Origin of the sequence: Streptomyces sp. NPDC093064 (genome assembly GCF_044754605.1) — a bacterium.
Lineage (GTDB): Bacteria > Actinomycetota > Actinomycetes > Streptomycetales > Streptomycetaceae > Streptomyces.
In genome coordinates, this window is record NZ_JBIVPK010000056.1 from 1 (window position 1) to 42,918 (window position 42,918).

The 42,918-nt window shown below is 68.7% G+C and carries 39 protein-coding genes and 12 pseudogenes; 34 read left to right on the top strand and 17 right to left on the bottom strand.

Annotation, left to right across the window (positions count from 1 at the left end; translation table 11 throughout):
* Positions 1-124: 124 nt before the first annotated feature.
* On the top strand, positions 125-1,579 hold the full coding sequence (ltrA, locus tag ACIQFZ_RS36865; RefSeq protein ID WP_402693272.1) for a group II intron reverse transcriptase/maturase: 1,455 nt from the start codon (positions 125-127) through the stop codon (positions 1,577-1,579).
* Positions 1,580-2,078: 499 nt separating this feature from the next.
* On the opposite strand, the gene ACIQFZ_RS36870 is transcribed toward ltrA, so the two are convergent.
* Both ACIQFZ_RS36870 and ACIQFZ_RS36875 read right to left on the bottom strand, forming a co-directional pair.
* Positions 2,079-2,864: a Ku protein gene (locus tag ACIQFZ_RS36870; protein ID WP_402693273.1), complete on the bottom strand. Its 786-nt coding sequence runs from the start codon at positions 2,862-2,864 to the stop codon at positions 2,079-2,081.
* 662 nt (positions 2,865-3,526) lie between these two features.
* Positions 3,527-3,940 carry a hypothetical protein gene (locus ACIQFZ_RS36875; RefSeq protein ID WP_402693274.1) on the bottom strand — a complete coding sequence of 138 codons (414 nt, stop codon included), beginning with the start codon at positions 3,938-3,940 and terminating at the stop codon, positions 3,527-3,529.
* Positions 3,941-4,259: 319 nt separating this feature from the next.
* On the opposite strand from ACIQFZ_RS36875, the gene ACIQFZ_RS36880 reads away from it, so the two are divergent.
* From ACIQFZ_RS36880 to ACIQFZ_RS36895, 4 genes are all read left to right on the top strand, one after another.
* Positions 4,260-4,682, top strand: coding sequence for a DUF6069 family protein (locus tag ACIQFZ_RS36880; protein ID WP_402693275.1), 423 nt, complete (start codon positions 4,260-4,262; stop codon positions 4,680-4,682).
* A 108-nt stretch (positions 4,683-4,790) separates the two neighbouring features.
* The gene (locus tag ACIQFZ_RS36885) at positions 4,791-5,453 is read left to right on the top strand and encodes an ArsR/SmtB family transcription factor (RefSeq protein WP_402693276.1); all 663 of its coding nucleotides are present in this window, start codon (positions 4,791-4,793) and stop codon (positions 5,451-5,453) included.
* On the top strand, positions 5,450-6,196 hold the full coding sequence (locus tag ACIQFZ_RS36890) for an SRPBCC domain-containing protein (protein ID WP_402693277.1): 747 nt from the start codon (positions 5,450-5,452) through the stop codon (positions 6,194-6,196). Before ACIQFZ_RS36885 ends, ACIQFZ_RS36890 begins: the two co-directional genes overlap by 4 nt.
* A gap of 184 nt (positions 6,197-6,380) precedes the next feature.
* On the top strand, positions 6,381-6,953 hold the full coding sequence (locus ACIQFZ_RS36895; protein ID WP_402693278.1) for a dihydrofolate reductase family protein: 573 nt from the start codon (positions 6,381-6,383) through the stop codon (positions 6,951-6,953).
* Positions 6,954-6,964: 11 nt separating this feature from the next.
* Here ACIQFZ_RS36895 and ACIQFZ_RS36900 read toward each other — a convergent pair whose 3' ends face one another.
* A complete protein-coding gene (locus tag ACIQFZ_RS36900; RefSeq protein ID WP_402693279.1) occupies positions 6,965-7,177 on the bottom strand; it encodes a hypothetical protein in 213 nt (70 codons plus the stop codon).
* 124 nt (positions 7,178-7,301) lie between these two features.
* Here ACIQFZ_RS36900 and ACIQFZ_RS36905 point away from each other — a divergent pair.
* A pseudogene (locus ACIQFZ_RS36905) lies at positions 7,302-8,068 on the top strand (IS6 family transposase).
* Between the two features lie 965 nt (positions 8,069-9,033).
* Here ACIQFZ_RS36905 and ACIQFZ_RS36910 read toward each other — a convergent pair.
* Positions 9,034-9,327, bottom strand: a complete 294-nt coding sequence (locus ACIQFZ_RS36910; RefSeq protein WP_402693280.1) for a transposase family protein — start codon at positions 9,325-9,327, stop codon at positions 9,034-9,036.
* 667 nt (positions 9,328-9,994) lie between these two features.
* Between ACIQFZ_RS36910 and ACIQFZ_RS36915 the strand changes: the two are divergent.
* The 8 genes and pseudogenes from ACIQFZ_RS36915 to ACIQFZ_RS36950 all read left to right on the top strand — a co-directional run.
* Positions 9,995-10,165, top strand: a pseudogene (locus ACIQFZ_RS36915) (transglycosylase SLT domain-containing protein); the annotation flags it as partial.
* A gap of 140 nt (positions 10,166-10,305) precedes the next feature.
* Positions 10,306-10,728 carry a hypothetical protein gene (locus tag ACIQFZ_RS36920; protein WP_402693281.1) on the top strand — a complete coding sequence of 141 codons (423 nt, stop codon included), beginning with the start codon at positions 10,306-10,308 and terminating at the stop codon, positions 10,726-10,728.
* Between the two features lie 67 nt (positions 10,729-10,795).
* Complete coding sequence (locus ACIQFZ_RS36925; RefSeq protein ID WP_402693282.1) at positions 10,796-11,542, top strand: ABC transporter ATP-binding protein; 747 nt, start codon at positions 10,796-10,798, stop codon at positions 11,540-11,542.
* Positions 11,539-12,789, top strand: coding sequence for a hypothetical protein (locus ACIQFZ_RS36930; RefSeq protein WP_402693283.1), 1,251 nt, complete (start codon positions 11,539-11,541; stop codon positions 12,787-12,789). Before ACIQFZ_RS36925 ends, ACIQFZ_RS36930 begins: the two co-directional genes overlap by 4 nt.
* Positions 12,790-12,806: 17 nt before the next feature.
* Positions 12,807-13,343 (top strand): hypothetical protein, encoded by a 537-nt coding sequence (locus ACIQFZ_RS36935; protein WP_402693284.1) that lies wholly within the window; start codon positions 12,807-12,809, stop codon positions 13,341-13,343.
* 359 nt (positions 13,344-13,702) lie between these two features.
* The gene (locus ACIQFZ_RS36940) at positions 13,703-14,044 is read left to right on the top strand and encodes a transposase (protein WP_402693285.1); all 342 of its coding nucleotides are present in this window, start codon (positions 13,703-13,705) and stop codon (positions 14,042-14,044) included.
* A gap of 115 nt (positions 14,045-14,159) precedes the next feature.
* Positions 14,160-14,600, top strand: a complete 441-nt coding sequence (locus tag ACIQFZ_RS36945) for a hypothetical protein (protein WP_402693286.1) — start codon at positions 14,160-14,162, stop codon at positions 14,598-14,600.
* 56 nt (positions 14,601-14,656) lie between these two features.
* Positions 14,657-14,890 (top strand): annotated as a pseudogene (locus ACIQFZ_RS36950) (replication initiator); the annotation flags it as partial.
* Positions 14,891-15,012: 122 nt separating this feature from the next.
* On the opposite strand, the gene ACIQFZ_RS36955 reads toward ACIQFZ_RS36950, so the two are convergent.
* Entirely contained in the window at positions 15,013-16,065 is a 1,053-nt protein-coding gene (locus ACIQFZ_RS36955) for a hypothetical protein (protein WP_402693287.1), read from the bottom strand.
* Positions 16,066-16,270: 205 nt separating this feature from the next.
* Between ACIQFZ_RS36955 and ACIQFZ_RS36960 the strand changes: the two genes are divergently transcribed.
* Complete coding sequence (locus ACIQFZ_RS36960; RefSeq protein ID WP_402693288.1) at positions 16,271-16,471, top strand: hypothetical protein; 201 nt, start codon at positions 16,271-16,273, stop codon at positions 16,469-16,471.
* Positions 16,472-16,832: 361 nt separating this feature from the next.
* The gene (locus tag ACIQFZ_RS36965; protein WP_402693289.1) at positions 16,833-17,447 is read left to right on the top strand and encodes a hypothetical protein; all 615 of its coding nucleotides are present in this window, start codon (positions 16,833-16,835) and stop codon (positions 17,445-17,447) included.
* A 163-nt stretch (positions 17,448-17,610) separates the two neighbouring features.
* Here the strand turns inward: ACIQFZ_RS36965 and ACIQFZ_RS36970 are convergent, their stop codons facing one another.
* A complete protein-coding gene (locus tag ACIQFZ_RS36970; RefSeq protein WP_402693290.1) occupies positions 17,611-17,955 on the bottom strand; it encodes a hypothetical protein in 345 nt (114 codons plus the stop codon).
* A 317-nt stretch (positions 17,956-18,272) separates the two neighbouring features.
* Between ACIQFZ_RS36970 and ACIQFZ_RS36975 the strand changes: the two are divergent.
* Positions 18,273-19,076: pseudogene (locus ACIQFZ_RS36975) on the top strand (transposase); the annotation flags it as partial.
* Positions 19,077-19,097: 21 nt separating this feature from the next.
* Here the strand turns inward: ACIQFZ_RS36975 and ACIQFZ_RS36980 are convergent.
* From ACIQFZ_RS36980 to ACIQFZ_RS36990, 3 genes and pseudogenes are all read right to left on the bottom strand, one after another.
* Positions 19,098-19,304 (bottom strand): annotated as a pseudogene (locus tag ACIQFZ_RS36980) (IS5/IS1182 family transposase); the annotation flags it as partial.
* A gap of 7 nt (positions 19,305-19,311) precedes the next feature.
* Positions 19,312-19,632 (bottom strand): annotated as a pseudogene (locus ACIQFZ_RS36985) (SDR family NAD(P)-dependent oxidoreductase); the annotation flags it as partial.
* A gap of 118 nt (positions 19,633-19,750) precedes the next feature.
* Positions 19,751-20,785: a hypothetical protein gene (locus tag ACIQFZ_RS36990; RefSeq protein WP_388733953.1), complete on the bottom strand. Its 1,035-nt coding sequence runs from the start codon at positions 20,783-20,785 to the stop codon at positions 19,751-19,753.
* Between the two features lie 82 nt (positions 20,786-20,867).
* On the opposite strand from ACIQFZ_RS36990, the gene ACIQFZ_RS36995 reads away from it, so the two are divergent.
* Positions 20,868-21,488 (top strand): TetR/AcrR family transcriptional regulator, encoded by a 621-nt coding sequence (locus ACIQFZ_RS36995; protein WP_402693291.1) that lies wholly within the window; start codon positions 20,868-20,870, stop codon positions 21,486-21,488.
* A 407-nt stretch (positions 21,489-21,895) separates the two neighbouring features.
* On the opposite strand, the pseudogene ACIQFZ_RS37000 reads toward ACIQFZ_RS36995, so the two are convergent.
* Positions 21,896-22,415 (bottom strand): annotated as a pseudogene (locus ACIQFZ_RS37000) (IS110 family transposase); the annotation flags it as partial.
* A gap of 705 nt (positions 22,416-23,120) precedes the next feature.
* Between ACIQFZ_RS37000 and ACIQFZ_RS37005 the strand changes: the two are divergent.
* The 7 genes and pseudogenes from ACIQFZ_RS37005 to ACIQFZ_RS37035 form a co-directional block, all read left to right on the top strand.
* Complete coding sequence (locus ACIQFZ_RS37005; protein WP_402693292.1) at positions 23,121-23,726, top strand: restriction endonuclease; 606 nt, start codon at positions 23,121-23,123, stop codon at positions 23,724-23,726.
* A gap of 213 nt (positions 23,727-23,939) precedes the next feature.
* Positions 23,940-24,149 (top strand): annotated as a pseudogene (locus ACIQFZ_RS37010) (GNAT family N-acetyltransferase); the annotation flags it as partial.
* Positions 24,150-24,245: 96 nt separating this feature from the next.
* Complete coding sequence (locus tag ACIQFZ_RS37015; RefSeq protein ID WP_402693293.1) at positions 24,246-24,731, top strand: DUF4158 domain-containing protein; 486 nt, start codon at positions 24,246-24,248, stop codon at positions 24,729-24,731.
* Positions 24,732-25,047: 316 nt separating this feature from the next.
* A pseudogene (locus ACIQFZ_RS37020) lies at positions 25,048-25,830 on the top strand (Tn3 family transposase); the annotation flags it as partial.
* Positions 25,831-26,042: 212 nt separating this feature from the next.
* The gene (locus tag ACIQFZ_RS37025; protein WP_402693294.1) at positions 26,043-26,405 is read left to right on the top strand and encodes a YciI family protein; all 363 of its coding nucleotides are present in this window, start codon (positions 26,043-26,045) and stop codon (positions 26,403-26,405) included.
* The gene (locus ACIQFZ_RS37030; RefSeq protein WP_402693295.1) at positions 26,402-27,664 is read left to right on the top strand and encodes an RNA polymerase sigma factor; all 1,263 of its coding nucleotides are present in this window, start codon (positions 26,402-26,404) and stop codon (positions 27,662-27,664) included. The genes ACIQFZ_RS37025 and ACIQFZ_RS37030 overlap by 4 nt, the downstream gene beginning before the upstream one ends.
* 222 nt (positions 27,665-27,886) lie before the next feature.
* Positions 27,887-28,267, top strand: a pseudogene (locus ACIQFZ_RS37035) (recombinase family protein); the annotation flags it as partial.
* 103 nt (positions 28,268-28,370) lie between these two features.
* Here the strand turns inward: ACIQFZ_RS37035 and ACIQFZ_RS37040 are convergent.
* Positions 28,371-29,184 (bottom strand): annotated as a pseudogene (locus tag ACIQFZ_RS37040) (MerR family transcriptional regulator).
* 28 nt (positions 29,185-29,212) lie between these two features.
* On the opposite strand from ACIQFZ_RS37040, the gene ACIQFZ_RS37045 reads away from it, so the two are divergent.
* The 5 genes from ACIQFZ_RS37045 (at position 29,213) to ACIQFZ_RS37065 (ending at position 32,799) form a co-directional block, all read left to right on the top strand.
* The gene (locus ACIQFZ_RS37045) at positions 29,213-29,467 is read left to right on the top strand and encodes a hypothetical protein (RefSeq protein ID WP_402693296.1); all 255 of its coding nucleotides are present in this window, start codon (positions 29,213-29,215) and stop codon (positions 29,465-29,467) included.
* 97 nt (positions 29,468-29,564) lie between these two features.
* Positions 29,565-30,401: a helix-turn-helix domain-containing protein gene (locus tag ACIQFZ_RS37050; protein WP_402693297.1), complete on the top strand. Its 837-nt coding sequence runs from the start codon at positions 29,565-29,567 to the stop codon at positions 30,399-30,401.
* 82 nt (positions 30,402-30,483) lie between these two features.
* Positions 30,484-30,954 (top strand): cupin domain-containing protein, encoded by a 471-nt coding sequence (locus tag ACIQFZ_RS37055; protein ID WP_402693298.1) that lies wholly within the window; start codon positions 30,484-30,486, stop codon positions 30,952-30,954.
* On the top strand, positions 30,951-31,670 hold the full coding sequence (locus ACIQFZ_RS37060) for an SGNH/GDSL hydrolase family protein (protein ID WP_402693299.1): 720 nt from the start codon (positions 30,951-30,953) through the stop codon (positions 31,668-31,670). The genes ACIQFZ_RS37055 and ACIQFZ_RS37060 overlap by 4 nt, the downstream gene beginning before the upstream one ends.
* A 565-nt stretch (positions 31,671-32,235) precedes the next feature.
* Positions 32,236-32,799: a dihydrofolate reductase family protein gene (locus ACIQFZ_RS37065; RefSeq protein ID WP_402693300.1), complete on the top strand. Its 564-nt coding sequence runs from the start codon at positions 32,236-32,238 to the stop codon at positions 32,797-32,799.
* Between the two features lie 128 nt (positions 32,800-32,927).
* On the opposite strand, the gene ACIQFZ_RS37070 is transcribed toward ACIQFZ_RS37065, so the two are convergent.
* Positions 32,928-33,155 (bottom strand): hypothetical protein, encoded by a 228-nt coding sequence (locus ACIQFZ_RS37070; protein WP_402693301.1) that lies wholly within the window; start codon positions 33,153-33,155, stop codon positions 32,928-32,930.
* An 83-nt stretch (positions 33,156-33,238) separates the two neighbouring features.
* Here ACIQFZ_RS37070 and ACIQFZ_RS37075 point away from each other — a divergent pair, with 83 nt between their 5' ends.
* Positions 33,239-34,504, top strand: coding sequence for a cytochrome P450 (locus ACIQFZ_RS37075; RefSeq protein WP_402693302.1), 1,266 nt, complete (start codon positions 33,239-33,241; stop codon positions 34,502-34,504).
* A gap of 843 nt (positions 34,505-35,347) precedes the next feature.
* Here the strand turns inward: ACIQFZ_RS37075 and ACIQFZ_RS37080 are convergent.
* The 5 genes from ACIQFZ_RS37080 to ACIQFZ_RS37100 all read right to left on the bottom strand — a co-directional run bounded on the left by ACIQFZ_RS37080 (position 35,348) and on the right by ACIQFZ_RS37100 (position 39,261).
* Positions 35,348-35,551, bottom strand: coding sequence for a cold-shock protein (locus tag ACIQFZ_RS37080; RefSeq protein WP_402693303.1), 204 nt, complete (start codon positions 35,549-35,551; stop codon positions 35,348-35,350).
* Positions 35,552-36,201: 650 nt separating this feature from the next.
* A complete protein-coding gene (locus tag ACIQFZ_RS37085) occupies positions 36,202-36,996 on the bottom strand; it encodes a hypothetical protein (RefSeq protein ID WP_402693304.1) in 795 nt (264 codons plus the stop codon).
* A gap of 19 nt (positions 36,997-37,015) precedes the next feature.
* Positions 37,016-37,921 carry an aldo/keto reductase gene (locus tag ACIQFZ_RS37090; RefSeq protein WP_402693305.1) on the bottom strand — a complete coding sequence of 302 codons (906 nt, stop codon included), beginning with the start codon at positions 37,919-37,921 and terminating at the stop codon, positions 37,016-37,018.
* Positions 37,918-39,090 carry a JmjC domain-containing protein gene (locus tag ACIQFZ_RS37095; protein WP_402693306.1) on the bottom strand — a complete coding sequence of 391 codons (1,173 nt, stop codon included), beginning with the start codon at positions 39,088-39,090 and terminating at the stop codon, positions 37,918-37,920. Before ACIQFZ_RS37095 ends, ACIQFZ_RS37090 begins: the two co-directional genes overlap by 4 nt.
* Positions 39,091-39,111: 21 nt before the next feature.
* Positions 39,112-39,261, bottom strand: a complete 150-nt coding sequence (locus ACIQFZ_RS37100; RefSeq protein ID WP_167362005.1) for a hypothetical protein — start codon at positions 39,259-39,261, stop codon at positions 39,112-39,114.
* Positions 39,262-39,425: 164 nt separating this feature from the next.
* Here ACIQFZ_RS37100 and ACIQFZ_RS37105 point away from each other — a divergent pair, with 164 nt between their 5' ends.
* The 3 genes and pseudogenes from ACIQFZ_RS37105 (at position 39,426) to ACIQFZ_RS37115 (ending at position 42,456) form a co-directional block, all read left to right on the top strand.
* Positions 39,426-40,754, top strand: a complete 1,329-nt coding sequence (locus ACIQFZ_RS37105; RefSeq protein WP_402693307.1) for a hypothetical protein — start codon at positions 39,426-39,428, stop codon at positions 40,752-40,754.
* Positions 40,755-40,790: 36 nt separating this feature from the next.
* Positions 40,791-41,300 (top strand): annotated as a pseudogene (locus tag ACIQFZ_RS37110) (DUF6233 domain-containing protein); the annotation flags it as partial.
* An 841-nt stretch (positions 41,301-42,141) separates the two neighbouring features.
* Positions 42,142-42,456, top strand: a complete 315-nt coding sequence (locus ACIQFZ_RS37115; RefSeq protein ID WP_402693308.1) for a hypothetical protein — start codon at positions 42,142-42,144, stop codon at positions 42,454-42,456.
* Positions 42,457-42,918 lie beyond the last annotated feature (462 nt).

Sequence of the window (42,918 nt, forward strand, 5' to 3'; positions counted from 1 at the left end):
GGGCTGGGCGCATCGACCGCTGATCGGTCCGGGACGGGGCGGAGCCGCCGTAGTACTCCGAGACCGGGAGAGCCGGCCACATGGGGAAGGGCGGCAGCGGTTTCGAGAAGGGAAGGACGCTGCAATGCCGGAAGATGCCCCGCCGAATGGCGGAGCTCCGGGCCCTCGGGCCCGGGTACTGGAGATGCAGACCAAGCTTCACCGGTGGACGGTGGCCGATCCCGGCCGCCGGTTCGATGACCTGTTCAACTTCGTGCACGACCCGGCAACGTTGCTTGTTGCGTTCGACCGGGTTGCGGCCAACCGGGGAGCCCGGACTCCCGGCGTCGACGGCCTGACCGCCACCGACGTCGAGGAGTCCATCGGTGCTCCCGGGTTCCTGAACGACCTGCGAGCTGCCCTCAAGGACGGGTCGTTCCGTCCTCTGCCGGTGCGGGAACGCATGATTCCCAAGCCGGGAGGCTCGGGGAAGGTCCGCAAGCTCGGGATTCCGACGATCGCGGACCGGGTCGTTCAGGCGGCGCTCAAGCTGGTGCTGGAACCGATCTTCGAGGCCGACTTCAAGCCGGTCTCTTTCGGGTTCCGGCCCCGACGGCGGGCCCAGGACGCGATCGCCGAGATCCACTATTTCGGCACCCGGGGATACCGCTGGGTGCTGGATGCGGACATCGAGGCGTGCTTCGACTCGATCGACCACGCGGCCCTGATGGACCGAGTGCGTCAACGGGTGAAGGACAAACGTGTCCTGGCACTGGTCAAAGCCTTCCTCAAGGCCGGGGTCCTCACGGAACTCGGCGAGAGCAAGGAGACGCTGACCGGCACCCCGCAAGGCGGCATCCTGTCCCCGCTGCTGGCGAACATCGCCCTGTCGGCGCTCGACGAGCACCTGCACGGGCCATGGGAACCGGGCGGGACGATGGCCACCGAAGGCAAACGCGCCTACCGGCGCCGCAAAGGTCAACCCACGTGGCGGGTCGTCCGCTACGCGGACGACTTCGTCGTCCTGGTGCACGGCACCGAGGCCGACACCGCGGCACTGCGCGAGGAAGTCGCCGACGTGCTCGAACCCCTTGGTCTGCGTCTGTCGCAGGCCAAGACCCGGATCACGCACATGAGCGACGGTTTCGACTTCCTGGGCTTCCGCATCCAGTGGAAACGCAAAGGAGGCACGAACACATGGCACGTCTACACCTTCATCTCGAACCGGCCCATCCGGTCTTTGAAGGCGAAGATTCGTGCTCTGACAGGCAGGACATCGCAGCAGGAGCTTGCCGCCGTGCTGATCAGACTCACTCAGATCATGCGCGGTTGGGCCAACTACTTCAAGCACGCGGTCGCCAAGCATGTCTTCACGAAGCTTGACGCCTTCGTGTGGTGGCGCTTGATCCGCATGCTGCGGGAACGTCACCACTGGAGTTGGGGCGACGTCCGTCGCCGGTTCACCACCCCCACCGGGCGGTGGCTACCGATCGCGGCAGACGGGATCGAACTGTTCCAGATCGCATCGGTCACGGTCAGTCGTTACCGATACCGGGCCAGTACGATCTCCAACCCGTGGCAGCCTGCGAACCCCGTCTGACGGCAGAGACCGTGGAGAGCCCGTTGCGTTGAGAGGCGCACGGCGGGTTCGGCGAGAGGTCCGGAGAAACGGACCGGGAGCAATCCCGGCACCGCGCTCCGGGCCTACTCAGCGACGCGGCCACGCTGAGTGATCCGTCGTCGCCTTCGAATATTCGAGAGCGACGGAGTGCAGGTGGCTCGTATGATCGCGAGCGGGATCGGGCTCGTAGCGCAGTGGTTGTCGCGCCTTCACCGCATGTGGGAGGACGCCGGTTCGAATCCGGTCGGCCCCATCCCACCTCTTGCCTGGCAGCGGCCGGTTGCTTCCGAATGCCACACAGGGGTCCAAGCAGAGCCCTTGAATGGCCACTCAATACTGACCGCATCGCGCTGCTTGCTTTGCCCGGCGATGTCCACGAGAACTCGTTCTGCCGCGAGTCTGCGACGCGGTCGCTCTTCTGTCACGCCAACGGGACCCGTTTGCGGAGAAGTTGGAAGCCAGCCCGGCCAAACGACGATTATGGCCGATGCCGTGCCGATGGACGCTTGTATACCCGCTCGGCAGCCCGGACGCTCTCCTGCAGTGCTGCCATCAGGTCCAGCGCCGGGGTAGGCTCCGCCGGCTCGACGAGCTCACCGTCGGTGATCTTTGCGTCCACGAGCTGCTCCAGGGCGTGGGCGTAGTCGTCGTGCACCTCGCGCACGTTGATGCCGGTGAGGTCCCGGATCAGCACCTCGGCCAGTTCCAGCTCCCGGTCGGTGACCGGCGTGGAGGGTGCGAGGTCTCCTGGGTCGCGCAGCTCGTCCTGCCACAGGAGAGTCTGGAGGATGAGTATGCCGTGGCGGGGGCGGAGCAGCGCCAGGCGCTCTCGGCTGCGCAGGGCGAGTTTGGAGACGGCGACGTTGCCGGTGCGGGCGAGTGCCTCGACGAGCAGGGCGTACGGGCGGTCGGCGTCCGGTCCGGGACCCGCGTAGTACGGCCGTCCGAAACTGATCGGGTCGATGTCTTCGAAGGGAACGAAGCCCAGCACGTCGATGGTCCGCTTTGTGGGCAGGGGCAGGTGTGCGAGGTCTTCCTCCGTGAGGGGCACCATGCGCCCGTCTGCCAGGGCAAAGCCCCTGCCGACTTGTTCGTGGGGGATCTCCCGGTTCTCGGCCTTGCAGAAGCGGCGGTGCTCGACGCGGCTGCCGTCGGCGATATGGATCTCGTGGAGGCGCACGGGATGCTCCACCGTGGCCGCGTACAGCCTGATCGGCAGAGCGACCAACCCGAACTGGATCATCCCGGACCACACGGCCTTCATGCATCCAGAGTCATGCGCCGGCAGGTGGTGCGCATCCCGGTCGCGGGCCGCCCCTACAGCGGCGGGGTGTTTGGGCTCGCTGGCCCTGGAATGCAAGGCCAACTACCGCTACGCATGGCCAGCTCCAAGCATGCACAGACGGTGACCTAGACCTTGCTCGCCTTGCTGTCCAGGCAGGGACGGCGGCCCCTGCCCAGGGCGCTGCATGCAGGGGCCGTCCATCGCCCTGCGGTCCTGTCACAGCGCAAGGCACTACGACGCTAAAACCCCAGCACCCAACCCCGCCCGCTCGGCGCGTCGACAGGGTGAACGAGTCCCCTCCCATCCGCCTCACAGCCATCTTCGCCACCCGCGGCGGCGCCCAGTGGTCCTGGTCGCCGGCGGCGGTCCGCATCAAGATTTTTGTCGCGGCCCTCGCTCAGGGCGTCAGGCGGGTCGGAGGCACGAAACGGGAGTACCAGGGGCACGAAACGGGAGTACCAGGGGCGCGGAAGGTCTTATTACCGGGGGCCAGCAAGGACAGCGGCCCTACCCGATCGGGCAGTGAGTCCGACGGTCGGCTCATCAGACCGCCCGCTCAGGATCCGCACGTGGCACACACCTTCGAAGAACTCGTGAAGAGACAGCACGCAGCAGACGCAGCGCAGGCGCAGGTCGAGCAGCTACGCGACCAGTACGGGCCGCCCGCCCGCGAGCCGTGGAGCGAGCAGCAAGGCACCCAGCCGGTCGGGAAGGGGGCGCAGCAGGGCCCGCTGCGCGGCCTCGGCGACCGACCGCACCTGGGCCAGCTCCTCGCTATGCCGGTCCCGCAGGAAGCAGACGAACACGGCGAAGACCGACAGGAACGCAAGTCCGATGAGCTGCGCGACGTGGTTCTCGTTGAAGCCGGCCTGGACCGTGGCGATGAGGGCCTGCGCTCCCACGGCCAGCGCCCCGACCAGTGCGGTCAGCCGGTAGCCGGCGAACGAGGTGGTGATGGCAGGAGCCACGACGAGCAGCGGGCCGAGATGAACGGTCTGCGGGGCACGCATGTCCGCCAGGGTGATCGCCACGATCAACACAAGAGGAATCGCCACCAGCGCATGACGCGAGCGCCAAGGCTGCCAAACACGGGCAAAGTGTCGCCCAAAGCGCATCCCTCCAATATGCACCATCCGTCCGGAAACCGACCGCCTCCCCGATGCACCCCGCCGTCAGCCCCGTCAGACCGGGTGCGCCCGGCACGATCAGCCGGACCATCCCCGTACCTGGGGGATCGCCGACCCCATCCGACGATTTTTCTTGTCTTGACAGATTTATTTTTCGGCTGGATGCTGGAGTGGTTCGCGACGCCGCCGTGGTCGAAGAATCCGCAGCGGCCGACGCAAGCGCCCGCCCTTCGACACGGAGACTGACGTGTCTGGACCTACTTCGATCGCCCCTGACGCCGGGCCGGTCACGACCACCCATCACGCTCTGTGGTTGCCAGGACTCGCATTCGCCGCAGGAGGCGCGGTCGCCGCGACAGTGGTTGCCGCTGCGGCAGACGCCGCTGGCGTGTCGCTTGAGATCGCCGGCGAGCGAATTCCACTGCTGGGCTTCACGCAGCTCGCGTTCGTGTTCTCGGTCGTGGGCGTCGCGCTGGCAGCCGCCTTCCGGCGGTGGTCAGGTCGGCCCGCTCGGGCGTTCGTCCGGACGGCCGTCGCGCTGGTGGCGGTGTCTCTTCTGCCCGACCTCCTGGCTCCCGATACTGACGCCGCCACGCGGGTGACACTGATCGTCACCCACATCGTGGTCGCTGCCCTCGTCATTCCGGGGCTCCGCTCCCGCCTGCGATAGCTGCCGCGCGTATCTCGGAAGGTGCCGCCGCAGTCGCCTCGACCTCGACCGCAGCCCGGCTCACTGTGCCGGCGGGACAAATTTTCTTTTCGACTGGAAGGTGAAGTGGTGCTGGACGTTGCTGTGATCGAAGAATCCGCCGCGGCCGAGGCGTCCCTGGACCCGATACGGTCCCGGATCCTCGCCGCCCTGGCCGAGCCCGGCTCGGCCACCATGCTGGCCGTCCGCCTGGGGCTGCCCCGGCAGAAGGTCAACTACCACCTGAAGGAGCTGGAACGGCACGCTCTGGTCGAGCTCGCTGAGGAACGGCGCAAGGGCAACGTCACCGAACGTGTGTACCGCGCGACTGCCGCCTCCTACGTGATCTCCCCGAGCGCCCTGGCCGCTGTCAGCCCGGACCCGTCCCGGTCCCCGGACCAGCTTTCCGCCCGCTGGCTGGTGGCACTGGGGGCCCGGCTGGTGCAGGAGGTCGGCGCGCTGCTGAGCGGAGCCGCCCGGGCCCGCAAGCGGGTCGCTTCCTTCGGCATCGACGCGGAAGTGCGTTTCGCCTCCGCGGCCGACCGGACCGCTTTCGCCGACGAGCTGGCTCAGGCGGTAGCGGCCCTGGTCAGCCGTTACCACGACGAGTCCGCCCCCGAGGGTCGGAGCCACCGGGTGATCGTCGGCCTCCATCAGATCCCCGATGCGCAGCCGGGCACCCCGGACAGCCGGAGCGAACCGCAGCAGGATCCCGGACGCGAACCCGAAGCACGACAGGAGAACCCTCGATGACGCACCACTTCGAGATCGAGCAGGAGACGACCCTGCCTGCGAGCCCGGAGCAGGTCTGGGACGCGATCGCCACCGGGCCCGGGATCGAGTCGTGGTTCATGGGCCGCAACGAGGTCGAGCCGCGTGAGGGCGGCACCGCCGCCATGGACATCGGCGGCAACCGGGAGGAGTCGGTGGTCACCGCCTACGAACCCGGCAGACGCTTCGCCACCCGCACGGCCACCGCCGAGGACGGCCGGTTCATGGCCTTCGAGTACCTCATCGAGGGGCGCGAGGGCGGCAGTACGGTCCTGCGCATCGTCCAGAGCGGCGTACTCGGAGACGACTGGCAGGACGAGTACGACGCACTGCGCCAAGGCTGGCCCTTCCATCTCCACACACTCCGCGAATACCTGGCGCACTTTCCGGGGCGTGCCGGCGTCCCCGTCTTCGCCATGGCTCCCACGGGTGAGCAGCCCGCGCGGGAGGTGCGGGCGGCCCTCACTCGCGGGCTGTCGCTGCCGGACACGGTCGCCGTCGGCGGGTGGGCGCACGCCGAGCCGGCTGGCCTGCCGCCGCTGGACGGTGAAGTGACCTGGTCGGACGACGAGCGCATCGAGGTCCGAACCGACGACGGGCTCTACACCTTCCACCACTTCCCCGGCGTGGCGCTGATGTTCCACCACCTCTTCGGCCCGGACACCGACGGCGCCGACACCGCATGGCAGCAGTGGCTGACCGGCCTCCTCGCCGGACACCCCTGACACGCGTCTCGGCGCGCGGAAACACAGGCGGGCATCCGCGTCCGCCCCAGAACTCCGGATCAGCCGCTGCCCACCGCGGGCTCCGGCCCCCCACCCTCGGTGCGGCGATCCGCCGTGCACACGGCCGAAGCGCGCACCGAGCAGTCACCCCACACCCATCCCGAAACACCGAGGAAGCTTCATCATGCGCACTGTGATCAGCACGGCCTTCATCTCGCTCGACGGCGTTGTGGAGGGTCCAGGTGGCGAGCCCGGCTACCGGAACTCCGGATGGACCTTCAAGGAGGTCGAGTTCGTCCCCGAGGCATTTGAGATCAAGGAGCGGGAGCAGCAGGAGTCCACCGCGATCCTGATGGGCCGGGTCAGCTACGAGGCGTTCAGCCCGGTGTGGCCGGACATGGCGGAGTTCGCGCACTACAAGACGATGCCGAAATACGTCGTCTCTACCACCCTCACCGAGGACAAGCTCGTCTCCAACTGGGGCGAGACGACCATCCTGCATTCCCTGGACGAGGTCGCCGCCCTCAAGGAGACCGACGGGGGCCCGATCATCGTCCACGGCAGCGCCTCGCTGAACCGCAGCCTCTCGGACGCCGGCCTCATCGACCGCTACCACCTGCTCGTCTTCCCGCTGCTGCTCGGCGCTGGCAAGCCCCTGTTCAGCACCACGGACAAGGACACCCAGAAGCTGAAGCTCATCGAGCACGAGGTCTACAGCAACGGCCTGCAGAAGCAGGTCTTCGACGTCGTCCGCTGAGGACGCTCCGGTCATCCAGGCGTCGTCGTCCGGGCTTTCCTCGGCGGCGGCGCCTGGATCGCACAGCGGGCGCAGGCCGCCGCCGGGGCCGACCCGACGCCCTTGAAGACCTCGTTGCGGGGGTGCAGGCTGCACGCCCACGCGAGCGCGACGTCCTGGCCGCCGACCTGTGTGAAGGCGGTGGCGTCGATGTTCGGCCAGCGTCCGTACTGCTCAGCGGGCATAGCCGTTGTCACTCGGCGAATGGTGGTCAGGCCGCTGTGCTGAAACCGGCGGCGGGCAGATGGAGATCGTCCGGCTGCGGGCGCGGGAAGTCGAACTCGCCGGGAGGCACTGTCACGTTGGCAAATGGCGTGGGAGGATCTTCGAGTTGATCACGGTGGAGGGGGTTCGTCCGTGGGGAGCGCGTCGCCGTCGTACAAGGGGCACCGGTACCCGGTCGAGGTCATCTCCCACTGTGTGTGGCTGTACTTCCGCTTCCCGCTCAGCTTCCGCGAGGTCGAGGAGCTGATGCTCCAGCGCGGCGTCATCGTCTCTACGAGACCATCCGCCGCTGGTCCGCCAAGTTCGGCCAGACCTACGCGAACGGACTGCGCCGCCGTCGGCCCCGGCCCGGGGACAAGTGGCACTTGGACGAGGTCTTCGTGAAGATCAACGGGGAGCGGAAGTACCTGTGGCGGGCCGTCGACCAAGACGGCAACGTGCTCGACATCCTCCTGCAGAGCCGCCGGGACAAGGCCGCCGCCAGACGCTTCTTCCGCCGCCTGATGCAGAAGACCCGGGCGGTGCCCAGGGTGATCGTCACCGACAAGCTCCGTTCCTACGGCGCCGCCCACCGCGAGGTCATGCCCTCGGTCGAGCACCACTCACACAAGGGCCTCAACAACCGGGCCGAGAACAGCCACCAGCCCACCCGCCAGCGCGAACGCGCGATGAAGGGCTTCCGCTCCGTCGGTGCAGCCCAGCGGTTCCTGTCCGCGTTCAGCGGCATCTCACCCCACTTCCGGCCCCGCCGCCACCTGATGACAGCCCCCGACCACCGAGCCGAGATGACTGTCCGTTTCGCCATCTGGGACCAGATCACCGGCGCTGCCGACCGGTCCACCACAGCCTGACCCAGGCCCGAAGCGCAAGCCCACCACGCCCCGACGGCGCCATCAGACACTCACACACCCAACAACGTGACAGCGCCTCCTGCCCCTATGGGAAGCCGAAACCCTCCAACCGCCAGCTGCCGCCCCTGACCCGACGCCCGGCGAACCGGAGCTGACAAGGGAACCTGCGCAGATTCCCTCTGGCTGAACTTCCGCCACCACGGCAGCGGCGCGCTGAGCGGCGCGGCCCTCGAGGAGCTCATCCGCGAGCTGATCGTGCAGGGCGCCCACGAGGGCCTGGCGGCCGCACGAGCCCGTAGTGAATGGATCGGCCGACCGCCATGACGGAGGAACAGATCCGCCATGCCCGCGGCCTACTGACCGATCCCTTCGGACTCTCCTGTCGGCTCCGGGCTGTCGGACCCGGGACGGGCGCTCTGCCCTCGAGCCCTTCCGGAGCGCAGGCACTGCCCGGGACAGGAACCGGAGGAGAGATCGCCGCTCCGCCCGCCGGACGTAACCGACTGCGGCGGTCGGCGAAACGAGGAGCGCCCCGGGTGTGCCTTCATGACGCGCTGCCCACAGGTGACCAGCGCTTTCACACTTCGCGTCGCTGCTACGTCGACGTACACGTCGGCGGGGCACCAGCCCGGGCACAAAGGCGTGACGCCGGCAGTCGCAGGGAGACAAGGAAAAACAGACGGTGACCCAGTCGGTTGAGAGTTCGGGCTCGTTCCCGGCGAGGCGGAGCAAGATTCCCAGCCTGCGCCAGGCGATCGGCCGTGCTCGACGCGGATGCGTCGCGAGGAGTGCGCCTTGCGCTGTCGCTCGTGCATCTCCTCGTACCGGCCCGGGGCGTTCTTCTTAAACTTGCGGTGCGGTGGCGTCACCACGCGCCCGCCGGTCTGGGCACCCAGGCCCTGGTAGCCGGCATCCGCGAAGATCTCGACTGGCGGACCGCCCTCCAGGAGCCTGACCAGCCCTAACTAGCGGGCATGGGTGATGTCCGCGCAGCTGCCGTGCTGAGTCGGGCTGCAGAAGAGCAGCCGGCCGTCGTCATCCGTGACGACCATGGTCTTGACCGCGTTCTGCTTGCTCTTGCCGGAGATGAACTCGTCCCGGTCTTTGCGCCCGATAGCCGGGCGCCTGACTCGGATCTCGGTTCCGTCGATGATGCCGGTCTTCCCGCTGGCGCCGAGATGGTCGACGACCTCGGCGAGGGACCGCAGCCGCACTCCGGGGCTGATGGTGCAGCCTCGCTCGGCGAGCAGGGGCCGCACCTCGCCGATGGCACGGGTGATGGTGGAGCGGTTGACGCGGAACCATCAGGCCAGCACGTCGTGCGTGGTGGCGTGGCGGAGATGCACGAGCGTGGCCAGGAGCTGGTCGACGACCATTAGCTGATGCTTCGCGCCCGCGCCCACGGCTCGCTTCCTTGGCCTGGATGTGAGCTTGGCCTGGTGTCGTTCGTGCCACAACGGGTTTACCTCGGATAGCGATCACATCGGCCGACAGGCCCGTGATCCTCCGGTCGCCGATGATCGGTGCACGAGACGCGTTCCCCACCACACGACCATGATCGACGATCGAGAACTCGACGTCTCACCGCCTACCGTGCACGAGCTCGCTGGACCACCTGCGCAGACAGGAGAAGGAGTTGGAGGAGGATCTGGCCGGCCGCGGGTGCACGAGCGGCTGGCTGCCGGGGAAGCGGTCCTGGTTGCGGTGGAGCGCTGGCAGTCTCTGCCCACGTGCCCGCCGGTGGCCTCGCCCTCTGTGACGCCGCCCTTCTCCGGCGCGGGCGAGAAGGGCTCGCTGGTCGGTCGGATCGCGCTGCTGCTGGCCCAGGATCCGGAGCGGACCTGGAGTCCCGCGCAGGTGTGCAATGCTCTCAACGCGCCGGCCGGCAGCAACAAGTCCACCTCCGTGAGCGACCTGGTGAAGGCCGGTGCGGTCCCCGCCCACTACGAGCGGATCATCAACGCGTGGGGCAACGATTGCGACGCGATCACCCCGAGCGTCCTCGCCGCGCAGATGCAGCAGGAATCCGGGTTCAACCCGAAGGCGGCCTCGTCTGCCAGCGCGCAGGGCATCGCGCAGTTCATGCCTGCCACATGGGAACTCCCGTGGTTGCTGAGCTGAGTCTGCTCAGCAACCACGGATGAGATCGACATCACATGATCATTACTATTTACTCACCATGACCACGCACGATTTGATCTTGTCGTCAACCTCAACCTCCCCTAGCGGAAGGGAATTTGATCGCCACCTCAACCATGGCGCGCACAGGCAAGCGCGCTGTGATCGTCGGAATGGCGGCAGCGGCAGTTGTCGGCGCCCTCGCGATGCCCGCTCAGGCATCATCCTGGTCCAGCAGCCTCACCAATGCCGGGGCTGACTTCGAGTCACGTCGCTGGACCGACACCGGCGGATCCACGACGATCAAGTTCACCAGCTGCTCATCGGCCGGAACACAAGCCGTCGGCGTGACGCTGCGCAAGGACGTCTTCGGGCCCGACCCGACGTACGCTATTGCGAACTTCACCAACTGCTTCAACTCCGGCGCCACATCAAGCGGCACGTGGGACGACCACGGCAGTGGCGACTACTACTTCGTCGTCAACTACGCGACCAGCACTTACGCAACCGTCTCGGTCAAGTCGCTCACCGTCTACTACTGATCAGTAGTTCTCCGGGCCCCCGCCGCACAGCGTGCCGCGGGGGCCCCGGCATACAGAAAGGCCCTTCATGCCTATCACCTTCCGCGAGTGCACCTTCCGCTACCGGGGAGGTGACGACGTCATCCAGAGCCTCGATCTGGCTTTCGCCTCCGGAGCCACCGTTCTCCTCGGACCCAATGGAGCAGGCAAGAGCACACTGCTGTCGCTCGGGGCGAGCGCACTGCGCCCACGGTCCGGAGACGTGACCTTCAACGGCCTGAGCCCGTGGAACCGCAAGCAGTCCGCGGCTTACCGCGCAGCAGTGGCATGGCTCCCGCAGAAGCCGTCATTTCTCTCAGGGATGACCTGCCGTCAGCACGTCACCTACGCGGGTTGGCTCAAGGGCATGACACAGCGCGACGCATCGAGCGCGTCCGGCGAGGCACTGGAACGTGTAGGCCTTGCTAAGCAAGCGGACCGGAAGGTCAGCGATCTGTCCGGCGGGCAGCAGCAGCGTGTCGCAATTGCTCAGGCCCTCGTCCACCGCGCCAAGGTCCTCCTCCTTGACGAACCCACCGTAGGACTCGACCCGAAACAGCGCAGATCGTTCCTCCAGCTCATCGCATCACTGCGGAACGAAACACATGTGATCGTCTCCACCCATGACATCGCCGACATCAGTGAAGCCTTCAGCGATGCCGTAGTACTTCATGGGGGAAAGGTCCTGTTCAGCGGACCCGTTACTTCGTTCCTCGCCCATTCGGGCACCCAGATCCACTCAGAACGCGCCGCGGAAGACGCCTACACCGCTATCCTCGAAGGAGGATCCAGGTGATCATCTGGCATCAGCTGCGGCGTTCGGCGGCCCCTTGGGTCATCCTGCCGGCCGCCCTGTTCGTAAACCTGTACATGCAGAGTGTGGTATTCACCGTCCCATCACACTACGGAATCGAGTCGGGCGAGAGCACGATCTATGCACTGGCCACCATCGCCCCGGCCATCGCCGCATGCGCCGCATGGGACTCGGGGCGCATACGGACCGTACGCCACATGCTGACCACATCCTCGCGGTCACGATGGTCGCTGCTCCTGTTCATCGGCACTCCCATCGCCGCACTGGAAGCTGCACTTCTCGTGCTCGCCGTCGCCCTGGCACGGATCAACACCGGAGTACTTCCCTCCGGTGCCGGATGGACCGCACTGGCACACGTGGTCATCGTCCCTGCCGAGTGGGCCGTGATCGGCTGGTACGTCGGCGGGCGTCTCCCCAGAAGTATTGCCGCACCAGCAGCAGCAGCCCTGTGCTGGACCTGGCTGACGATGCCACATGCAATGTCCAACGCATGGCTGAGGCACCTCGGCGGGTTCATCGACGGAACATCCACCATCACCGATGTCCACCGGCCCGAGATCTATTTCGTGCCATGGATCTTCACAGGCTGTCTTATAGCCGTCACATGGCTCCTCACCCGTACCGGCTCCCGCCGTATCTTCCTCCCCGCCGGCGCAGGTGCCGCCGCCGCAGCACTCCTCGCCGGACACGCCGCAGTCAGCGGATGGGGCTACGGCAACCCGGGAACCGTCCGTGCCGTTCAGTCCGTGTGTTCCGGAACCGCCCCGCAGATCTGCGTTCCACCGGAGTACCGTTCCTACATTCCGCAGATCCGCCACAGCACCCAAGGCCCGCTCAGTGCGCTGGCCGCCGCCGGCGTCACACAGCCGAAGCGTATGGAGATCCTGTCGCCGTCAGCGAAGCCCGCACCGGGCGTATGGCGGCTGCACTGGTCACTTCCTGCCGTTCACCCGCAAGCCGAATACCACACGGCCGCCGATGACATGGCAGTATCGGCCGTCGAGGGGACCGCGGCCCAGCATGGAAAGCAGTCGTGCGGAGGCCCGTCCGCTCCAGGACTTGTATGGGCCACCGCCGTTGCAGGCAACAAGGATGAGGTGCGCAAGGAAACCGATCCGCAGTTGTGGGGCCTGGTAGGTCCTGTCCTCGATGAGCCAGTGAAGCAGCAGTCCGCCTGGTTCACGCAGCAGGTCCTCAACCATGCCTGCACAGTGGAGGGGGCGCGTTGAGGCTATATGTGACAGCAGTGCGGAAGTGGTGGACCGCAGCTGCAGCGATCATCCTGATGGCAGTGGTATGCCAGCTTTCGGGAACGAGCAGTATCGAGCTGCCCGCTCTCAACGGCAGTGGCGTCACGCCCTTGGCTTACTTCACTCCGCTGCTGGTGTCTTCCGCGGTCCTGTACTGTCTCAACCGACGTGCCGATCACATCGAGCGAACCGCTGTAGTGGCCCTGGCCGTGATCGATGCGGCATCCGTAGCGTCCGTATTCGTCCTGTGTCTGGCAGCTGGTTTCGTGACAGGCTTCGACACCGCCCGCAACGTACTGCTGCTGACCTGCATCGGCCTTCTGATCGCCCAGGTGGGCAACAGCGCATCAGGTATCGCCACGGGCATGATGCTGCTGATCGCTAGCATCGTCGCGGGACGTGGCCCGGCGGGAAGCCACGCCTGGTGGGCTGTGGTCCTGTATCCGTCGAGCAGTGTCCCTGCGTGGTCCCTGACTGCGGTACTGCTGGCAGCCGCAGGCATCCGTTCCGTCAAGGCCTCCGGGAAACCGTAGCCTTCCGTCCGGGGCCGACCGGAGCCGTGATGGGCGAGACTTGGCGTCCTGGTGCCGTGTCGTCCCATGAGGGGGCGCCGATGTATTCCGGTGACCAGGGGCGATGAGCGGTTGGCCGGGGCTGGATTCCACACTATGAGTGATCATCTTCCGATCCCGCGGCCGGACTTCGCCCGTTCTGGGGGGCTGGCCGCTCGCGCATGACCGTTCCGCTCCGGGGTCAGACTTCGTCGGATGGCATCCCGCTGTGTGGTGTAGGGGGTCTCCCGGTTGAGTGCGCGGGTTTTGCTCCCTCGGGTGCACCGTCTGCCGGTGACTGCTCCCTGCTCAAGTGGCAGGCCACCGTGCAACTGTCCCGGATGAACGAGCAGTTCGCCCCCAGGGGGTGCACGGTGACCTTGTCCCAGCATGACCTACTTCGCCTGCTTGAGTCACTACGTTCGGCAGATGGGCTTGAACTCGTTCACGAGGTTGCCGAGCGTCTGCTGCAGGAACTGATCGAGGCGGAGGCGACTGCGAAGATCGGCGCCGAGTGGGGCGAGCACACCGACACCCGCACCACCTGGCGCAACGGCCACCGGGAGAAGACGGTGACCACGCAGGCCGGTCTTGATGATCTCCAGCAGACCGGCGTGACTTGGTGCAGCCACTCCGGTGTAGCACGCGGGGGCGCTGACGTCACGAAATCATCACACCGCTAGGTGCAGGCCTTGGCGGCTGAAACAGTACGCGCATGTGATCACTGACGACTGTGGGGACGGCCGTGAGCACTGGTTTATCCGGAGCCGCGTCCAACGGCCAAGAAGGGGGTACGGCGTGACAGGTCAGAGCAGCGCCCGTCGCCGCTGTGTGGCGGCTGTTTCGGCCAGCCCGTGGCTCGTCGCGGCAGCGGCTACGTCCTTGTTGGCTGCCGGTTGCGGCATGTTGGGCGATCCGGTCAAGGAACGTTGGGCGTCCAGAACCGAGTTCTCAAGTTGTGGCGAAGTGAGCTTGGATCAGGGTGAAGAAATAAAGCAGACGGCGGTGCGGGAAATCGCCTGCCTGCGGGGGGCCCTCAAGAGTGGCGAGAGCGCAGAACTGAAGGTGACTCACCCCACTGTCGAGGGTGATCCGATTCGCGAGTACTACCGGTTGACGCCGCAAGGCAGGCTTGAGGTGTACACGGACAGTACGGACGACCACTTCTCGGACCGGAAGTGGTCGTTCGTTGAGTGCTACACGCCGGAATGGTTGGTTGAGATTTCCTGCGATCAGTGACCAGGTCAACTGCCGGTCATCGTCTCGACTGCGCAGAGGGGCGACCTGCCGACCGTCGCGCGGGCCTGGCCGGTGACGACCGCCGCGACATCCCCGCCACCGTCCGCGATCACCCGCGTGTCTTCGCCACCCTCACCGCGCCCTCGTTCGGCCCGGTCCACAATCGGCCCGACCATGGCACCTGCCGCTGCGGCACCCGCCACGCCCCGGACGCCCCGGAACTGGGCACCGCCCTCGACCCGGCCACCTACGACTACGCGGGCGCGGTCCTGTTCAACAACCACGCCGGAGCGGACCTCCTGAACGGCGGTGATGCACTGACCGCTTGAGCCCGCCGTCTATTGCCAGACAGCCAGAGCTTGGCGGAGGCCCGCGCCCGGGGCGTGATGCCAACGCCCCCTCGATCAACGCGCTAGGGCTGGGCCAGACTCAGGAAGAGCGCATCGATCTTCGCGTGGTCCGCGACCAGCGGGAGTGTGTCGAAGTACAGCTCCCACTCACCGCCGGGGCCGAAGCGCTCCACGATCCCGAACGGGATATCCTTGCCCTTCTCGCCCAGAGCGGGGCAGGTGACCGTGCCGTGCCACTCCACATACGTCGTGCTCCTGCCGAAAGCGGCCTGGCCGGCCTTGAGTCGGACGTCCGCCGTGTCGAAGAACCGCTGGAGATAGGCCCGCTTGCCGGCCTCCGTGCTCAGCGGCGTGGCCAGTCCCGGGCCCGCCAGCCGGGCGCCCTTCATGCGGGTGAGCAGGGCGTCGACGTCTTCGCCGTTCCAGGCCGCCAGGCGGGCCGGTATCTCCCCTGCCCGGAAGCGCTCGTGCGCCGGGCCACCGGAGCGGGTGGACGCACCGGCACTGTCCGCGATGCCCTCGAACAGGCCCTTGGGCGCCAGCTCCGGGACGGTGTCCCGGAACAGCGCGTAACGGTCGTAGTAACGCCGGGCCTGGAGCGTCTTCCCGTCGTCGCCGAGCACATTGCGGGCGATCTGCGGGTAGGCCACCGTACGGCCCTTCAACGTGATCTCGTTCCACTGGCCGAACATCATCGTGCTGCCGTTGGCCACCACGTCTGTGCCCCGGTAGCGCAGGTCCGGCGCCAGCTGCAGCGAGCGCGTGATGGAGGTGCCGATCACGTCGTGGCCGCGCTGCGGGTTGGCACCCGCCTCCCAGAGGGTGGCGTCTGCGTCGAAGATGTCGAGGTAGGCCTTCACCCGGGGGTGGTTCGGATCGCCGATGGCGGGCGAAGTGCCCGTGGGGATCTCACCGAACGCGATCTGCCGCTTCATGAACGCACAGGCGTTCGGGGTGATCTGGCCCTCCAGCCGCTCGACCTTCGCGCGCACCTCAGGGCAGTCGCCCAGAGGGGCGGACTCCGCACCGTCCGGCAGCGCTGCCGCAGAGGTCGCCACCCCCGCGACCACCACCGCTACAACCGCCCCGACCAGACCACGCCGACCCGTAGACATGCCCCACCCCTTCACTTGGCGCCCGCCGCGACCTGCTGCCGCTCGGTTGCGATCAACATGCCTTGCTGCTGGCAGGAGGGCGATTACCTCCCGGGTAAGCCCTGAAGCGGTGCAGGAGCAAGAAGGCCTGACCTGACCGGCCAGCGGCGCGGGCTTCGTGAGCAGCCCAAGACGGTAAGCCGCCGACGTGTGCACAGTCCCGCGCATGAACATCATCAGAACCGGAATGCTCTGCGCTCTCTGCCACACGGCCACCAAGGAATTGGTGTACCTGGTCCTCAGCGCCCAGTCCCCCGTCCCGCAACGAGAAATGATGAACGACCGCTGGTGCCCTGCCGGCTGCCACCTGATCCACCGCGTGCAGTGGAAGGAGGGGATGCCGCCACTCCACAGCAGCGACGCCTGACGACGTCGTGCGAATGCTGCACGACCAATCCTGTCGCACGCGTCCCTGGCTTCGTTCACTTCAAGCAGCAGCGTTTCTCTGCCGGCTTGGACGGCACTTGGCGATCTCGAGGCTCATGAATGTGTATGAGAAATGACGTCACTGCCTGAACTTGGTGGCGGACAGGCTGTTCTCCGGCCACGAGCCCTCGACGAAGGGGGCCAGGCACGACGAGACCCGTGCTGTACGTCGACGATCAGGTCTCGTCCGGCTGTCCTGTCTCACTGAAGTTTGGTCACGTAGGGAAGTTTGAGCGAGTACCCCCACCCACATGAGTATGCGTACTCACGTGCAGGGGGAGGCTTGATCGGAGACTGTGTGCATGACACGAATCCCTGCCTTGACCAGCACGTTCGCCCACTCCTCGCGCCGCCCGCGGCTCACCCTCATGATAACCGCCCTTGCTGCGCTGACACTTGGCGCGTGCGGCACCGAGAAGACGAACGCCGTCGGAGGCCAGCCCGACGCGGCCTTCACGGCGATGCTGGACAAGATCGCGCAGTCCTGTCCCCCGAGCGCCCCGCCAGAGGCGCCGCCGACCGGTCCGGCGGAGACACTGCTGTCCGGTTCGGTGGAGACACCGCCGAGCGACGCGATCGAGCCCATCGCCCCCACGGCGGGGCCGGAAGTGGAGTTGAACGCTCGCGACTGGTGCGCGAGCTCCCTTCATGAAGAGCGCATCGCCCAGGCGCTGTGGGATCTAGTGGAACCCACCCCCACCAAGGTCAGGGCGACCCTGAACGACCTCGGCTATGTCGACGAGCGCATCCACGACCTCAAGCAGTCCGGTGCGACCACGCGGTTCTTCCTCGACCTGCGTGACAAGGGTGGACGACTCTGCTTGGAAGGCTCGGCAGCCGGCGACAAGACCGTCGTCGACGAGTGCGTAGCCCCCGCGACCGGCCCGTTCACGGCTGGAGAGCAGCCGTGGCACTGATCAAGGCCATGACCCACGGCGACCTCACCGGCCCCGAGTTCACCGACCGTTACACCGAGGCGCCACACGCGGTGATCGAGGCCAAGCAGGAAGAGCGCCAGTTGCCGGAGGTCCCGGAGCTGGCGGGCGTAGCCCGGCAGCGCGGCCAAGAACATGCCGCGGTTCAGTCCCTCGACGGTGCCCTTGAGGTGGGGGTATACGCGGGCAGGTCCTCCACCGTCACGTCCAGGAGATCGAACGCGACAGTCACCGTCCTGGAAAGGAAGTCCTTGCCCCGGTCCACCCGCACTTTCTCCGGCAGGCCGCCGAGCGGGCCGTAGGGGTCCGCGCGCAGGACCGCGGAGCGCAGCGCGGCCAGCACCGACTCCCGCGACGGATCCCCTGGCGTGATGGCCACACCCGTGACCGCGTTCGTCGCGCAGTCGGTGAACCACGTGATCCACGCCCTGCGGGCCGTGCCGTCGACATCGACCAGCACCGGAGCCTGGACATGGTCGGTCTCCCACACCTGGTTACGCCAGGGGCGCGGCCGGGCCAGGAACACATCATGCTTGCGCGCAGCCCGCTCCCCACCCGCAAGCCCCGCCCGCTCCCCTGGCGTCAGATCACGGCGGATCGCCCGGTGCAGCGTCGGGATTGACGGCGGAGACTCGCCCTCTCCCCTGGCCGCACGAGCGGCCAACTCACGGTGGACAACAGCAAACTTCCCCTTCCACAGCCCGAGCAGAGCCCGGATCTCCGGGGTGACCGTGAACCGCCCGTAATAGCGGGCCCGCTCCCCCGGCGCCCGGGCCGCGGACTCATCCTGTTCAGCGGCGGCCAACCACCACCGCCGCCAACAAGCTCACCTCGCACCTGCGCGAGTACTTCCCCGGCTTCCTGGCCGCCGTCGGGGTGCGCCGCGAGGGCGTCTGCCACCCCATCGCCCGTGTCCTGCTGGCGGCCGCTCCCACCCCCGGCCAGGCCGCCCGGCTGACCCGCGCCCAGCTGCGGTCGCTGTTGAAGAGGGCCGGCCGCAAGAACACCATCGACGCCGAGGCAGAGCGCCTCCAGACCATGCTGCGCGCGCCGCAGATGCGCCAGCTCCCGCTGGTCGAAGAGGCCATGGGCCGCCAGACCCTCGCGCTGCTTCGGCAGCTGGACGCCGCCTGCACCAGCGCCGACGACCTGGCCCAAGCCGCGATGGAGTCTTTTGAGAAGCACCCGGACGCCGAGATCATCACCGGCTTCCCAGGGCTCAGCGCGCTCAGCGGCGCCCGGGTGTTCGCCGAGATCGGCGACGACCGATCCCGCTTCGCCGACGCGAAAAGCCTCAAGGCTTACGCCGGTCCAGCCCCGATCACCAGGGCCTCCGGCAAGAGCGTGGCCGTCCTGGCCCGCCGGGTCAAGAACCAACGGCTGGCCGGCGTCGGTTACGTGTGGGCCTTTGCAGCCATGGCCCACTCAGACGGTGCCAGAGCCCACTACGACCGTCGCCGCGAGGCCGGAGACCGGCACACCGCCGCCCAGCGCAACCTCTTCAACCGCATGCTCGGCTGCCTCCACCACTGCCTCACCCACCGTCTCCACTACAGCGAAGCAGTCGCGTTCCCCGCCCCACCAGACACTCAACTCGCTGAGGTCGCTTGACAGTTCTTTCGCATCGGATGTCTTCTTGCCCGCGTCCGTCCCCTGACTCGCAGCGAGGACGCTGGGGGAGGTCTTTACGCTCTGTGCGTCGATCACGCAGGCCGACGGGCTCGCCCTCCGTCCCTCCTTCTGACGCACCAGCTCCCGCAGCAGGCCGTTGAGCTGGACGAACACGCCGTCCTTCTGCCATTTGGCGAAGTAGCCGTAGACGGTTTCCCAGGGCGCGTTGGTGTCAGGGGCCGCAGGTTGATCCCGCGGCATTGACGAGGATGTCGGGCTCCCCGAATGCCTCGGCTTGCCTCCTCGGCCGCTGCGCGCAGGCCGTCGCGAGTACTCAGGTCGGCGCTCGCCCAGGCCGCCCAGCAGCCGTAGGCCGCCAGCTCGCCGACCGTCGCGGCCAACTCCGCCTTCTTGCGTGCCACGACCACGACGCTCGCTCCTGCGCGTGCGAGGGCCCCGGCGATGGCTCGGGCGATGCCGGAACTGCCGCCGGGTCACCATGGCGACCCGGCTGTCCCAGCGAGAACAGTTCGGAGGGATATGCCTGCGGGGTCACGCCCGCACCCTAGGCGGCGTGCCCACGAGCAGCAGTGTTGCAAGCGCGGAGGCAGACGCCCTCGAAGCCATCGTGAAGATCACCACTTGTCTTGGACGCAACCCGCGCGGACGTCGCGCTAGACGCGGAAGATGTGCACCACATGAGGGGTGTCCGCGAGGGTGTGTGGGGCCAGGGCGTGGTACGCCCAGACGTGGACCCAGGCGTTGCCCGTGCGCAGGGTGAGCACCGCCTTCATCATGCCTGGGGCGAAATAGGTGAGAAGCAGGAAGGCCCCCGACAGCAGCGCGTCTTCGAGCGAGCCGAACCGCGTCCAGGCGTCCCACAGGTGGAAGGCGGCGTAGGCGAGGCCGCCCGCGACCACGGTGGCGGCGGTCGAGCCGGTGAGCTTGAGCACGCGGGGGAGCAGGATCGCGTAGATGAAGATCATGGCGGGGAGCACCGCACCGGCGAGGTAGAGCGTGAAGGTGAGTGGCAGGCCCACGAGCAGTCGGCGGCCGCCCAGTTCGAGGGTCTCGGGTTCGAGTACCAGGAACTGCACCGTCGACTCGACGACCAGAACGATGGCGACCAGGACGGTGTCGGCCCGGCGGTCGGTTGAGCGCAGGAAGAGCTGTTCGGCGGTATAGCGACGGCGGAAGTACAGCAGAGGTACGAGGGCGTACACGATCACGTTGTAGAGCGCCCAGGTGACAGCCTCGGTCGGGGTGACGTGTTCATGGGTGCCGTAGAGCGTGCCGGCGAGGTGGAAGCCGAAGGGGTGCCAGCCGAGTGAGCGGGCGAGGACGTATCCGAAGGCGAGTCCGGCCGCTCCGTAGGCCAGCAGCAGGAGGGTCTCGCGCAGCGCCTGGGCGCGCTCGGGAGTTCGGGCGGCGAGGTCGGGCCGGGGCCGTCGGCGAGTGAGCAGACCGACGAGGGCGATCAGCAGCAGAACCTCGACGAGACCGACGTTGGCTTCCAGGAGGTGGTCCGCGGTCTTCTGCCCGGTGCTGGATGCCCAGGTGAAGGGCAATCGGTCTCCCGCGACGGCGACGACGAGCGCGTTGACGGCCAGCCAGCCGAGGGTGGCTGCCCATAGGGCCCGTGAACGCAGCAAGGGCTTGCAGTGGGCCGAGTCGGATTCAGGGTCGGTGGTGGGGCGGGTGAGCTGCATGGGAGCCTCCGCGATTTATTTAGCACGACCGTGCCATGAAGCGTTGGAGTCGAATGTAGCACGACTGTGCTATAAAAGGTTCATGCCCAAGGTGGTCGATCCCCGGATCCGTCGCAGAGAGCTGGCTGAAGCGGTATGGCGGGTGGTCCGGCGCGACGGCCTGGAGCACGCCTCGGTCCGCAACGTGGCCCGGGAGGCAAGACTCTCGATGGGCTCACTGAGGCACTACTTCGCGAGCCAGTCCGAGCTGATGACCTTCGCACTGCGGATGGTCATCGACGGGATCGAGCAGCGGATCGCGGCAGTGCCCTCGGACGGCGACCTGCGGCAGCGTGCCGCGCGTGTACTCGCGGAACTGCTGCCGCTGGACGACCAGCGGCGAGCGGAGAACGAGGTGTGGCTGGCCTTCACCGCCCGCGCCATGACGGACCCTGAGCTGCGGGCCCTGCGCGACGAGGGGTACGACATGCTCCGCGCGGGCTGCCGTGGTCTCGTGGCCGGCCTCATCGGTCCCGGCCGCGACCCGGAGCGGGAGGCCGCCCGACTGCACGCCCTGCTGGACGGGCTCGCCGTGCACGCCGCCATGCGCCCGGACGTCAACACCCCGGACGCGCTGCACGCCGTCATCGCCGATCACCTGGCCGAGCTGCGAGCTCCACGGACCACTGACCCGACGACGCCATCCTGGACGAGTCTTTACTGAATACGATCAGTGGTCGAAGGCGGTCAGTGAGCGGCTGACCGCCTGGCCCGTCCGGAAGTTGTGCCCGCGGCGGCCGGCGTCAGGACGCGCTGGGCAACCCGGCCCTGGAGTCCTAGCTCGGACCCCAGGGAGCAAGTGACCGGTCAGTAGGTTCTTCTGGTCACTCGCCGAGGGTATTCGGGGCCGAGTAGTTCCCGTACAGGATTTGGCGCTGAGATCGATCATGGGCTGACCTGGGGCTAAGTTCCATCTGGCGGATTACGACGCCGTAGGCTCCAGCCCATGACGTCGCCTCGACGAAGGCGACCGTGCTGCCGGAGAACGCCGCCTCGCTGAAGTGGACCATGCCGCCGGAGAATGTCGCCTTGCCGAAGGAGACCGTGCCCCCGGAGAACCTGCCGGCGGCCGACGCGGGACCCGTTCCAGAGACGGATGGATCTGGGTCAGCAGGCCGTGCAGCCGGTCCGCGACCCTGGTCGCTTCGCCGGCCAGGTCGTCGTCGAACCCGACGATCATCTCCCGCTCGGCGATCGTCTCATCCTCGCCGTCGATCGCCCGCAGCGTGTGAGGCATCGCGCGAGCGGCGTCGGCGATGATGAACGCGTCCTTCGCGTCGGTCTTGGCTTCGCCGGGGTAGAGGTCGGCGATCCGCCGCATCGTCAGTCCGGGCAGGTAAGCGACCGGGCAGCCCATGTCCCTCGCCACCGCCAGCGGCAGAGCCCCGATCGAGGCCGGCTGGTCGACCACGATCAACACCGTTCCGTGCTTGGCCTGGAGTTTCGCGAACAACTCGCGGAGCTTGGGTTCGGTGTTGGGCAGGCGCTTGTCGAAGGCTTTCTTCCCGGCCGGGGTCACGGCGGTGGCGTGGTGTTCGCCCTTGCCGACGTCCAGACCGAGGAAGGCGTCGATGTCGCCGGTGTCGATCACGTGCAGGCCCCTCCATCACGCTTTCGTCCGGCCTTGCCAGGGCACCGAGCTGCCACATCCACGTTACGGAGAGCTCTTCCGGCCCGGGTGAAGCCGGTGCTCAAGCCCCTCATCAGCGGTCCGTCGATGCCTCCAGGCCCGGTGACAACACCCCCGGATCATGAACAACAAGGGGGGGAAGTCATGCCGGACCCGAAGGCCGGAGGCCCCATTGCGGAGCCACGAAAACGGTAACGGGGGGGCAGTGTGGGGGTGTCCCTTCGTTGCCGGGTGCCGGAAGGCGGCTGCTCCAGCCGTCTGCCGTGTCCTGCAGATAAGGTGCCGTGCCCGTACGGCCATCATGTTGAACCGTGGACGGTCCTTGGCGTCGCCGGTCCGCGTGACGTAAGAGAGCGAGGCGTGGATGCTCAAGATCCTGCCCGGTGTGTGGGAGGCGGCCGAGGGTGTGTGGCGTGGGCGGCGACGTGCGAAGGCCCGCAGTCGCTTCGGCGAGAAGCCGGCCGCCGTCATACTTCCGGCGCCGGGGGGCCTGATCGTACCCACTTCGGCGGGCCAGGGGATCGGGAACATCCCGGGACGGCCTGCGAGCGGTGTCACGCAGGCCGGCCGGTGAGTTCCCACGCGCGCAAGAACCGGGCGGGGCGGGCCGCGCGCCCGTCGGTGTGGCGGCGCATTCCCTGGGAGGCCGGGGCCGGTGGGGGGCCTGTGGGTACGGTCATCGTGGTGGTGGCCGTCGGCAGCTGGCTGTCGGCCCACCGGTGGAGCCTGGTCGCCGTCGGTGTGCTCGCGGTGCTGGCCGGCTGCGGCTGGCTCTACCAGAGGCGTCGCAGTGAACAGCGGGAGGCGGCCCGCGCGAAGGGCCTGCGCTACACGATGCCCCAGCTGGACGCCCTGGACCACTCCCGGTTCGGGGAGGCGGTGCGGGAGTTGATGCGCCGTGACGGCTGCTGGGACGCCCGCATCGGGGCCGACGACGCGCTGGGCGCCGATGTGAAGGCCACCGACCCCTACGGGCGGCGCTGGGTCATCCAGTGCGAACACCGCCACAACGGCCTCGCTGGCTCCGCTGTCGGCCTGTCGGACCTGCAGGTCCTCGACGCCACCGCCCGCCGGGTCCATGGCGCCGACGTCGCGGTGATCATGACGAACGGCCAGGTGACCGCACCAGCCGTGGCTTTCGCCGAGCAGCAGCGCCTCCACGTGGCCGACCGCCACACCCTCGACGTGTGGGCGTCTACCTCACGCCCCTTGTGGGAGCTGCTCGAGGCCCTCCCACCGCCGCGCAAGCCGACCACCGCTCCCGTGGACTGAGTACAGCGGATGCCGCCCCGCCGCACGCCCCGAACGGCCCCCCGGCACACCGGTCCCCGGCATGACTCAGGCCCCCCGGCACACCGGTCCCCGGCATGACTCGGCCAGCGCGTCGCCGGGTTCGGCGCGCCGGGACAGGGCGAACATCGCGCCGGCGAGGGCCAGGTACACCCGTACGCTCGCGAACGACGTGCCGCCAGCGGTGCCCGCGACGACAAGCTCCTCGGACGAGTCTCCCTCCAGTCCGTCATCATGGTCGGCGGCCAGGCAGAGATCTCCTACTGGACCGCCCCCGGAGCCCGCGGAAAGGGAGTCTCCTCCCGAGCGGTGACCCGAGTGTCGAGCTGGGCGCTGGAAGAGGCGGGCTTCAACCGACTCGAACTCGGCCCCGAAGTCCTAGCTCAGACACCAGGGAACAAGTAACCCACCAGTAGGTTCGGGGGCCCGTTTCCCGGTGGCGGGACGCCTCGTTGGACTGTCCGGGTGAATGCCCGGGAGGTCGACGGAACAGGGGCGGGTGTGCGACAGGAGTGGTCGCCGGAGGAGTTGCTGGCGAGCTGGACGCTGGTGGACGGCGACTGGAAGCTCGTGGCCAACAAGACCGGGCCGACGAGGCTCGGTTTCTGCCTGATGCTGAAGTTCTTCGAGATCGAGGCCCGGTTCCCGGAGTTCATCGAGGAGTTCCCTCAGCCCGCGGTGGAGTACGTCGCGGGTCTGGTGAAGGTGCCGGCAGCGGAGCTGGCGAAGTACGACCTGCCGGGCGCGAAGCGGCACCGAAAGCAGATTCGTGAGGCTCTGGGGTTTCGTCAGCCGACGCGCGCCGACGAGGAGTCGCTGACTGCGTGGCTAGCTGCGGAGGTGTGTCCGGTCGAGCTGGTGGAGGACCGGCAGCGCGAGGCGCTTTTGATGGAGTGCCGTACGCGGAAGATCGAGCCGCCGGGCCCGACCCGTGTTGAGAAGGTCCTGGTCGCGGCGCTGGGCGGAGGTCGACCAGGGCATCGGTGATCTCCGCCTGCCGAGATGAGCACAGCGCCGCGAGCAGCGTGATCCGCACGTCCTCGCTCGTGTCACGGAAGTCCGAGGGATACATCTTGATCGCCCGCGCCCGCCACGCGGCCACCAGCTTCTCCGAGCAGTCCGCGAACAGCCCGTCCGGGAGGGCGAGTTCCCGCACCGACGTGAGCTTGAGGATCTCCATCAGCAAGGCGTCCAGACCGACAGCTCCCGGGTCGCGCTTGAGCGCGGCCAGCAGCGCGGTGCCCTCGTCGTTACCCTCGGCCACCAGCGCCAGCAGCCGCTCCCTGCCCACCGTGCCCAGACGCTCGATGGTCCGGGGATGGTGGCGACCGACAACGCCTCGTACTCCGACATGGTGTTCGGCCTGTTCAAGATCCTCGGCTACAACTTCAGCCCGCGGTTCCGCGACCTGGACGACCAGCGGTTCTGGCGGGCCACGATGCCCGGCGTCGAGACGGGCACGTACGGCGCGGTGGAGGACCTGGCCCGCAACCGCGTGAACCTGAACAAGGTGATCACGCACTGGCCGGACATGCTGAAGGTCGCCGGTTCCCTGGTCACCAACCAGGTCCGCGCCTACGACCTGCTGCGCATGTTCGGACGCGACGGCCGCCCGACCCCGCTGGGCGCCGCGTTCGCGGAGTACGGGCGGATCGCCAAGACCGAGCACCTGCTGCGGGTGGTCGACCCGGTGGACGACACCTACCGCCGTCAGATGAACCGGCAGCTGACCGTGCAGGAGTCCCGCCACAAGCTGGCGAGGGACGTGTGCCACGGCAAGCGCGGCACCATCCACCAGGCGTACCGCGACGGGATGGAGGACCAGCTCGGCGCGCTCGGCCTGGTCCTCAACGCCATCGTGCTGTGGACGACGAAGTACATCGACGCCGCCGTCGCCCAGCTCCGCGCCGAGGGCCACGAGATCCGCGAGGAGGACATCGCCCGGCTCTCCCCGCTCAAGCACCGCAACCTGAACCTGCTCGGCCGCTACAGTTTCACCGCCAGTGTCCCGGCCGCCGGCGCCCTGCGCCCGCTGCGCGACCCGGATGCGCCCGAGTTGGACGAGGACGACGACGGCCGCGGCTGACCCGACTCTTCACCAGGGCGCCGGGTCAACGCCGGTGTGGAGCCGGGTTGTAGGTTGATCGCTTGCGTCGCTCCGGTGTCTGGGCTGCTTGATGGCGGTGCGAAAAAAGATTTCGAAGAAAGTTGTCGTCGGATGTCGAGGACCCGTTTCCCGCTCCGACTGAGGGGTGACAGCGCGCCAACGGGGCGTGCGAAATGGGGAGGACACCCGAGATGAAGTACGTCGCGATGATCTACGGCAACCAGGCCAAGTGGGACTCCTTCCCGGCCGAGGCGTGGCCGGAGGCGATCGCCAAGCAGGAGGCGTTCAACAAGAAGTACCGCGAGAGCGGTGAACTCCTTGGCGCCTACGGCCTGGCGGACGCGGCCAACGCCCAGCTCGTGCGCCGCGAGGACGGTGTCCCGGCGGTCACCGACGGCCCGTACCTGGAGACCAAGGAGTACATCGCCAGCTTCTACCTGCTGGACTGCGACAGTCTGGAGCGGGCGCAGGCGATCGCCGCGGACATGCCGTTCGCCGACGTGGAGCCGGTCGAGCTGTGGCCGGTGCTGCACGAGTCTGCGGCGGACGTGTGACCGCCGAGCGCCACGTCGCCGAGGACCTGCTGTGCGAGCTGGCGCCGCAGGTCCTCGGCGCGCTTGTACGCCGCTACGGCGTCTTCGACGCGTGCGAGGACGCGGTCCAGGAAGCCCTGCTGGCGGCCTCCCTGCAGTGGCCCGAGGCCGGCGTCCCGGACAATCCCCGGGGCTGGCTGGTCACCGTTGCCTCCCGCAAGCTGGTCGACCAGATCCGCAGCGACAGCGCCCGTCGGCGCCGCGAGGACAGCCTCGCCCTGGCTACTCCGCAGGCCGAACTGCTCGGCCACGCCGCCGACACCCTGCCTGACGCGGACCGGGACGACTCGCTGGCCCTGCTGTTTCTGTGCTGCCACCCCGCGCTGTCGTCGGCCAGCCGGATCGCGCTCACCCTGCGCGCGGTCGGCGGCCTGACCACCGCGCAGATCGCCGCGGCCTTCCTGGTGCCCGAGGCGACCATGGCTCAGCGAGTCAGCCGGGCCAAGCAGACCGTCAAGGCGTCCGCCATCCCCCTGGCCGTGCCTGAGGGTGCTGATCTCACCGAGCGGCTGGCCGAGGTGCGGCACGTGCTCTACCTGGTCTTCAACGAGGGATACACCACCACCGGCGGTACCGGCGATACTGGCCTGACCGCGCCGGAACTGTCCGCCGAAGCAATCCGGCTTACCCGGATGCTGCACCGCCTGGTGCCCGATGACACCGAGACCGCAGGCCTGCTCGCGCTGATGCTGCTCACCGACGCGCGCCGCCCCGCCCGCACCGGCCCCTCCGGCGAGGTGGTGCCGCTGGCGGAACAGAACCGCGCCCGGTGGGACCGCCGTGCTATCGCCGAGGGAGTCGACCTGATCAGCCGGACCCTGCCGCGCGGCCGGGTCGGCCCGTACCAACTGCAGGCGGCCATCGCGGCTGTGCACGACGAGGCCGAGGACACCGACGCCACCGACTGGCCTCAGATCCTCGCCCTGTACGAAATCCTGGAACGGTTCGGGCCAAACCCGATGGTCTCCCTCAACCGTGCGGTCGCCGTCGCCATGGTCCACGGCCCGGCTGCGGGACTCGACCTGATCACCGCACTGGAGACCGACAACCGCACGGCCCGCCACCACCGGCTGCTCGCCACCCGTGCCCACCTCCTTGAACTCCTTGGCGAATACCGGGCCTCGGCGGCCTCCTACCGCGAAGCCGCCCGCCGCACCACCAGCACCCCCGAACGCCGCCATCTCAGCGCTCGCGCCCACCGCCTGGAGGCCCGCCTGTGACGCGCCGTGGCGACGGAGGGGTGGGCGCGGGCGTTGCCCTGCTTGAGGTCGGCCGCCACCCTGTCGTCAAAGGATCGTTTGACGACAGGCGGCCGCCGTGTCCAATGAACCCATGGAATCCGGGGGTTCGCGACGGCTCGAATCCAATCAGATCCGATGGTGATTGCTGACAGGGTTTGACGACAGATAGGGTCCGATCCTCCGTACGAAAGAGGCCCCCGAGTGGCGAACCTGGTCTACAAGCGGGTCTCGACCGACCAGCAGTCCACCGCCAGACAGAACCTCGTCCTGGACCAGGCCGGGATCGAGGACCCGGTCGTCTTCGAGGAGGACCCGGGCACCTCCAGCCGCCTCCATCCCCTTCAGCGCCCCAAGTTCCGCGAACTGCTCACGTACGCACGGCCGGGCGACACCGTGCACATCTCCGAGATGTTCCGCCTCGTGCGCGGCACCGGGCACATCCTCGACGTGCTCGACGTCCTGCACCGCGACCAGGTGGCGCTGCGCATCCACGACGGCGCGTTCTCCGCGATGGACCTCACCGCCCGCCACCCGCGCACCGGCGAACTGCTCTCCACCGTGAAGTTCATGGTGCAGACCCTCTGTCAGCTTTCGAAGTCGGCTGCGCTGATGTCCGAAGTCGGCTGCACTCGCTAACGCCGGATCATGCTGGGGTCAGCCAGGGTGCCGGCTGACCCCTCTCTCATCAGGCCTTGGCCACCGGTTCCTGGAGCTCGGTCACCCACTCGTTGTGATTGTCGGGGCACTCCAGGTTGACCTCCCGCGGATAGCCGATCGAGCGGTAGCCATTGGCGTCGATCCAGCGGCCCAGGGTCTGGATGGTGGGCAGGACGGTTTCCATCGAGCCGCGGTGCACGATGGTCGCCGCCTGCTCGATGGGCGGCAGGTCCACGATCCGCAGCCCGTCGTCCACCCTGAGGGGCACAGAGACCTCGACGCCGGCGTGGATGAGAACCCCGCCGTCCGGAGCGTCCTCGTAGTAGGCGATACCGGGCCCGGAGGGAGCGATGCCCGCCGCCTCCAGACGCCGGAACAGCTCTTCGTACAGCGGCTGGATGACCGGCCCGATCGTGTCGAAGTCCGGTGCCACACCGTTAAGTTCGGCCACCCGAACGCTCGGCAGGCTTTTCAGTACAACGTCGTTGCTGGGCATCTGCCCCTCGCTCTCGATCGAGCGGATGCCTTGCCTCGACCTGGACCAGCCGGGCAGCCGCAGCCGTCATTGCAGCCTCCAGTTCGGCCCGTCGCAGCCGGAGCATGGCGCGCAGTTCCTCGGTTGTGACCTTCTCGTCCAGGATCTCTTGGACCTGCTGGAGGGTGAAGCCGAGGTCCTTGAGCGCGATGACGCGGTTGAGGCGGGCCAGCTGGACGGCCGTGTAGTAGCGGTAGCCGGTGGCCGGGTAGAGGTGGGCCGGGCGCAGTAGGCCGGTCGCGTCGTAGTGACGCAGCATCCGGACCGATACGCGGCCGTGCCTGGCGAAGTCTCCGATGGTGAACATGATGTCTCCGAGTTGACCGCCTGACACGGTGAGAGGGTCAAGAACCTACTTCGAGGCCGCCGCCCGGCCGCGGCGTGGCCAATTCGCCGCCCTCGCGGAGTTCATCCGCGAGCTCATCGTCATCGGTACCAACGAGGGATTGGCCGCCGCCCGCGCCCGCGGCCGCGTCGGCGGGCGCCCCAGCGTCGCCACCGAGGAAGTCATCAAGGCCGCACGCGACCTCCTGCCCGACCCGGCCCTGTTCTCGTATAGCTACGGCCAACGGACATGTAGCGCTGCGTGACGGGTGCCGGTAAGAACCGCGTCACCAGCCGCAAACGGCGGTGATCAGTCCTTGGATTGTGATCTTCCTGGGCTGGGCGGCTCGTACACTGACGAAAATGGAGGACCACACGGCCACCGGGATCGGTGCACGTCCGGCGCCCGTCTTGCGGCAGTACGTCGACTCGTATGTCGGCTTCGACCTCCGCGGACTCCCGACGGGGGTGCACTGCGGCCCGCCGAGCCGCGCGCTCACCGCGGTGATCAGCCTGTCAGATCCTTTGGAGGTGGCGGCGGGCGTTGACGACGGGTCACCGGTCACCCGATTCGGCAGCGTGGCCGGCGGTCTGATGTGCCGTTCCGTCGCGATTCACCACGACGGACGCCAGCAAGGTGTTCAGGTATCGCTGACACCGCTCGGGGCCCGGGCCATCTACGGCATGCCGTCCGCCGAACTCGCCCACCGACTGGTCCCACTTGACGAGCTTCTCGGAGCGCTTGCCGTCGAGCTGGTCGACCGGCTCCGATCGGCGACAACATGGGCGGCACGGTTCACCGCGCTGGACGAATTGCTCCTCCGAGCTGTCGGCCGTGGCGCCTGCGGCGACCATGTGCGCTGGGTGCGCCCCGAGGTAGCCGAGGCGTGGCGCCGCCTCGTCGCCGCGCGGGGTTGCGTCCAGGTTGGTGCGGTCGCCGCGGAACTCGGCTGGAGCCGTCGGTACCTCACCGAGCGGTTTCGCGGTGAGGTGGGCCTGTCCCCGAAGACCTTCGCCCGAGTCTTGCGCTTCGAGCACGCGCACGAACTGGCGGCGGCGCAGGACCCGCTCCCGTGGGGCGATGTGGCAACCGTCTCTGGCTACGCCGACCAGGCCCATCTCGTTCGGGACTGGCGCGAGTTCACGGGCCGATCGCCGACGGCCTGGCGTCGCAGCGAAGTCCTCCTCGGAGCCGGGTAGCCGCCAACCGTCTGCCCTTCGCGTCGGCTTCTCTTCCCTTTTCTTCAAGACCGCCCGATCGCTGTCGTGGACGATCGTCGGCATGAGACTCGTCAACCACGAACGCAATGCTATGGACCTGCGGACCAACCCCGTGCACCTCGGACTGGGATCGAGAGCGAAACTTGTCGAGGGCTTCACCTGGGACCCGGAGGTGCTCCAGGGCTACAGCGCCGCGGTCGCGGCAGACGGCGCCGAGGGCCGGATGGTGATGATCTTCGACGGCGACGGGCTCGGCGACCATTGGGAGAGCCACCCTGCAGGCGACGAACTGGTCGTTTGCCTCAGCGGGTCCGTGACGGTCACCCGCGACGTGGACGGGGTGCCCGACCGCGTTCTGCTCGGGCCGGGCGAGGCCACCATCAACCCGGCCGGGGTATGGCACGTGGTCGACATGGAGGGGCCGACGTCCATCCTGGCCATCACTGCGACCCTCGGCACCGACCACCGTCCTCGGACCGACACCCGCCCGACCGAACGCGTCGGCACGCCCAGCCCGGAGGAAGCGCCGTGACGACACGCATCGCGTGCCTCGGCGACAGCCTCACCCGCGCGCAGTTCAGCGTCGACTACCTGGATCTTCTCGGACGACGCCACCCTCCCGGTGACGTGCAGCTTGCCCGTTTCGGCGCCAACGGCGACTTCGCCTACAACCTCTTGCAGCGCCTCGATGCTGTCGTCACGAACCCACCCGATGTGATCACCGTGTTGATCGGGACCAACGACGCCCGAGCGAGCCTTGCCGGCTACCCCGTCGAGCAGGCCATGAAGCGCAAACAGCTCCCCGATCGCCCGTCGGCCGGCTGGTTCCAACAGTGCCTGGGAGCCGTCGTCGCACGGCTGCGAGCGGAGACCGACGCGACGATCGGTCTGCTGTCGCTACCGGTACTCGGCCAACAACTCGACGGAGCAGCGGCACAGGCATCGCAGGCGTACAGCCGGATGATCGCCGAGGTCGCCGCCACCAACGAGGTGGCCTACCTTCCGCTCCACGAACGCCAGATCGAGGAACTGCGCCAAACGGACCCGCTGCCGATTTCATACCGGGAGGTGACGCCCGCAGCGGTCGTCGGCGTCCTCGTCAAGCACGCAGTGCTGCGCCGCAGCCTCGACACGATCTCGCGGCGGCGAGGTCTCGTGCTCACGACCGACCACATCCACCAGAACAGCCGCGGCGCCACCCTTATCGCTGAGGTCATCGACGCCGGTCTGCTGACCCAGAGCACGTAGCTGGTTCCGGCGCCCGGCCAGTCGGATGCCATCTACCGCGCGGGAGGTGGCATCCGATCCAGGCGGTCAACGCCTACGACATCCGGCTCGTCTGGCTGCGTGACCACCGCGAGGGCACCTGGGTCACGGTCCCGTGGCGGCTGCTGTCGTCGACCGCGACCCCATTCGGCGAGCCGGTGGCTCTGTCGATGACGAGGAGCAGCGTTTCTCGGGCGGTTCGGGAGGCACTGCCCGTGCTGGATGTCGATGGCTTCGGGCAGCAGCTCGGTGCCGATCGGTAAGACGCCGTGTGCTGCTCGTCCGAGGCCCGGGACAAAAGCGCTGGCTACGGGCGCAGGTTGCGGCCCCGTCCCGCCGTTGCCGAGTACCGGCAGGCGCCTTCCGTTCTGGCCCTGTTCTCGTATAGCTACGGCCAGGTGGCGTGTAGCACTGCGTAACGCTCAGGGCTGCGGTGAGAGATGCCGCAGTAAATCCGGTGTTTACTGCGACAGTGTGGCCTGGCCGATGATTTTTCCGCGCCGTGCTGGCCTGTACGCCGAATACCGACTCACGGGAGGCTGACGCCATGCGGAAACTGACCTTTGCCATGAACATGAGCCTGGACGGCTACATCGCCGCGCCCGGCGACGACCTCGGCTGGAGCGTGCCGAGCGACGAGCTGTTCCAGTGGTGGTCCGACCGGGTGGACGCGACGGGCCTGGCGCTGTACGGGCGCAAGCTGTGGGAGACGATGAGCTCCCACTGGCCGACCGCCGACAAGCAGCCGGGTGCCACACCGGCGGCGATCGAGTACGCCGGCCGCTGGCGGGACATGCCGAAGGTGGTGTTCTCCTCTACGACCAGCACGGTCGACTGGAACACCCGTCTGGTCACCGGCGACGCGGTCACCGAGATCACCAGGCTCAAGGCCGACGACGGCGGCCCCATGGACATCGCCGGTGCCACACTCGCCGCGGCGGCCATGCGGGCCGGGCTGATCGACGAGTACGCGATCGTCACCCATCCGGTCCTGGTGGGCGGCGGCACGCCGTTCTTCACAGCCCTGGACAACTGGGTGAACCTGACCCTAGTGGAGACCCGGACGTTTCCCGACGGCGTGGCCTTGACCAGGTACGAGACCAAGCGCTGAGCGCTCGACGTCGGATCGGCGCGGGCTTCGGGCGCCCAAGGATCTCGCGGCGCTGTGTTCCGAGGCGATCGTGATACCCCTGCCGGATCACAGGCCGTGTGTGTAAGGGATCCCCAACCGGACACCGGTCAGCTCGTGCTGAGCGGGAGTCTGCTGGTCATGTTGAGTTTCACCTCGCCGTAGGGCCGGACGTGGGACCAGAACAACGGGGTCAGGCCGCGCCGGTCCGCGGGCGTGAGGAGGTCCGCCCATTCCGGTTCGCCGCCCGACATCCACCTGAAGGTCCCGGCCGAGGAGATCGCCCTGCGTCCCTCGCCGTGGACCCGCTGCCCCGTCTCCCTGCCGGTGACCTTCACCCCGTCCCTGTCCCCGACCCCGACCCGTAGTACATGATCATCTTGTGCACCGTCAGACCGCAGCCCTTCACCGGAGGTAGTGCATGACTGTCCAGGACGTCTCCGCTCACCAGGTGCCCTTGGTCCGCCTCGACCCGACCGGCTCCGACCACCAAGGCGAGGCCGCCCGACTGCGCGAGCTCGGCCCAGTGGTGCGTATCGAGCTGCCCGGCGGCGTGCACGCCTGGGCAGTCACCCACCACCAGCTCCTCGCCGACCTGGTGGCCGACCCCCGCGTCAGCAAGGACTGGCACCGCTGGAACGCCATCCGCAACGGCGAGATAGCCGACGACTGGCCCCTGACCGGCATGGTCAAGGTCACCAACATGGTGACCGCCGACGGCGCGGAGCACCACCGGCTGCGCAGACTGGTCACCAAGACCCTGACCCCGCAGCGGGTCCAGGCCCTGCGGCCGCGCATCGTCGAGATCACCGAGGGCCTGCTGGACGCTCTGCCCCGGCACGCCCTTCCGGATGGATCGGTCGACCTGCGCCACCACTTCGCCTACCGGGTGCCCATGCAGGTGATCTGCGAGCTGGTCGGCGTGCCCGAGGACGAGCGCGACGAGATGCGCGCTCTGGTCGACAGCATCTTCCGCACCGACACCACTCCGGAGGAGGTGCTGAACACCCAGCGGGACATCTACCTGCTGCTCGACCGGGTCGTCGAGGCGCGGCGCAAGGAGCCGGGGGACGACCTGACCAGTGCCCTCATCGCCGCCCGCGAGGAGGAGCCCGACACCCTCAGCGACGACGAACTGCTCGGCACCCTGTGGGTGATGGTCGCCGCCGGCCACGAGACCACCCTCAGTCTGCTGGCCAACGCCGTCCGGGCCCTGCTCACCCACCCCGCCCAGCGTGCCATCGCACTCGGCGGCGACGCCGGGGTCTGGTCGGCGGTGGTGGAGGAGACCCTTCGCTGGGACGCCCCGATCGGCAACTTCCTGGCCCGCTACCCCCTTGAGGACATCGAGATCGCCGGCGTCACCATCCCCGCCGGCGAGGCCATCCTCGCTCCGTACAGCGCTGTCGGCCGTGACAGCGCCCAGCACGGGCCGGACGCCCACCGCTTCGACATCACCCGCACCCAGGCCAAGCACCTCTCGTTCGGCCACGGGCCGCACGTCTGCGTGGGTGCGCCGCTGGCCCGGCTGGAGGCGAACATCGCGCTGCCGGCGCTCTTCGCCCGCTACCCCGGCCTGGCGCTCGCAGTCGCCCCCAGCACCCTCGTCCCCGTCCCCTCCATGTTCTCCAACTCGGTCCAAACCCTCCCCGTCCACCTGGGCACGCCGAACTCCGACGGCGCCTGACCAACGGCACCTGACCGACGGTGGGGACCGGGCTCCCAGGCCCCCACCGCGGTCGAGGGGTGGACGTTGAACGAGATCGACGACGCCGTCCAAAGCTGGGACCGCCGCTTCGCGCCGTGCGTGGGGCTCTGAGGTCTGTGCGGGCGGACCGGTGAAACAGGGTGGCACCGGTGTCGCGCTACAAGTGGCTGAGCTGCAAATCTGTGGAACTCCTATGGGCAGTACCACGATACGCAGCAGTCAACGCGGTCGTCCGCCTGCCGTCGGCAACAACCACCGTCGATGGGGAGCAGGCCGGCCGTCCCCGCAGAACCCTCGGCTTGACGGCCGTCCGGCCTCGCGGGAGGTGCTGCATTCCGATCGAGGACCGCCCACGCCCCATGATGCGCCCCGACGGCCCGGCGGAACGCTTCGCCGTCCCTCCTGCACCGGCGGGAGCGCGTGGTGGCCTTGAGCGGACGCAGCCGGTGGTGCACGCCAGCAACGTAGCGTCCGGCGCAGTCCCGCGCACTGTCACGCCCCCGCCGGGCCCGGGAGCTCGCCGCCCAGTTGCCGGCGACGTACGTGGCGTTCGACGTCCTTCCCTCAGTCCGTCTGTCCGACCTTGACGAATTGAGGGCCCGGGGTGTTCTCGGCAATCACCCGGTCGTGTGTCCGGCCCCGCGGCGGACCCTCGGAGCCGGCGGCCGTGCCGACGAGGGCACGCCATCCCACCGTTCTTCCTGAGGCTCCCTCAACAGCGGGGCATCGGAAACCTCCCACCATCGGGGGCGGGTAGGGCCGAAGAGGCCCCAGCCAGTGGGGGAGCTTGCATCCCGGCTGGGGCCTCTTGTGTGTCCGGCTTTACAGGGCGCGGATGTTCTCCGCCTGCGGGCCCTTCTGGCCCTGCGTAACGTCGAACTCGACCTTCTGGCCCTCCTGGAGCTCGCGGAAGCCCTGGGAGGCGATGTTCGAGTAGTGGGCGAAGACGTCCGGGCCGCCGCCGTCCTGTTCGATGAAGCCGAAGCCCTTTTCCGCGTTGAACCACTTCACAGTGCCCTTGGCCATGCCTGTCTCCTTTGAGGGGACTCGTATCGGGTCCCGCACCGTGCGGGATCCGGAGGTGATCGCCCTGGTCCGGAGAGGCGTTGAACAGCAAAAACGCCCGCGATTGCGATCACGGGCGAACGGGACTTCGGAACCACGACTGCTGATCACGACGGTACACCGGCTGGTGGAGCTCGGCCACAAAGAACCACGAAGGCAACATCATCCGTGGGACGACGACCGGCCGCCACTGTGCCAACGGCCATTCCGTTCTCCCCGTAGTGTGAGGGCCTGGCAGCGTCTGGAATCGTGCCCTGGCCTGTCTCATCATCAGTGGATGACTGAGCGCATGGATGTGCCGCGGTTGCGGGAGCTGACCGACGGCGTGGTCGCCGGCCTGTACCAGCGCTATGGTCACCGGGATCTGCCCGAGCTGAGCGAGCGTCTGCGTCTCCCGCCGCCTCCTCGGGAGGAAGGCCACACCAAGCATCAGCGCCTGACGGCCAGTCGGCAAGCCTGCCCCGATGACCGCCTGGGGCAAGTTGCTGAGGCGATCCTCGACAGCGGGCTACTCCCTGTGTCGGAAGGCAACCCACTGCAGGACGTGCTGTGGCTCGGGCGCCCCTACGTGGAGGTTCCTGGGCGTACGCGGCGAGAGCTGCCCCGCCCTTTCAGCGGCGGCGTAGTTCCTCGGACCAGGTGCGGAGCTGGTCTTCGAGGGCGAGGTTGTCGCCGCGGGCTACGGTCTGGAGCAGCATGGCGCACACGGTGGCTTCGGCGGCGAGGCCGGCCGGGCTGCCCAGGACGGGGAAGACGTCGCGGACGCGGGTGGTGGTGTCCGGCTGGAGCAGCGTGTAGGCGAAGAGGGTGGCCGCGTCGAAGCCTTCCGGAGCGCGGCCCCAGCCCTCCCAGTCGAGAATCCGCAGGGGTGCGGTGAGGTTCGCCCAGTGCAGGTCGGAGTGGGCAGTGGTCCAGCAAGTGACGGCGGGCGCCGGGATGCCTACGAACTGGGGGATCGCCCGGTCCATGTACTGCTGCCGTACGGCGACACGGTCGGTGGCCGTTGCCGACACCTTTTCCAGCGCCTCCGACAGGTCGGTCCACCAGGAGCCGGGCAGCTGGAGGTCGTGCTGGAGGATCGGGTCGTCGGAGAGGACCGGCTGGTCGACGCGCACAGACAGCTCCGCCCGGTAGGCGGTCCCGTCATCGAACACGTCGTGCACGCCCAGGAGCGCGGGCCGGTGCCCGTCGAGGTCGCCGAAGGTGTGCTGGGCGTCCAGGGCGCCCTCCCACAACTTCCCCGACGCCTTGTCCGCCGGGGCGGACACCAGCCGCAGCCACGCCGGGGCGTCGGCGGCGGTGCGGGCCGGGGCGCCCAGGGTGCGCCCGGCCCATCCCCAGAACTCCCCGCCCGGCTCGGTCTGGACGTCCAGGGCCTTCGCGGCGCGGGCGTGATGGGCACGCATGCGCTGTTCAGTGTCCTGGTCAGGAGGAGGCGAGTACACCAGTGATCTCCCGCAACTGGGCGACGGTCAGGGAGGGTTGTGCAACGGCGTCAACCGCCTCCCCCCAGTGTGGCGCACTGGACGCGGCAATGAGGACGTGCGTCACTCCTGGGCATGACGCGACCGCCAGAACGCAAGCCTGTGCGGGGGTCAGGCCCGGGCGGATGAGGTCGGCGAGTTCCTGGTCGACCATGGCGGGCAGTTCCCCGCCGTGCAGCGGGGCCGACGCCATCACCCGCAGGCCCGCGGCGGCGGCGGCCGGGAGCGGGCCCCGGCCGTGAAGGGCCTGCGTGATCGGCGTCATCATCACCAGGCTGACCGGGAGTTGGACCGCGACCAGGTGGTGCTGTCCGCCGGCGGCTTCGGCGGCCAGGGCGAGCAGCTTCCCCATCGTGAACGTTTCCTCTTCCAGGCCTGCCCAGGTGGCGACCCCGTACCCGGCTACGTGCCCGGCCGCGACCTCTTCCTCCAGGACCTCGAACGCGCCCCTCATCGCCTGATGCAGGGCGGAGCGGTCGCCGGGGTGCGCCCGCTCGGGATTGTGGAGCAGGACCAGGTCCAGTCGGTCGCGCCCGAGCTGGGCGCGGTTGCGGCCGGTCTGCCAGCGCACGTAGTCCGGGGCGAGGCTGTGCCCGGCCCGGGCCTGGTCCTCGGTGAGGACGTCGGCGTTCACGGCGTCGGTGCCGGTGGCTGCCGTGAAGTACCCCGTCTTGGTGGAGACGTTCAGGGCCGGGTGGGTGGCCAGGGCCGGGGCCAGCAGGGTTTGCGCCTGACCGGCGGCGTAGTTGGGGGCGGTGTCGATCCACGCGCCGGAGGCGGCCGCGCGGGCAGCCGCCTCCGGGATCGCCTGGCACCGATAGGTGCCCAGAGCGAGCTGTGCCGTCACAGCAGGCTCCCCACCACGGCGGCCTGCCCGGCAACGAGCTCCTGGACCAGCCCGACGACGTCCTCCAGGGCGAGGCCGGCGGCGTCGGCGAGCGTGGCCAGGTCCACGGTGCGGCCGTCGACCAGCGGGCGCAACACCGCCTCCGCCTCGGGCGCGAACTCGTACACGGCGCCGGCGGCGGACAGCGTCACCGCGTCCTCGCCGACGTCCAGCACGGCGCGGGCGGTGGTCAGCCGCACCCGCAGGTGCGGGTCGGCCGGGATGCCGTCGATGTACGGCAGGCTCGGCACCATCCGGCCGACGGCCTGGCCGTCCATCGCGGCCCGGTAGCGGGCGAGCAGCGTCGGGTCCTCCAGCAGTTCGGCGAGCCGCTTGCGCATCCCGTCCACGACGTCGGCCTGGACGTCCGGCGCGGCGAGCAGCGGCAGGTCGCGCCTCCAGTCCTCGCGCGTGAGCAGCTGCTCGGACACCCACGCCATCAGGTCCGTCGCCGTGTGGGTCTGCAGGCCGCAGGTGACGTGCAGGGAGCGCACACCCTGGTCGGCGGAGACCGCGTGCCATACCCCGCGCGGCACGTACAGCACGTCCCCGGGGCGCAGGACCAGGTCGGCAATAGGCTCGGCGGGCGCCTCGCCAGGGTCCTCGATGTCCCGGTACAGCGGGTAGGCCCGCGTCGTGCCATAGATCCGCCATCGCTTCGCGCCGTCCAGCTGGACGATGACGGTGTCGTGGTCGTCCCAATGAACGCCGAACCCCTCGGTGCTGGTCCACGACGCGTACAGGTTCGCCTGCACGCGGGTGCGCAGGGCACGCTCGATCGCTTCGGCGAGACGCGCGATCGGCGGGTGGAGTTCGTCGACGCTGTCCAGCGCGAGGGAGGCGCCCTCCTGCAGGCGGGCGTGCAGTTCGGCCGGGTGCAGACGGTGCCAAACAGTGTGCCGGCGCGTGGCCACCGGGGTGGTGTACCCGCCGACCAGCAGCGTCTCGCCGTCGCGGGACAGCCGCATGCGCGGCGGCTGAAGCCGGTGGCCGACCAGGATCTGGTTGAGGTCGTCCCAGGTCATCATCCCGGCGACATCGAGCGCGCCGGGTACGTGGCGGTATTCGCGGTGCAGTGCCTGGGCGAGGAAGTCCTCGCCCAGGCACGCCGCGATGGACACATTCGTCATCGCGTCAGGGCTCCCGATCCGTCAGTCGTTGCCGTCGCTCTTGCCGGTGCCGCCGCCGTCCGAGGGGATGGCGTTGCGGCCCCGGGCGGCGACGATCGACCGGCGGGAGCGGACCAGGCCGCCGGTCGACGGCCCAGACGTGGCGGGCGGGGGCGTGGCGGGACTCTGCATGGAATCCTCCTGCGGGGTTGGTAGCCGGGCCCTGGACGGCACGGCCGCGAACACTCGCCAGTACAGCCACCCAAACCGCTGGCGATAACCCCGTCACGGGGCCCCCACGGTGGGTATCGTCGTGAAGCTGACGCACGTCATTCCACGAGACTTCAGGGGGACTTGTGGACGACTTACCGCCGTCACCCGCCCAAGTACCGCACCACCTGCTGACCGACCCAGCGTTCGTCCGGGCCCTGCGCGAGCGGGACTTCACCACGGTGTTCGCCATGACCCACGACGCGGGGATCTCCTTCAACCGGATCGCCGAAGCGTGCACGCTCAAAGCCGAGCGCGTCAGCCAGATCGCCCGGGGCACCACATCCGTCACCGCCCTCACGACTGTCGAGCGAATCGCCGGCGGACTGCGCATTCCCGGTGCCCTACTGGGACTTGCTGCGCAACCCTGGGAGAACACCGCCGTCCTCAGCACGGAGTCCCACCATGGAGATGACCCCATGAAGCGCCGCAACCTGCTGCGCGGCGCGCTGGCCGCCGGCCTCACCGCTCCGGCCCTCACCGCGCTCACCGCCGCCCGGACCGACGTCGACCAGACCCTCTCCCCCGACACACCCCAGGACCTGGCCGACCTGGAGGCCGCAGCCGAAAGCTACGGATACGGCTACCACGGACAAGCACCCACCCGCGTCCTGGCCGACCTGGTCACCGACTTCACGACCCTGCGCCCGTTGCTCACCGTCCCGCAGCCCGCCCCCATCCGAGCCAGGCTGTGCCGGACGGCCGGGCAGATGGCCGGGATGACCGCGATCGTCCTGCACGACCTGGGCAGCCGTCGCGAGTCCCGCGCCTGGTTCGCCACCGCCGCCCGAGCCGCCGCTGAATCCGGCGACGGCCAGCTGCACGCGTGGGTCCTCGCCCGGGAGGCGATGGTGCCGCTCAACTATGGCGCCCCGAAGGCAGCGGCGGACCTCGCCGACCAAGCCCGGCACGCCGCCGGCACCCGGCCGACCGCCGCGGCGACCCTGGCGGCCGCCGTCGCCGCCCGCGCGTACGCCCTCAACCACCAGCCCGAGCAGGCCCGCGCCGCGCTCACCACCGCCGACGCCCTCATGAACCGGCTCCCCGAGAGCGAGCGGTCAGACACCTGGCTGACGTACGGCGAGCAGAAACACCACGTCCATCTGAGCCACGCCTACACCACCCTCGGAGACACCCGCCGTGCCCAGGAGAGCCAGCAACGGGCACTGGAGCTGTCCGCGCCAACCAGCACGATGACGCGCACCCTGCTGCACATCGACGCCGCCGCCTGTGCTCACCACGACGGCGACAGCGAAGAGGCGTGCCGTCGTACGGTCGCCGCCCTCACCTCCCTGCCGGACGGCTACCGCACCGGCCTGGTCCGCCGCCGCGCCCTGGACCTGTACGAGGCGATCCCCGCCCAGCACCACCGCGAGCACGCTGTACGGGAGCTGCGCGACGTCCTGGCTGCTTGATCTCGGCGTCCGGCCCATGCTGCCTACTGTGGGGCCGTGACGACACCTTCCGACGATGCCGCCGGGCCCGAGCTGGTGCCAGTTCCCGTGCGGGTCGTGCTGCCCGCCGATCCCCTGCTCGGCACCAAGCCGCAGGAGATCGTGGCGCGGCTGTGGAAGCGGCGGCAGACCGAAACGGGGTGGGCATATCTCGTGGGTCTGCCGTCGTACCGGGTTCGCGAGGACGGCGGTGTGGAGGCGGCGGAGTACCGGGTGTGGGTGCGCGCCCCGAAGCACGTGCGGCCGGTCGACGGCGTCGACTACGACCATGTCGTCACCGAAAAGCTGGAGCCGTCGCCGCAGTCCGTGGTCCGGGAGGTCCTTGGGGAGCGCCGGCCTTCGGGGTGGGTGCTGCAGAAGCTGCGCCGCGGCCCGGCTGGAGGTGTCTTGCACGCGCCGGACTGCGAGGAAGCACCGCAGGGTGCACCGCTGCTCGATGTGGAGCACGCCCTGAACGTCGCGGAGAACCCGGCGACGCGGTTGTGCAATCTGTGCGGCTGGGCACAGGCCGGCGGGGGGGCCGGGGCAGTGGCACAGGGCGTGAAGCGGGCGGAGGTATGGGAGGACTTCGACTGGGTGGTCTGGCGGCTGGAAGTCCAAGACCCGCAGCAGCTCGCCGGCGAGGACCCGGACCTGGATGAGCGCACCCAGGAGACGATGACGCAGCTCGCCGCCGTCGTCCAGCCAGTGCAGGACGTAGAGGCCGTTGCCCTCCCCGCCGAGGCGAGGGTGTTCCGCTGGACGGCATGGGCTACGGCGACCTCGCCGCGTCGTCCCGGCCAGAACCTCGACTACCGGGCCCGGTCCGATTCTGCGGTAGGTCTCCCCCGCCCTGGTGCGCGCGCCGGGACGGTCCGCTTGCGACGAGGTGCGTCGCCGGGCTCGCTAACCCGCTGAACCGGCATTCCGTCACCTCACGAACGCCACTTCGTCGGTTCCTTGAAGTGGGTCTGAGCGCTTCGGCAAGGTGCACCCCCTCCGCTGTGCAGTTCCCACTGTCGGTGTCGGCGGATCGACGTTTCGACCGCCGGCGCAGGCCCGCGGGGTCGGAACGGGCGGTTCCGTGGTACTCACAGTGCAGTTGAGGGGACCGACGAGCGGGGGCGCTGTGCTGGGCAGGGGTGCGGCCGCGGCGGCGGCGGTGGTCACGGCTGGTCTGCTGGGTCTGATCAGCTGCTCGTTCGAGGGCAGCGGGAGCGCGGTGCCGCCGACGGCCGCGTCGACGGACGCCGTGACCACTTCCGCCGCGTCGCCGATACCCGACCCAACCACGCCCTCCGCCTCCCCCTCGGCTCCCGGCAGCCCAACCCCGGTCCCCGTCGCTGGGCCCGATCAGAAGTTGGCATCCATGACCGTCACCGGCGGCTTCGCGGGCGTCCACCAGCTGGTCATCCTCCGGGGCGACGGCACCGTCTACGCCAGCGAGAAGGGCCAGCCGGTCGTCCGCCGCACCAGTGCGGCCCAGTTCAAGGAGTTGCGTACCCTGCTCGGAGATCCGGCGCTGGCCGACGTTCCCGACTTCACCATGAACATGGGGGCGGTCGACATGTTCCAGTACACACTGCAGTTCAACGGCCGTACGGTCATGACGGACCGCTCCGGCGACGAGCCCGCGCTCGACCGGCTCATCGATGCCCTCAGCGCCTGGCTGTCGAAGAAGTGACCTCGGACCCCGCGAGCCGTCGCTTTGTCGAAGCCGGTGGCCCGGGGGCCGCGGCGTGAACAAGCGCCACCCCCGTGTGGGTGATGACAGCCGCGTGGTCCGGCGAGACGCTCAGCGAAAAGCCAAAGACGACTGGAGAACCCAGTTCGCGCAGCACGGCTGGGATCGCGCCTTGCGGCGGCGGACCGCGCCGCCCGGGCTCACCCCGACAGCCACCCGGTCGCCCTCCGGGCGAACGAGGATCGCAATGCCAAGGGCAACGCCGTGACCTTCCAGGATCCGTCCTGGCGGTCGCCTTCCGGGGCGACCGAGTGGTTCTGTTCACCAGATTCGGTTCTGGCTCAACTTCTCTGACGCGGCCACGCTGAGCCCGAATCCACCGGCTTGATTCCGGGCTGATCGTTTCGGGGTTGCCGCTGGCGGTGGCCGAGATGATCTGGCCGTTCGGGCAGGGAGTATCCG

Bases quoted from the DNA above. Each gene is read 5' to 3' on its own strand.
- ltrA (WP_402693272.1), top strand. From the start codon at position 125: ATGCCGGAAGATGCCCCGCCGAATGGCGGAGCTCCGGGCCCTCGGGCC.
- ACIQFZ_RS36870 (WP_402693273.1), bottom strand. From the start codon at position 2,864: ATGAAGGCCGTGTGGTCCGGGATGATCCAGTTCGGGTTGGTCGCTCTG.
- ACIQFZ_RS36890 (WP_402693277.1), top strand. From the start codon at position 5,450: ATGACGCACCACTTCGAGATCGAGCAGGAGACGACCCTGCCTGCGAGC.
- ACIQFZ_RS36895 (WP_402693278.1), top strand. From the start codon at position 6,381: ATGCGCACTGTGATCAGCACGGCCTTCATCTCGCTCGACGGCGTTGTG.
- ACIQFZ_RS36900 (WP_402693279.1), bottom strand. From the start codon at position 7,177: ATGCCCGCTGAGCAGTACGGACGCTGGCCGAACATCGACGCCACCGCC.
- ACIQFZ_RS36925 (WP_402693282.1), top strand. From the start codon at position 10,796: ATGCCTATCACCTTCCGCGAGTGCACCTTCCGCTACCGGGGAGGTGAC.
- ACIQFZ_RS36940 (WP_402693285.1), top strand. From the start codon at position 13,703: ATGAACGAGCAGTTCGCCCCCAGGGGGTGCACGGTGACCTTGTCCCAG.
- ACIQFZ_RS36955 (WP_402693287.1), bottom strand. From the start codon at position 16,065: ATGTCTACGGGTCGGCGTGGTCTGGTCGGGGCGGTTGTAGCGGTGGTG.
- ACIQFZ_RS36960 (WP_402693288.1), top strand. From the start codon at position 16,271: ATGAACATCATCAGAACCGGAATGCTCTGCGCTCTCTGCCACACGGCC.
- ACIQFZ_RS36965 (WP_402693289.1), top strand. From the start codon at position 16,833: ATGACACGAATCCCTGCCTTGACCAGCACGTTCGCCCACTCCTCGCGC.
- ACIQFZ_RS36990 (WP_388733953.1), bottom strand. From the start codon at position 20,785: ATGCAGCTCACCCGCCCCACCACCGACCCTGAATCCGACTCGGCCCAC.
- ACIQFZ_RS36995 (WP_402693291.1), top strand. From the start codon at position 20,868: ATGCCCAAGGTGGTCGATCCCCGGATCCGTCGCAGAGAGCTGGCTGAA.
- ACIQFZ_RS37025 (WP_402693294.1), top strand. From the start codon at position 26,043: ATGAAGTACGTCGCGATGATCTACGGCAACCAGGCCAAGTGGGACTCC.
- ACIQFZ_RS37050 (WP_402693297.1), top strand. From the start codon at position 29,565: ATGGAGGACCACACGGCCACCGGGATCGGTGCACGTCCGGCGCCCGTC.
- ACIQFZ_RS37055 (WP_402693298.1), top strand. From the start codon at position 30,484: ATGAGACTCGTCAACCACGAACGCAATGCTATGGACCTGCGGACCAAC.
- ACIQFZ_RS37065 (WP_402693300.1), top strand. From the start codon at position 32,236: ATGCGGAAACTGACCTTTGCCATGAACATGAGCCTGGACGGCTACATC.
- ACIQFZ_RS37075 (WP_402693302.1), top strand. From the start codon at position 33,239: ATGACTGTCCAGGACGTCTCCGCTCACCAGGTGCCCTTGGTCCGCCTC.
- ACIQFZ_RS37080 (WP_402693303.1), bottom strand. From the start codon at position 35,551: ATGGCCAAGGGCACTGTGAAGTGGTTCAACGCGGAAAAGGGCTTCGGC.
- ACIQFZ_RS37085 (WP_402693304.1), bottom strand. From the start codon at position 36,996: ATGCGTGCCCATCACGCCCGCGCCGCGAAGGCCCTGGACGTCCAGACC.
- ACIQFZ_RS37095 (WP_402693306.1), bottom strand. From the start codon at position 39,090: ATGACGAATGTGTCCATCGCGGCGTGCCTGGGCGAGGACTTCCTCGCC.
- ACIQFZ_RS37100 (WP_167362005.1), bottom strand. From the start codon at position 39,261: ATGCAGAGTCCCGCCACGCCCCCGCCCGCCACGTCTGGGCCGTCGACC.
- ACIQFZ_RS37115 (WP_402693308.1), top strand. From the start codon at position 42,142: ATGACCGTCACCGGCGGCTTCGCGGGCGTCCACCAGCTGGTCATCCTC.